The organism is Ochrobactrum sp. C6C9, from assembly GCF_022627935.1.
GTDB classification, from domain to species: domain Bacteria; phylum Pseudomonadota; class Alphaproteobacteria; order Rhizobiales; family Rhizobiaceae; genus Brucella; species Brucella teleogrylli.
This window is the reverse complement of the sequence record NZ_JABXGB010000023.1, coordinates 1-57,333: the sequence shown is the minus strand read 5'-3', so window position 1 is coordinate 57,333 and position 57,333 is coordinate 1. Positions and strand designations below refer to the sequence as shown.

Here is a 57,333-nt window from a genome sequence, read left to right as displayed (position 1 = left end):
CAGGTGACGCAGAAGCTGCAAACGCATTCGGCCGTCAGGTCGCCATGCACGTTGCCGCTATCAACCCGCTCGCTCTGACCGCTGAAGAACTCGACCCGGCTGCTGCCGAGCGCGAAAAGGCGATCTTCATTGAGCAGGCTCGCGAATCCGGCAAGCCGGACAACATCATCGAAAAGATGATCGAAGGCCGTATGCGCAAGTTCTACGAAGAAGTTGTTCTTCTTTCGCAGGCTTTCGTCATCAATCCTGACCTGACGGTTGCAGCTGCCCTCAAGGAAGCTGAAAAGGCCATCGGCGCTCCGGCTAAGATCACCGGCTTTGCCCGTATCGCACTTGGTGAAGGCATCGAAAAGGAAGAAAGCGATTTCGCTGCTGAAGTCGCTGCTGCAGCCAAGGGTTAATCGGCTCTGGTCTTCCTCTGAAAGCGTATTTGCGCTTTCAGAACATGCTTTAGCCTGAAAAGGCTTTTGATTATGAAGGGCATCGCGTGACAACGCGGTGCCCTTCGTGTATCGGAACGCAACACAATCACTTTATTACGATCAGTGGAGAGCATTCCATGTCCGGCAAGCCCGCCTATAAACGCGTCCTTTTGAAAGCCTCGGGCGAGGCATTGATGGGCAGTCAGGGTTTCGGCATCGATGTCTCCGTTGCAGATCGTATCGCCAACGATATCAAACAGGCCCGGCTGCTCGGCGTCGAAGTCGGCGTGGTGATCGGCGGCGGCAATATTTTCCGTGGTGTCGCGGTGGCGTCCAAGGGCGGCGACCGCGTGACGGGTGACCATATGGGTATGCTGGCGACGGTGATCAATTCGCTGGCGCTGCGCACCTCGCTGCACAAGATCGGCGTGGACGCCGTTGTTCTCTCCGCCATAGCAATGCCGGAAATCTGCGAGAGTTTCTCGCAGCGTCAGGCGACGGCCTATATGGACGAGGGCAAAGTGGTGATTTTTGCAGGCGGTACGGGCAATCCGTTCTTCACGACCGATTCAGCGGCAGCGTTGCGCGCCGCAGAAATCGGCGCGGATGCGCTTTTGAAGGGCACGCAGGTGGACGGCATCTATTCGGCTGATCCCAAGAAAGACCCGACCGCGACCCGGTTCGACACGCTCACCCACAAGGAAGTTCTCGATCGCGGACTGGCTGTCATGGATACGGCAGCTGTTGCCCTTGCGCGTGAGAACAACATTCCGATAATAGTCTATTCCATCCATGAAAACGGCGGCTTGGCCGAAATTCTGCAAGGCAAGGGACGTTGCACGATCGTTTCCGATAATTGATCGACACTGATCGTTCACATGCCTTGCTGCGTATCGAAGGAGAATATGCATGAGTGATGCTTTTGACATCAACGACCTGAAACGCCGCATGGAAGGCGCAGTCAATTCTTTGAAGCACGATCTGAACGGTCTTCGTACCGGTCGCGCTTCCGCCAGCCTGCTTGAGCCAATCACCATCGAAGCCTATGGCGCGACGATGCCGATCAATCAGGTTGCCAATATCACGGTTCCGGAATCGCGCATGCTTTCGGTTTCCGTTTGGGACAAGAGCATGGTTGGCGCCGTCGAGCGCGCTATCCGTGATTCCGGTCTGGGCCTCAACCCGATCACCGACGGCATGACACTGCGTATTCCGCTGCCGGAACTGAACGAACAGCGCCGCAAGGAACTGGTCAAGATTGCGCATCAATATGCGGAGCAGGGCCGTATTGCCGCTCGCCATGTGCGTCGCGACGGTATGGATACGCTGAAAAAGCTGGAGAAGGACGGCGACATCAGTCAGGATGACAGCCGCGTTCTGTCCGAAAAGGTGCAGAAGCTGACCGACGACACCATCGCCGAGATGGACAAGGTCGTTGCTGTCAAGGAAGGCGAAATCATGCAGGTCTAGGACCTGTATGACGTTCGTAAAAGGAGAGCCAGGAATGTCCGATCCGCGCCACATCGCCATTATTATGGATGGCAATGGCCGTTGGGCGAAGGCGCGCGGCTTGCCGCGTAGCGCCGGGCATCGTGCTGGCGTGGAAGCGCTGCGCGAAACGGTGCGGGCGGCGGGTGATCGCGGTCTTGGCTTTCTCACGCTTTTTGCGTTTTCTTCCGAAAACTGGTCGCGACCGAGCGGTGAGGTCAATGACCTGCTCGGTCTGCTCAAACTGTTTATCCGTCGCGATCTTGCCGATCTTCATCGTAACAATGTGAAGGTCAGCATCATCGGCGAGCGCGAAGGGCTGACCGACGATATTCGTGGGCTGCTCACCGAAGCAGAAGCGCTGACCCGCCGCAATACCGGTCTCAATCTGGTGATTGCCTTCAATTACGGGTCTCGCGACGAGATCGTCCGTGCAGTCAAGAGCCTGGCGCGCGACGTCGCTGCCGGTCGTCTCGACCCGTCGTCAATTTCCGCCGAGCTGCTCTCGGCAAATCTCGATACCGCTTCCATGCCCGACCCGGACCTCATCATCCGCACCAGTGGCGAGATGCGTCTGTCGAATTTTCTGCTTTGGCAGGCCGCTTATGCGGAATTTCTGTTTCTGCCCGGTCACTGGCCGGATTTCCGTCCGGCCGATCTCGATGCTGCCTATGAAGTGTTCCGTCAGCGTGAGCGCCGCTTTGGTGGTGTGGAGGCGCGGAGCAGTCTTGAAGACGGCCTCGTCGAATGCGAAGAGGGCAGCCGGGCAATGGGGCAATAGGTGCGGCATGACAGATCGTTTCGCAGCCGTGCTTCGTCATTGCTCTGTTCCATCGCATCGCATGCTCTGACGTAGTGCAAGCCGAAAGGTGTCAATGTCCAATCTGCAAACCCGTATTCTCACCGCCATCGTGCTCGGCGCATTGGCCTTGTGGCTGACCTGGGTAGGCGGGTTGGGTTTCACGCTTTTCGCTATCGCTATCGGTCTGGCGATGTTCTACGAATGGACGGCGCTGAGCGCTCCACGTCAAACATCGTTTTCGCGGGTTTTCGGCTGGCTCTGGCTGGTCCTGACAGCCATCCTTCTTATTCTGGACCGCAGCGCGTTGCTGACCATCGGCACGCTTTTGCTGGGAACGCTGATTCTTCTCGCCACGCAGTGGAAAACCGGGCGTGGCTGGCCTGCCGCCGGACTTTTCTATGCCGGGTTCTCGGCGATATCGCTTTCGCTCCTGCGCGGTGACGAGCCCTTCGGCTTTACGGCCATCGTTTTTCTGTTCGCCGTCGTCTGGTCCACTGACATCGCAGCCTATTTCAATGGTCGCGCTTTGGGCGGGCCAAAGCTTGCGCCGCGTTTTTCGCCCAACAAGACATGGTCTGGCGCTATTGGCGGTGCTGCGGCGGCGGTCGCTGGCGGCATTCTGGTCGCTTCGCTGGTGGCGACACCGGGTAGCCTGATCGTGCCGTTGCTGGCGCTTCTGCTCTCTATCGTTTCGCAGATCGGCGATCTGGCGGAATCCTGGGTGAAGCGCCAGTTCGGCGCCAAGGATTCTGGCCGTCTTCTGCCGGGGCATGGTGGCGTGCTGGACCGTGTGGATGGGCTTGTCGCCGCCGCTGCACTTCTATACCTCTTTGGTGCCGTGATTGCGGAGCCGGATGTGCCATCTGCTATCTTTTTCAGTTTCTAAGCGGCAGACGATTCGTAGAGTACGAGGGTCGATGCCGTGCTGTGGCCGCTGTCGATCACTGGGTGATTTGTAAGGAGTAGTCATTTGCAGGAGGCTCTGGCCTTTTTCTTCGGCGGTGAAAGCCTGCTTGTCGGGACAATCGTACCGTTCCTTTTCGTTCTCACAATCGTCGTATTCGTGCATGAGATGGGGCATTATCTGGTGGCGCGATGGTGCGGCATCGGTGCGCAGGCATTTTCAATTGGCTTCGGCCCCGAACTTCTCGGCTTCACCGACCGTCGTGGAACCCGCTGGAAGCTCTCTGCAATCCCGCTTGGCGGCTATGTGAAGTTCATTGGCGATGAAAGCGAAACCAGTTCGCCCGTCGGTGTGGCTAACAATGCACTGAGCGAGGAGGATCGCAAGCGCGCGTTCCACACTCAGCCGGTCTGGAAACGTGCGGCAACGGTTTTTGCCGGTCCTGCTTTCAATATCATCCTGACCATCGTGATTTTCAGCGTCTTCTTTGCGCTTTATGGGCGGCAGATCGCCGATCCCCTGATTGCGGGCGTTCAGCCGAACAGCCCGGCTGCGGCTGCCGGTTTTGAACCCGGTGATCGCTTTATCAGCGTTGAGGGCGAGAAGATCACCACTTTTGCCGATGTACAGCGCATCGTTTCGGGCCGTGCAGGCGATACGCTCGACTTCACGGTGGAGCGCGGCGGCAAGATGGTTGATCTCAAGGCGACGCCCGCAACCGTCGAGAGAACCGATCCGCTCGGCAACAAGGTGAAGCTTGGCGCCATCGGTGTCGAGACCACGGAAGCGGTCGGCAATTTCCGCCGTATTGAATATGGTCCGCTCGAATCAGTCGGGCAGGCGGTGATGGAAACGGGCTTCATCATCAGCCGCACAGGTGAGTTTTTCACACGTTTCGCCTTTGGCCGTGAGGACAAGTGTCAGCTCGGTGGGCCGGTCAAGATCGCCAATATGGCGAGCAAGGCGGCGAGCGCCGGCTTTGACTGGTTGATACAATTGACGGCTATGCTCTCCATCGGGATCGGGCTTTTGAACCTGTTTCCCCTGCCGCCGCTGGATGGCGGGCATCTGGTTTTCTACGCGGTCGAAGCGGTCAAGGGCAGCCCGGTTTCACCGGCGGCGCAGGAAATTTTCTACCGCATCGGATTCCTTCTTGTGATGGGATTTATGGGGTTCGTACTTTTCAACGACCTCTTTGCCTGCTAGATCAAATGCCGACTGTCTCAGGCAGCGGTCCTAGGAATTGAAATCTTGGGGGATGACGATCTTGGGGATTATTGGCCAGACCGGCTTGTCCGGTTAAGCTGACTGCAGTGAGGCGACGCTTTGACCGACGGAGGCCGGGCAAGGTGTTAAACAGAAGTGAACATTGGGAGCGACGACCAGAAAAGCTAAGCAATCTGTTTACCATAACTCACAATTCGCGTGGCATGGATGCCACGCTTGTTGCCTAAGTAAACAGAATTTAACCGCAACGCTTGCTTGTATGGAAAAACCGGCTAATACGGTTGTATCTGTACGCATTTTTCTGGGTTAATCGTCCCGGGGACAGAAACGAAGGTTCGGAAAGCCTATGACGGCAAGTTCTAAATTCTTTGGCGCCGCGTCCGCGCTCGCCATGTCGGTGGCTCTAGTGGCTTCGGGTACTGCTGCGCTCTCGCTCGCATCCGTGAATGTCGCGGAAGCTGCCGTTGTGAGCCGTATCGATGTTCGCGGTAATACGCGCGTTGATGCTCAGACCATTCGCGACAATATCGACATTCGTCCGGGTAAAGCCTTCACCAGCGCCGATATCGATGCCGCTGTGAAGCGTCTTTTCGGCATGGGCCTGTTTTCCGATGTTCGCATCAACCAGTCTGGCAGCACGCTTGTCGTGACCGTCAGTGAGCGTTCCGTGGTCAACAACGTCCTGTTCCAGGGTAATAAGAAGATCAAGGATCCTGACCTGACGCGCGCCGTGCAGCTGAAGCCGCGTTCGCCTTTCGATGCGGCGACGATGGAATCGGACAAGGAAACGATCAAGGCTGCCTATGCACGTATCGGACGCAGCGATGCGACGGTTAATGCGCGCACTGTCGATCTCGGTCAGGGTCGCGTCAACGTTGTCTATGAAGTCAATGAAGGCTCGCGCACCAAGATCGAAAATATCGAATTCGTCGGCAATCAGGCCTATAGCGGTCGCCGTCTGCGCGACGTCATCTCCACCAAGCGTTCGAACCCGCTGTCGTGGCTGACCCGTAATGACGTTTATGACGAAGGCCGTTTGCAGGCTGATGAAGAAACGCTGCGTCGCTTCTATTACAATCGTGGTTATGCCGATTTCCGCGTTGTTTCGTCGAATGCGGTTCTCGATCCGGCTACCAATGAATACACGATTACGATCACCGTCGATGAAGGTCAGCGTTACACCTTCGGCGATGTGAGTGTTGAAAGCACCGTTGATGGCGTCAATACAGACGCTTTGTCCGGTCTCGTGAAGACCCGTTCGGGTCGCGCCTATAGCGCCAAGGAAGTTGAAGATTCCGTTCTGGCTGTAACTGAAAGTGTTGCCGGCAGCGGTTATGCCTTCGCCAAGGTTGAGCCACGCGGTGACCGCAACTTCGAGAATCGCACGATCTCGGTTGTCTATAGCGTTGATCAGGGTCCGCGCGCTTATATCCAGCGCATCGAAATCCGCGGCAACGACAAGACGCGCGATTACGTGATTCGTCGTGAGTTCGACATGAACGAAGGCGATGCCTTCAATCAGGTCATGGTGCAGCGCGCCAAGCGTCGCCTTGAGGCTCTGGACTTCTTCCAGACCGTCAACATCTCGACCGCTCCGGGTTCCGAGCCGGACCAGGTGATTCTGGTTGTGGATGTTGTCGAAAAGTCGACGGGTGAATTCTCCATCGGTGGCGGTTACACCACCGGCGGCGAAACGCCGGGTGCGTCTGTCGAAGGTGCAATCACTGAGCGTAACTTCCTCGGTCGCGGCCAGTATATCCGTCTCAGCGCCGGTGCCGGTCAGGACGATATGCGCAATTACGGCCTGTCCTTCACGGAACCGTATTTCCTTGGCTATCGCATTTCGGCTGGCTTCGACGTATTCCGTCGCAGCTATCGCGTGAACGATGACTACGACGTCGAGCAGACTGGCGGTACGATTCGCTTCGGTCTTCCGGTCACGGAAAACTTCTCGGTCGGTCTCGCTTACAACCTGGTTCAGGAAAAGTATGACCTGTTCCGCGACAATATTGCTGATTACTATGCGCCTGCTCTGCAGGAAGCTGCAGAAAACAGCCCATGGCTTCGCTCGTCGGTCAGCTATTCGCTGACGTATAACACCATCGATGACATGAAGAATCCGCATGAAGGCCTCTTTGGCAAGTTCACGCAGGAATTTGCAGGTCTTGGTGGCGATGCGAAGTTCCTGAAGACGACTTTCAAGGGTAACTACTATAAGACGCTGGCGCAGGAAGCCGACATTGTCGGTATGCTGGGTGTCGGTGGTGGTTACATCCACGAATTCGGCGACGACGGCGTTCGTATCTTCGACTTGTTCAAGAACAATTCGGATATCATTCGCGGCTTCAAGTTCAACGGCATTGGTCGTTACCAGGATTCTGCCAGCGGCCAGCGTTACTGGATGGGCGGCACGACCTACATCAACGGTACGGCTGAAGTGCAGTTCCCGATGCCTGTCGTACCGGAAAGCCTCGGTATCCGTGGGGCATTCTTCGCTGATGCGGCCATGCTCTATGGCGGTGACGACGTGTTGGGTAATCAGCCGGTTCTCGGCGACGACAAGAAGCTTCGCGCTTCGGTCGGTCTCAGCCTGATGTGGGCTTCGCCGTTCGGTCCGTTGCGCTTCGACTACGCATTCCCGGTCGCGAGGGCTGATACTGATAAGGTTCAGAACTTCAACTTCGGTGTTTCGACCAAGTTCTAACCGATTTGCCTTTCCCCGGGGCGGCTACGCCCCGGGAGAGAAAGTGTACTGATGGCAGATCCCGTCTTTTTCTCGCCTTCTCGTGAACTCACGATTGGCGATGTTGCTGATTTCACCGGTGCAAGACTTCGTGACCCGAAGCTTGCACCGCGTTCTGTTGAGCGTCTGGCTTCCATGAAGGATGCCGGAGAGGGTTCGCTTATCTTCGTGGAAGGTAAGAAAAATGCCGAAGCGCTGGCCGGTATCAAAGCCGCTGGCGTTCTCTGCAAGGAAGATGTCGCTCCAAGCGTTCCTTCGCATATGGCAGCCCTGATTACCCGCAATCCGCATCGCGATTTTTCCGCCGTTGGGCGCATGCTGTTTCCGACCTCGGCCAAGATGGAAAGCTGGCTTGGCGAAACCGGCATTTCCCCGCAGGCTTTTATCCACCCTTCAGCGCATGTCGAAGATGGCGCGACCGTTGAAGCGGGCGCGGTGATCGGCAAGGGCGTCACCATCGGTTCAGGCACGTTGATTGCTGCAACGGCGGTGATCGGCGAGAATTGCCAGATTGGACGCGACAGCTATGTCGGGCCTGGTGTGACGATCCAGTGCGCTTTTATCGGCAATCGTGTTTTGTTGCATCCCGGCGTGCGTATCGGTCAGGACGGTTTCGGCTATGTCCCCGGCGCTGCAGGACTTGATAAAGTTCCACAGATCGGTCGGGTTGTTATTCAGGACAATGTCGAGATCGGAGCCAATACGACGGTTGATCGCGGGTCGCTGAGCGACACGGTGATCGGTGAGGGCTCCAAAATCGATAATCTCGTCCAGATTGCGCATAATGTGCGCATCGGTCGTTTTTGTCTCATTGCCGCGCATTGCGGTATTTCCGGAAGTTGCGTGATCGGCGACGGGACCATGCTTGGCGGTCGCGTCGGTCTTGCGGATCACCTGATTATCGGCTCGGGCGTGCAGATTGCCGCTGCGAGCGGTGTTATGAACGATATACCCGATGGAGAACGTTGGGGAGGTCTTCCCGCACGTCCTATCAAGCAATGGTTCCGCGATATCGCGAACATTCGCAGCATCGGGCAATCAAGAAAGGAGCAATCCTCAGATGAGTGATACGGAACAGACGAAACTCGAAGCGGCGGATATTCAGGATCTTCTGGCAGTGTTGCCGCACCGATATCCCTTTCTGCTGATTGACCGGATCGTGGATATTGATGGCGATCGTTCGGCAACCGGCATAAAGAATGTCACGATCAATGAGCCGCATTTTACCGGGCATTTCCCGGAAAAGCCGATCATGCCGGGTGTTCTGATTATCGAAGCCATGGCGCAGACCGCTGGTGCCATCTCGCTGCTGCAGCGCAAGACCGGTCGCCCGGGCGTGGTCTATTTTATGACGATCGACAATGCGAAGTTCCGCCGTCCGGTTGTTCCGGGCGATCGCCTGCTTCTGCATGTCAAGAAAACCAAACAGCGCGCCAATATTTCCAAATATGAGTGCGTGGCTGAGGTTGATGGTGTGAAAGTTGCTGAAGCGGAAGTCGCGGCGATGATCAACGCCGGTGAAGAAAGCCAGTGAGCATTATAATGAACGAAACAATCATTCACCCCACCGCTCTTGTCGAGCCGGGTGTGGAACTGGGCCAGGGTGTGTCTGTAGGCCCCTTCTGTCATATTCAATCGGGCGCTGTCATCGGCGACAATTCCGTCCTGATGAGCCATGTGGTGATCACAGACGCGACCACGCTTGGCGCGGGCGCGAAGGTCTATCCGCATGCCGTTCTCGGCTGCGATCCGCAGAACAACAAGCATAAAGGCGGCCCGACCACGCTGAAGATCGGCGCGAATTGCATGATCCGCGAAGGCGTCACCATGCACCGTGGCTCCGACAGTGCGCGCGGCTATACTTCGGTCGGCGACGACTGCTCCTTCCTCGCTTATGCCCATGTGGCGCATGATTGCGATATCGGCGATCATGTCACTTTCTCGAACAATGTGATGATCGGCGGTCATACGACCATCGAACACCATGCCATTTTGGGCGGCGGTGCGGCTGTGCACCAGTTCGTGCGCGTCGGACACCATGCGTTCATCGGCGGCATGGCTGCCGTGGTAGGCGATGTCATCCCTTATGGCATGGCCATCGGCAATCATGCGCATCTGGGCGGGCTCAACATCGTCGGCATGAAGCGTTCCGGCATGGAGCGCAAGGAAATTCACAATCTGCGCCATGCCGTGCGTATGCTGTTCGACCGTACCAAGCCGGTGCGCGACCGTACCATCGACGTACTCGCAGCTTTCCCGGATTCTCAGGCGGTCGCCGATATGATTGCCTTTATCAGTGCCGATACGAAACGCGCCTATACCACGCCACCGCTCGATGCGGCTCATGGTGGACTCGGGCATGACAGCGACGAAAGCTGAAAACTTGGCGCGTCAGTCCGTCGATGGCGGGCGTGTCGGTATTATTGCGGGCAACGGCCTGTTGCCCATTGCCGTGGCTGAGGCGCTTCAAAACGCTGACACACCGCCCTTTCTCGTTCCCTTGCGTGAAGAAGCCGACCGGGTGCTCTATAATTATGAGCATCAGGAAGTATCGGTTGTCGAATTTGCAAAGCTTGTTCGCTCCATGAAAGCGGCTGGCGTTTCGCGAGTTGTCCTGGCAGGAGGCGTGCGCAGCAGGCCGCATCTCAGTGACCTCAAGCTCGACTGGCCGACGTTGCGGGCTGTGCCGCATGTGTTTCGCGCGCTTGGGCAAGGCGACGACGCTTTGCTGCGGGCCTTTATCGGCCTGTTGGAATCATTCGACTTCAAGGTGGTTGGTGCCCATGAAGTCGTGCCCGATCTTCTGTCTCCGTCGCCCGCTCGCATTCTTACCAAGGTTGCGCCGGATGCGCGTGAAGCGGGAAATATTAAGCTGGCTATGGAATCGGCTTTGCGGCTCGGCGATCTCGATGTCGGGCAGGGCGCTGTCGCTGTCGGCGGACGGGTGGTGGCGCTGGAAGGCGCGGAGGGCACCGATCTAATGATTGAGCGCGTCCGTGAACTGCGTGAAGCCGGGCGTATTCCCAAGCGCGGAGGAGTGCTTGTGAAAATGGCCAAACCCCGTCAGGATGAACGCGCGGATTTGCCTGCCATTGGTATTTCCACTGTGCTTAATGCTAAACGCGCCGGTCTCGCCGGGATTGCAGTTGAGGCCCGGCGTACATTTATTCTAGGCTTCGGCGACACCATTGCGGCGGCCAATGAAGGCGGCCTCTTCATAGAGACGATCAGTCGACACGAGAAGGACAGTTAAGGGTGAGCAACACCAGCCGGCCATTGAAAATAGCAATCGTGGCCGGTGAAGAATCCGGCGATCTTCTTGGTGCTGACCTGATTGACGCCTTGCGTCTTCAGACCGACAGGCTAGTGGATCTGGTCGGTGTCGGTGGCGATCATCTGGCCGCGCGGGGTCTGAAAACCTTTTTCGACCCGCATGAAATCGCTTTGATGGGGCTTGGTGCCATCATCAAAAACTTGCCGGGACTGGTGTTGCGCATTCGGCAGACTGCACGGCAGATCGTGGCGGAAAAGCCGGATTGTGTTCTGCTGATCGATAGTCCGGATTTTACGCATCGCGTCGCAAAAAAGATCAGAGCCGCCGATCCCTCCATTCCAATCGTCAAGTATATCGCGCCCAGTGTCTGGGCGTGGCGTCCGCAGCGCGCACGTGCGATGCGCGCCTATATCGATCATGTGCTGACGGTTTTGCCGTTCGAGGTCGATGTGATGGAGCGGCTGAATGGACCGCAGGCAACCTATGTCGGGCATCGCCTGTCGAGTTATGCGCCGATCATTGAGACGCGCGCGGCGCAGCTTGCGCTGGAGCCGCAACGATCGGAAGCCGGCAAACATACGCTATTGCTTCTGCCCGGTTCTCGCCGCACGGAAATCCAGATGTTGATGGAGCCTTTCGGCAGAGCGGTCGAAGAGCTGTCGCAGCGCGTGGAAAAACTCGAAGTCATTCTGCCTACCTTGCCGCGCATCGAAGCGATGGTGCGCGATCTGTCGCGGGACTGGGCGGTGAAGCCGCTGATCGTCGTGGGTGACGAGGAGAAGTGGAAGGCTTTTGCGCGGGCCGATGCAGCACTTGCCGCGTCAGGCACCGTATCGCTGGAACTGGCGCTGTCGCGCATTCCGAGCGTGCTTTCCTACAAGGCAGACTGGTTTGCGCGCAAATTCCTGATGCCGAAGATCACAATCTGGAGCGCGGCATTGCCCAATATCATTGCCGATGAACCGGTGGTGCCGGAGTTTTTCAATGAATTTGTGCGTCCGGGCATGCTGGCGCGCAATCTGGAGCGCCTCATGCGGCCCGGTTCAGCGCGTCAGGCGCAGCTGGATGGCTTCGACGCGGTCGCTTCGGTCATGGCGACGGAGCGGCCTTCTGGGGAAATCGGGGCGCGGGTTCTGCTGGACGCGATCGAAAAAGGTCGCAAGGGTTGAACAACTCAAATTTGGATCAAAAAGAAACCCCGGTTGCCATTGGCAGCCGGGGTTTTGTTTTCAGCGTTTGCCGCGCTTATTTGCGCTTTGCAACCGGCACGTAGTCGCGTTCCGTTGCGCCCGTGTAGAGCTGACGAGGGCGACCGATCTTCTGCTGCGGGTCTTCGATCATTTCCTTCCACTGAGCGACCCAGCCGACGGTGCGGGCGAGTGCAAAGAGAACCGTGAACATTTCGGTCGGGAAGCCGAGAGCCTTCAGCGTAATGCCGGAATAGAAGTCGATATTCGGATAGAGCTTCTTCTCGATGAAGTATTCATCCGTCAGAGCGATCTTTTCCAGTTCCATTGCAACGTCGAGCAACGGATCGTCCTTGATGCCCAGTTCGCCCAGAACTTCATGGCAGGTCTTCTGCATGATCTTGGCGCGCGGATCGTAGTTCTTGTAGACGCGGTGACCGAAGCCCATCAGACGGAACGGATCGTTCTTGTCCTTGGCGCGGGCGACGAATTCCGGAATGCGATCCACCGAGCCGATTTCGGCCAGCATGTTGAGCGCTGCTTCGTTTGCGCCGCCATGGGCAGGGCCCCAGAGGCATGCAACGCCAGCTGCGATGCAGGCGAACGGGTTGGCGCCCGACGAACCGGCAAGGCGCACGGTCGAGGTCGAAGCATTCTGTTCGTGATCGGCATGCAGGATGAAGATGCGGTCCATGGCGCGGGCCAGAACCGGATTGACCTTGTAATCCTCGCAAGGAACGCCAAAGCACATGTGCAGGAAGTTCGAAGCGAAATCGAGGTCGTTCTTCGGATACATGAACGGCTGGCCGATATGGTACTTATAGGCCATTGCGGCGAGCGTCGGCACCTTAGCGATCAGGCGGATGGAAGCGACCATGCGCTGATGCGGATCGGTGATGTCGGTCGAGTCGTGGTAGAAGGCGGACATGGCGCCCACACAACCGACCATCACGGCCATCGGATGCGCATCGCGGCGGAAGCCGGTGAAGAAGCGCGTCATCTGTTCATGGATCATCGTGTGACGGGTCACGCGATAATCGAAATCCGCCTTCTGGGTTGCCGTCGGCAGTTCACCGTAAAGCAGCAGGTAGCAGGTTTCGAGGAAGTCGCCATGTTCGGCGAGCTGGTCGATCGGATAGCCGCGATAGAGCAGGGTGCCTTCGTCGCCATCGATATAGGTGATCTTGGATTCGCAGGAAGCGGTCGAGGTGAAACCCGGATCGTAGGTAAAGGCATGCGAATTCTTGTAAAGTGGACCGATGTCGACGACGTCCGGCCCGACAGTGCCTTGTCGCACAGGCAGATCGAACGTATTGCCGTCGAGAGTAAAGCTGGCTGTCTTAGCTGACATCATGTTTCCTTTCATGTCCACTTTGCCGCCGCAGGCGGCAGTATTGCATTCGCTGCTATAACTTGTCTCGTATCTCTTGGCGGGCCCCGAAAGACTGCGGGATGCCCGATTTTTAACGCATTACGGCTACGATTTTGACCGCCAAACTATCCCAAACCGTCCGCGATGCAATGCGAAATTTGAACTATTTATATGCCGTTCGTCACGTCAGCGTGAATGATAGCACCTTAACCGATTTGATCGCGAATACGTCCCAAGGACTCGTCGCGACCCAGCACGAAAAGCACATCGAACACACCCGGTGAAGTAGCGCGCCCGGTAAGGGCGGCACGCAACGGTTGCGCAATCTTGCCGAGTTTCAGTCCGGTTTTTTCTGCATGGGCGCGAACCACAGCGTCCAGTGATTCAATGGTCCACTCGCCGGCAACTTCCAGATCCGGCAGCACCGATTTCAGAACGGCGCGACCTTCTTCATTGAGAAGTGAGGCGGCCTTTTCATCGAGATCGAGCGGGCGCGCTGCGAAAATGAATTTTGCACCGTCGGCAAGTTCAACGAGCGTCTTGGCGCGGTCCTTCAGGCCGGACATGGCCGTGAGCAGCTGCGCGCTGCGCTTGTCATCGAGCGCTGCGGCCAGCTCTTTACCACCTTCGATTTCCGGCAGAACGGCAACAAGGGCATCAAACAGCGCCTTGTCGTCGCTGCCGCGCATATAAAGACCGTTGATCGCTTCGAGCTTCTGGAAGTCGAAACGGGCAGCGCCCTTGTTGATGTCCTTCACGTCGAACCATTCGATCATCTGTTCGGTCGACATGATTTCGTCATCGCCGTGGCTCCAGCCGAGACGGACGAGATAATTGCGCAATGCTGCGGGCAGATAGCCCATGGCGCGATAAGCATCGACGCCAAGAGCGCCATGACGCTTGGAAAGCTTTGCACCGTCCGCACCGTGGATCAGCGGAATATGCGACATTTGCGGCACGTCCCAGCCCATGGCGTCATAGATGACAGTCTGGCGGGCTGCATTGGTCAAATGATCGTCGCCGCGAATGATATGGGTGACGCCCATGTCGTGGTCGTCAACGACAACCGCGTGCATATAGGTCGGTGTGCCATCGGAACGCAGAATGATGAAATCATCGAGATCCTTGTTGGGGAAGCGAATATCGCCCTGCACGGCGTCGCGCACGAGCGTTTCGCCTTCCTGCGGCGCCTTAATGCGAATGACAGGCTTTACACCTGCAGGCGCTTCGGACGGGTCGCGGTCACGCCAGCGGCCATCATAACGCGGCGGGCGGCCTTCGGCACGCGCTTTTTCGCGCATTTCTTCCAGCTCTTCCGGCGTCGTGTAGCAGTAATAGGCTTTGCCGAGAGCAACCAGTTCCTCGGCGACTTCGCGGTGGCGCGGCGCGCGCTCGAACTGCGAGATCGCGTCACCTTCCCAGTCGAGGCCGAGCCAGGTCAGGCCGTCGAGAATGGCGGCGGTGGCGGCATCAGTGGAACGTTCACGGTCGGTGTCTTCGATACGCAGCAGCATCTTGCCGCCGGTATGCTTGGCATAGAGCCAGTTGAACAGGGCCGTGCGGGCACCGCCGATATGAAGATAACCCGTGGGCGAAGGGGCAAAACGGGTGACGACCGGTTTCGACATGGTAGCTCCACTTTATCGCGCGCCCGTCAAGACAGCGGCAATTGCCGGGGCAGGGGCGCAAACTGAATTCTGATGCTCGCCGCCAAAGAGCGAGGGCGAGGATTTCTATAACGAAACCCTCTCGATTTCGACTGGCGTTCATGTAGCATAGGCAGCATTGTGCGCAAGGGCTTCGCGTTTGTTTCGGCTCCTTGCGACATTGTTCTTTTGGGGTATTTCGACAAAAAGACCTTTTTTTGCAGTCAGGCGGGGGCATGACGCGCATAGGTGATATGGCGGAAGCAAATGAGCGGGCGCTTGTCAAAAGCCTGCCTGACGGCTTGACGCGCTCATATCTTCCCGAGCCGTGGCCTGACCCTGCAATTGCGCCTGCCGAACGCCGCGACCGCGATCCGTCGCAAATCCCGACGCCGGATGATGGCCGCAGCGCCGTCAAAAGCCTTGCGCGCAGGGCTCCCGCCGCCTTTGCGGAAGCTGTCAGTCTGGAAGCGGCGCGCGGGATTTTCTTTCTGCTGATTCCGATTTTCAGCGGCCTTGGCGCGATTGCCTATTTCACCGTGTCATTTGAACCGGATTGGACGCCGGTGCTGGCGCTTCTCACCGGACTGGCTGTCATCCGGCTCCTCGCGCGGAAGCATTTCCTTGTTGCGCAGATACTGACGCTGGCGCTGGCTTTCCAGCTGGGTCTTGTCAGCGGAAAATGGGAAACCGAACGCAGGGCGACGCCGATGCTCGGTTCCGATGTTTCAACACGCATAACAGGCCGTGTCGTTGCGCTGGAAGCGCAGGATAATGGCAGCTGGCGTATTACCCTTGATTTGCTGGCAACAGAACGCCCGAAACTGCGCTTTGCACCGGAACGTATCCGTATCAATGCGCGCGATATACCTGCTGAAACAACGATTGGCGGCGGCTTGACCGGTTTTGCGCGGCTGCGGGTGCCGTCAGGCCCGGTCCGCCCCGGCAATTATGATTTTTCTTTTCACGCCTATTTCAACGGTATTGGTGCAAACGGCTTCTTTCTGGGGAACCCAAAGACGGCGCATGTCCCGCCGCAAACAAGCCTGATCGCTGCGATCAGTGAGTGGGTCGCCTTGCTGCGCGTGCGCGTTTCGGAGCGGGTGGAGGAGGTGATTGGCGGCGAGGACGGCAATGTCACAGCCGCATTGATCGCTGGAACGCGCGGCGGCATCAGTGAGGAAACCAACGAAAATCTGCGCAAGGCGGGTCTCGCGCATATTCTTTCCATATCGGGGCTGCACATGGCACTGGCGGCGGGGGTCGTCATGTTTGTCCTCCGGTCTGGTTTTGCGCTCTTTCCCGCGTTCAGTGTGCGCCATCCGGTCAAAAAATACGCGGCATTCCTGTCCCTGCTGAGCTGTACGTTCTATCTCGCCATGTCTGGAGCGGATGTGGCCGCACAGCGCAGCTATGTGATGATCGCCGTGATGCTCAGCGCGTTATTGTTCGACCGGGCTGCGATCAGCATGCGCAATCTGGCAATCGCCGGAATGGTGACCATCGCGATTTCACCGCATGAAATATTGGGGCCTAGTTTTCAAATGTCCTATTCGGCGACAGCTGCCCTGATCGCCGGTTATGCCTGGTGGAGCGCGCGCAAGGCCAAGAAGCTGCAGGATATGGAAAGGCGCGTTGCAGCGCCAGTCGGCGGATTGGCAGCCAAGGCGTTGAATTTTGTCTTTGCCGCTGCAGGAACGTCGTTATTGGCTGGGCTTGCAAGCGGTATTTTCGCTGCCTACCACTTCAACAATACCGCACCGTTGGGGCTGATTGGCAATGTGCTGGCTGATCCGGTGATTGCCGTTCTGGTCATGCCCTTTGCTGTTTTCGGTTTGGTGTTGATGCCGCTCGGTCTCGACTGGATACCATTGTCCCTTGCTGGTTCCGGTGTGTGGATCGTGCGCGAGATTGCAAGTTTCGTGGCGTCCTGGTCCCCGGAAGGCAATCCGGGCGCGATGCCGCTCACAGCGCTTGCTTTCTGGACCATAGCGCTTGTGATTGCGGTCCTGTTCACAACCAGATTCAAGATTCTCGCTTTACCATTTGTTTTATTGGGATTTATCGCCTTTGTACGCGAGCCGTTTCCAGATGTCGTGATCTCGGAAGATGCTAAGCTGGTTGGGGTTCGACTGTCCGATGGGCGTTTTGCCGTGAACCGCGACAGACCATCCAAGTTCACGGTCGATAATTGGCAAACTGCCTATCTCGCATCGCAATTTCTGATACCGCAACACGCAAAGGACCGGCTCAGAGGAATCCCGACGGACGGCTTTATCTGCGAGGATGGATTGTGCACGATCACGCTGCGCGACGGGCGCGTGCTTGTATATACGGCTGATCCGACAGTTCAGGATATCGCCTGTGACATTGGCGATGTGATTATTCTGGCTGTAGCTGGCGAAATGCCAGGATGCACGCGCACGAATAAGCTCGTTCTCAACCGGCGTGATCTGGCCTTGCGCGGGACGGTTGAAATCAAATTGGGTGACAAGAAAGACGCCGCCAATGTTCCCACCGTGAAGCTTTCAAGCACCTCGCCCGACGAAAGCGGCGCTCCACCGCAACAGCCCAGATTTGCTGATCCGCGTTACGACGACACGCTGGCCTTCGCCATCGATGAGCCACGGCGTCCGTGGCATCTATTTCGGCTCTATTCCCGCGCAGCGCGGGGACTGCCAGATTGGGAATATAAAAAGAAAAGGACTGCGCAGGTGGTGGTGTCAAATTGTCCGGCTGATGACAATCAGGAGCCGGGCAAATGTGAATGACCGCATGGCGGCTATGAGATCAGTTATTCCGGCAGTCCGGTAAACTACCATTGCGACCCAAATCGCCCAAAACGGACAACCTCTGATCAATACCGGCGGATCAGACCGACCAGCTTGCCCTGTACGCGCACGCGGTCGGGACCGAAGATGCGCGTTTCGTAAGCGGGGTTTGCCGCTTCAAGCGCAATCGACGCACCCTTGCGGCGGAAGCGCTTCAAGGTCGCTTCTTCATCATCGACCAGAGCCACGACAATCTCGCCCGGATTGGCCATGTCACCGCGCTTGATGATCACCGTGTCACCGTCGAAAATTCCGGCATCGATCATCGAGTCACCTTTGACCTCCAGCGCATAATGTTCGCCCGCGCCGATCATTTCCGGCGGAAGGCTGAGCGAATGCGTCTGGTTCTGAATGGCGGAGATCGGCACACCGGCAGCGATGCGTCCCATGACAGGCACCGACACGGTTGCCGACACATCGTCATTGATCGCAACCGGGGCAGGGCGCAATGGTTGCGCGGGCGCAGGCGGCGCCTTGCCCAGACTGCCTTCAATGACGCTCGGTGCGAATTTCTTCTGCGCGTTCAGCCCCGGTGCAATCGAATCCGGTAGCCGCAGCACCTCAAGGGCACGCGCTCGGTTCGGCAGTCTGCGAATAAAACCGCGTTCTTCCAGAGCGGTGATCAGCCGATGTATGCCCGACTTGGAAGCAAGATCGAGCGCCTCCTTCATTTCGTCAAAAGATGGCGGAATGCCCGTTTCTTTCAGACGGTCATGAATGAACAGCAGAAGCTCGTGCTGCTTACGGGTCAACATGCGCGACACCCTCCGGCCAGATAAGAATCGAGAAAAACAAAACCAGAACGAACACTATATGTTCCAGTCTTGTTCTGCAATGGTTTTAAAATGATTAACGGGTGCGCGCCTTGTTGCGGTTCTGTTCACGGAAGGGTGTGAGGTGGGGCTCGGTGTTTGATGAAGCGGTTTGTTTTCAAACAATTACGTTTGTTACTTCGTGTTCATTCGAGGTTGTGAAAGCGCGGCTTTTCACACCTATCAGCGCAACATCAGAACACGGCACGGTGTGCCCGCAGCGGCTGCCGGGGCATTTTCATCACGAATGAGCAGTGCATTGCAACCGACAAGGGCCGTCAGCATGGACGAGTCCTGTACTGGAAACGGTGTCACCAGCAGTGTTCCATCGCTTTGTGATTCGACCGTTGCGCGCACAAAATCGCGGCGATGGTCATTGGCGGGCATCGCCTGACCGAGTTTCGCCGGGCGGATATCCGCCGTCAAATCGGTGCCTGCAAGTTTCGCGATAAGCGGACGGAGAAAAACCAGACTGCAAACAAGACTTGAAACCGGATTGCCTGGCAGGCCGATTATGTGAACGGTTTTGCCATTGACGGTCTTGCGTCCATACATCAGCGGCTTTCCGGGGCGCATGGCGATTTTCCAGAAGTCCAGTTCGACACCGCAATTGCGTAATGCGCCATGGACGTAATCGCGGTCACCGACCGAGGCGCCGCCGATGGTCACCAGTACGTCGATGCCGCTGTCGAGAGCGGAGGCGATAGCCGCTTCGATCTGAGCCGGATCGTCCGGAATGATTCCCATATCTTCAGGCTTGCCACCGGCGCGGCGCACGATTTCGGCAATGCCGACGCTGTTTGACGCGACAATCTGGTCCGGGCCGGGGTCGGCTCCCGGCGGCACAAGTTCGTCGCCGGTGGCCAAAATAGAAATGCGAGGTTTGCGAAACACATCAAGCGTTGGATTGCCGCTGGCCGCAGCCAGTGACAAAGCGGGTGCGTCCAGTTCGCGGCCAACGGACAGAACAGTCTTGCCCGGCGCAAAATCGAGACCAGCCCGGCGGATATGACGCCCCGTGGCTATGCCTTCGAGTATGGTTAGCTGATCGCCAGATCGCTCGGTATGTTCCTGGATGACAATCGTATCGGCAGCTTCCGGCATCGGTGCGCCAGTGAAAATACGCACAGCCTGTCCGGGGAGGAGTGAACCGTCGAAGCGCTTGCCAGCAGCGGATTCGCCGATAACCTTCAGTTGAAGCGGATAGGTGGTATCTGCTGGCGCAATCAAAGCATAGCCGTCCATGGCTGAGCAGTCGAAAGGCGGTTGCAGGAAATGCGCCTCAACGGCGCGGGCAACAACGCGCCCGCCCGCTTCGTTCAACGCAACGGTTTCGAGGCCATGCGGTTCTGCGGAGGAGAGTATACGCGCCAGAGCATCTTCGACCGGGAGAAGGGACATCGTATTTCCTCTCGAACTCAAACTTGTCGGAACGTTTCACGCCTTCCAGTCGCCGGACTTGCCACCAGACTTTTCCACAACGCGGATATTGCCGATTTCCATATGGCGATCGACAGCCTTGGCCATGTCATAGATCGTCAGGCACGTCACGGATACAGCGGTCAGAGCTTCCATTTCCACGCCGGTGCGGCCCTTGAGCTTTGCAAGTGCGCGAACGCGCAAGCCCGGCAGCGCATGGTCCGGTACAATATCCACCGCGACCTTGGTCAGCATCAGCGGGTGGCAAAGCGGAATGAGGTCGGCGGTCTTTTTCGCGGCCATGATGCCCGCAAGCCGCGCGGTTCCGATCACATCGCCCTTGGCTGCGTCGCCCGCCAATATGAGCGCCAGCGTTTCCGGCTTCATGGTCACGCTGCCTTCGGCGACGGCCTGACGCTCGGTCTCGTCCTTGGAGCCGACATCCACCATATTGGCGGCGCCTTTCTGGTCGAGATGCGTGAGCCTGGCCGTGTCCGAGGTCATGACATCAGGCCTTGCCGGTCAGGAGTTCGCGTGTGGCGGCGGCAACATCGTCCTTGCGCATCAGGCTTTCGCCGATGAGGAACGTGCCGATGCCGGATTTTTCCAATCGCAGGCAATCGTCATGGGTGAAAATGCCGCTTTCGCCAACCAGCAGGCGGTCGGCAGGAGCCATTTTCGACAGCCGTTCCGAAACGGTCAGGCTTACTTCGAATGTACGCAGGTTGCGATTGTTGACGCCCAGAAGGCGCGAGGAAAGCTTGAGGGCGCGTTCCATTTCGGCTTCGTCGTGCACTTCGATGAGCGCATCCATGCCGAGTTCGAAAGCGGTTTCTTCCAGCGCCTTGGCCAGATCGTCATCGACGCTCGCGAGAATGATCAGGATGCAATCCGCACCCCAGCTGCGCGCCTCATAGACCTGATAGGTGTCGAACAGGAAATCCTTGCGCAGGGCAGGCAGGTTGCACGCGGCGCGCGCTGCCATCAGGAATTCCGGCGCTCCCTGAAAGGACGGCGTATCGGTCAGAACCGAAAGGCAGGCAGCGCCGCCATCTTCATAGGCCTTTGCCAATGCTGGCGGATCGAAATCCGGACGGATCAAACCTTTGGAAGGGCTGGCCTTCTTGATTTCCGCGATCAGGGCGAATTTATCGGCTGCGCGCTTGGCTTCGAGCGCCTTGAGAAAGCCGCGTGGTGCGGCCTGATCCTGTGCACGGGCCTTCAGGTCTTCAATCGTATGACGCGCCTTGGCAGCCGCGATTTCCTCGCGCTTGTAGACTTCGATCTTACGGAGAATGTCGGTAGACATGGTGCGCTTCCTCTCGTCAGACTGTCTTGTCGTTGGAGACAGCGATTACCTTTTGCAGAACGGCCAAAGCCGCGCCGCTGTCGATGGAATGGGCAGCCTGTGCTATGCCATCCTTCAAATCCGTGGCCGTACCCGCGATCACGAGGGCGGCAGCCGAGTTGAGCAGAACAATGTCGCGATAAGCGTTCTTCGCGCCTTCCAGAACGGCGAGCAGAGCCTTGGCATTCTCGGCAGCGTCGCCGCCTTTCAGTTCTTCCGGCTTGCAACGGCGCAAACCGACGTCTTCAGGCGTAATCTCGAATGTGCGGACGGTACCGTTTTCCAGCGCCGCGACCTGGGTCGTGCCAGCGGTGGTCATCTCATCCAGACCGTCGCCATAGACGACCCAAACGGCTTCCATGCCGAGTTCATTCAGCACATGCGCCAGAGGCTCAACCCATTGTGCCGCGAAAACGCCCAGGAGCTGGCGCTTCACGCTGGCCGGATTGGCGAGCGGACCCAGTATGTTGAAGATCGTGCGGGTTCCAAGCTCGACGCGAGAAGGGCCGACATGGCGCATAGCGGAATGGTGCATCGGCGCGAACATGAAGCCGAGACCGGCTTCCCGGGCGCTGCGGCCAATGGTTTCCGCGTCGGCTTCAATATTGACGCCCAGTGCTGCAAGCGTGTCTGCCGCGCCTGAGCGGGACGACAGGGCACGGTTGCCGTGCTTGGCGACGGGAACGCCAGCGCCCGCCACGACAAAGGCCGAGCAGGACGACACATTATACGAACCGGACTGATCGCCGCCGGTGCCGACAATGTCGATGGCGTTTGAAGGGGCGACGACCGGCAGCATGCGTGACCGCATGGAAGCGACCGCGCCGACGATTTCCGGCACGGTTTCGCCACGCACGCGCAAAGCCATCAGAAAACCGCCGATCTGCGAAGGCGTTGCCTGACCGGACATCATGATATCGAACGCGGCCTTGGAATCCTCTTGGCTCAGTGGTTCGCCGGAGGCCGCTTTCGCGATGTATGGTTTCAGATCAGCCATTGTCTTTCTGCCGTTTGTTTCTGTGAATTCTCGCGTTCGGCTGCTCAGCAGAACCTAGAATGCGAGAGCATTATTGATGACAGTCTGGTTGATCTTCACCGGATACTGCTTCTGCAATTCGCCAACCATCTGTTCCAGCACATCGTCGGAAAGGGCGGTTGCGAGATAGTTGCGCTGTTGTTCAGGAATGGTGTCCGGGCCAGCACTTGCAGGCTCGGTCACTTCCGTCACCTTGAAGAGAATCTGCGCGTCGTCGGAAGGCGCTGCCGCCGTGCCGGTGAAACCGTCCGGGCCACGGAAAATCTGCGCTGCCGCAGCCGAGCCGATATCGGCATCGTTCGTGGAGCGGGTGATGCCGCGCTTGGTCTGCTTTTCAAGGCCAAGTTCCGAAGCAATCGCATCGAGCGTCGCGCCGCCATCGAGGCGCTTCTTCAGGTCTTCCAGACGCTGATTGAGACGCTTGACGGCTTCCTCACCCTTCCATGCCGCCACAACCTTGTCCTTGACTTCATCAAGGGTGCGGTCGCGGGCAGGGGTGACGCCATCGATCTGATACCAGAGATAGCCGACATTGCCCATGGTCAGCGCGTCATTGTCAAAGCCCTGTTCGGCCTGGAAAGCAGCGGCCAGAAGCGCCTGTCCGTTCGGAAGTTCAACCGGCTTGCCGGACGGGTCGTTGCCCTCGGCATCGACCGCATCGACGGTGACGGTCTTGAGGCTCAGGCTCTTGGCGACATCGGCCATCGATGCGCCATCGGAGCGCTGCTGCTCATAGGAATCATGAATGCCGCTGATGCTGCTCGCCGCAATGTTGTTGGCGAGCGTCGTGCGGATTTCGGCTTCGACTTCCGAGAGTGGCTTGACATGCGCCGGGTCGATCTTGGTAACGCGCAGAATGACCGGGCCGAAACCGCCCTTGACGACAGGGCTTACGCCGTTTTCAGCGAGTGCAAAGGCTGCATCGGCGATGGTCTGGTCAGGAATAGCGCTTTTCTCGAAGGTGCCGAGCTTGAGATCGTCTTCGGTCTTGCCCTGTTCCTTGCCTATGTCGAGGAAGCTGGCGCCAGCGGCAATCTTTTCCTGCGCGGCGTTGGCCGCAGCTTCGTCGGTAAAGCTCAGCTGTTCGATGGTACGCTGTTCGACAGTGCCGTAGCGCGACTTGTTCTTTTCGTAATATTCGTTGATTTCGTCCTGCGTCACCGCAGAAGGGTCTGCGATGTCTGCTGGCTCCAGCTTGACATAGGTTACCTTGCGGTATTCAGGCGCCTTGTACTCATCCTTCTGCGCATCGAAATAGGTCTTGAGGACCTCATCCGACGGGGCAGGGATCGCGTCTGCTTTTTCCACAGGAATGGTGATGTAGTCCGCGCTGCGGCTTTCGCCCTGATAAAGCGCCAGAGCTTTCAGCATGGCGTCGGGCATCTTGATGCCGTCGGTCGCCGCTTCGACCATCTGCTGGCGACGGGCAACCTTGGCGCGATTATCAAGATAATCCTGCGCGCGAATGCCGGACTGGCGCAAAACCGCATCGAACTGCGCGCGGTTGAAGTTACCGCTGGCGTCCTGGAAGGCCGGATCTTCCGCCGTCAGGCGGGCAATGCCGTCCTTCGAAAGACCAAGCTGCATGTTGCGCGCGCCTTCGTCGAGAACCACACCGGCTGCAAGCTGCGCCAGAACCTGATTTTCAACGCCGATCGATTTTGCCTGTTCGCGCGTCAGACGCTGGCGGAACTGCTGCGACAGGCGCATCACCTGCTGTTCATAAGCGAAGCGGTAGTCAGTCGCGCTGACTTCGGAGTCGCCCGCAGTCAGCGCGGCATTGCCGGTTATGCCACCGCGGAAAACATCCGCAATACCCCAAACGCCGAAGCTCAGGACGAGCACACCAAGCAGAAGCTTGGAGATCCAGGAGCGAGAGGCAGAGCGCAGGCTGTCGAGCATGGGAAACCCTTCGATTATGAAATAAAGCTCGGCTTTGGTTGATTTGAGCCAGTCATTGAATTGATCCGTTCAGGGGATAACCCCAAGCAAGCCCCATATGCAAGGTCTCATTGAGGCTCTGCAACCAAGAACATTTGCATTGCGACACGAATATGCTTAGTCAGTGGCAAAATTCGGCGCGGTCATGCGTTATTCGCAGGAGGCGCCTGCCGTTTAGAGCGTGTTTCGATCCGAATGAATCGGATCGACGCTCTGAATGTTCAGTTCGACGCATAATCTTATCGATCCTCGTTTCACTCCGGTCGGATTATGCTCTTGAAAGGCGAGGAGAACACAATGACTCCGGGTATCCGTCCGTTGGTCGCTGGCAACTGGAAGATGAATGGTACGGGAGAATCTCTCACCGAACTGCGCGCGATTGCAGCCGGTCTGAGCTCCGATTTCGGTAGAAAATTGGATGCAGTGATCTGCGTACCGGCCACGCTGCTTTCACGCGCTGCCGAAACGCTCTCTGGCGAAACGACGGTCGGCCTTGGCGGGCAGGACAGCCATTTCAAGACTTCCGGCGCGCATACCGGCGATATTTCGGCTGAAATGCTGAAAGAAGCAGGCGCAAGCCACGTCATCATTGGACATTCAGAGCGCCGCACTGATCACCACGAAACCAACGATACGGTGAAGGCAAAGACCGAAGCCGCCTGGGCCTCTGGTCTTGTTGCCATCGTTTGCGTGGGTGAAACGGCTGATGAGCGTCAGGCAGAACGCACGCTGGACGTCATCGGCTCGCAGCTTGCGGGCTCCCTGCCGGATGGCGTGAATGCCGAAAACACCATCATCGCCTATGAGCCTGTCTGGGCCATTGGAACGGGTCTGACGCCGACGGTGCAGGATGTTCGTGCGGCGCACGCCTTCATGCGTGAGCAGCTGACCGAGCGCTTTGGAGCCAAGGGCGCGCATCTGCGTCTTCTCTATGGCGGTTCGGTCAAGCCGTCCAACTCTACCGAACTGCTCGGCATCGCCGATGTCGATGGTGCGCTTGTTGGTGGTGCGAGCTTGAAGGCGACAGACTTCCTCGCCATATGCGAGACCTATCGCAACCTTTGAGCGGCGCCTTGCCTCGCCATGCTCTAACTTGGGCGGCGGGGCTTGGATTATCACGCAATAGCGTGTAAAGAGCCGCATCTATTCTATCGTGCAGTCTGGACATGGTCATGTGATGTGTCCTGGAACTGCTTTAGTTCAGGGACGTAAAGACCGTTACCCATGCAAACCGTACTCATTGTCATTCATTTGTTGATCGTGCTGGCGCTTGTCGGCGTTGTGCTTATCCAGCGCTCTGAAGGCGGCGGCCTTGGCATTGGCGGCGGTTCTGGCTTCATGACGGCGCGGGGTGCCGCCAATGCGCTCACCCGTACGACTGCCATTCTGGCTATCGGCTTTTTCGCGACGTCGCTGGTTCTCGGCATCATGGCGCGTTATGGCGAACGCCCGACCGATATTCTGAACCGTATCCCGGCAGCATCCGGCAGTCAGACGGCTCCGGCAGGCGGCAACGGCGCTGGTGGTGGCATCCTCAATCAGCTCGGCGGCGAGTCTTCGCGCACCGACACGAATGGGACCGCACCGGCTGCACCGGGCGCCGCTCCGACGGGAACGACTGCACCGCAGGCGCCGGCGACGCCGGAAGCTCCGGCCAATCCGGTTCCAAGCTCACAGTAAAAAGAGCTTTCCATTCAAGCGATTGTGAAGCCGGCCCAATGGGCCGGTTTTCTTTTTGTTAACCACCGAATTGCAAAGTGTTGCAAGCAGGCAATAGGCTTTTACGAATCGCATTGCACAACTGTTGCAACGAATTGAGTCGTTCCTGCGTTTACAGTAAGGAAAGCGAAAGCTTGGCCGTAAAGTTGCGGCAGCTATTTTCCGCTTGTGCTTGGATTTCGGGAACTGATCATGTTTTCACGTCGTATTCTTATGGCTGGCATTGCGAGCCTTTGCGTTGGAGTTTCCGCGCCGGCTTTTGCCGCATCGCCGGTCAGTGCTGAAGCGCAGCTGAACGAAGCCGCTGCCGCTAACGTGCAAAAGGTTGCGCTTTCGAGCGACGCCAAGGCCAATCCGGACAAGCCGAAGAAGAAGAAAAAGAGCGCTTCCAACGGCAATGCCGGTGTGAAGGCCAACAAGTACAATATCGATCCCAAGTTCCGCGCACAGGAAGTTGCCTTTACGGGCTACAAGCCGGGCACGATCGTGATCGATCCGAAGCAGCGCTTCCTCTATCTGGTTGAAACCTCGACCACGGCGCGCCGCTATGGCATCGCAGTGGGCAAGCAGGGTCTGGAATTCAAGGGTTCTGCGACCGTCAATGCCAAGCGCGAATGGCCTCGCTGGATCCCGACCAAGGAAATGGTCGAGCGTGATCCCGGCCATTATGGTCGCTTCAAGAACGGCATGGATGGCGGTCCGGGCAACCCGCTCGGTTCGCGCGCCATGTATCTGTTCCAGGGCAACAAGGATACCTATATCCGTATTCACGGTACGGTTCAGCCATGGACCATCGGCAGCTCCGCTTCGAACGGCTGCTTCCGCATGATCAATGAAGATGTGATGGATCTCTACGAGCGCGTCGGTCTCGGCACCGAAGTCATCGTTCTTTGATCACAAATGACGATCTGAAAATGGCCGGGCTTTCGGGCCCGGCTTTTCTTTTGGCCGATTTTACGAATGCGTGAAGCTAAGCTGTGGATTGCGGGCTTCGGCATGGAAAAGTCGGGCAGGGGCCGTTAAGACGGTTCCATGTATTCGTCCGGAGATCATGCTTCCGTCATCTTCAGACGTATAGCGTTCGCATTCGTGCAATAGGGTTTCAGGGGTGCGTGTCACTCACCAAACGGTCCGTTTTGGGGTGACGTGTCTGTGTTCAACAACGATTACCGCATCGCTTCGGTGAAAAATCACTCCGAAGCGCATTTTTTTGTGGCGGAATCAATTAAGAAAGTCTAACGAGATAAGCCCATGGCGCGATATGTTTTCATCACTGGCGGCGTGGTTTCTTCCCTTGGAAAAGGCATAGCTGCTGCAGCACTGGCTGCACTCCTTCAGGCACGCGGTTACCGCGTGCGTATCCGTAAACTCGACCCTTATCTGAACGTCGATCCCGGCACGATGTCGCCTTACCAGCATGGTGAGGTGTTCGTCACTGACGATGGTGCCGAAACTGACCTCGATCTCGGTCATTACGAGCGGTTCACCGGTCGTCCTGCCAACAAGCAGGATAATATCACCACCGGTCGCATCTACCGTAACATCATCGAAAAGGAACGCCGCGGCGACTATCTCGGCGCGACGGTTCAGGTCATTCCGCACGTCACCGACGAGATCAAGAATTTTGTTCTCGAAGGCAACGAGGATTACGATTTTGTCCTGTGCGAAATCGGCGGCACTGTTGGCGACATTGAAGCCATGCCGTTCCTTGAGGCGATCCGTCAGCTTGGCAATGAATTGCCGCGCGGCGCAGCCGTTTACATCCATCTGACGCTGATGCCGTATATTCCGGCGGCGGGCGAGCTCAAGACCAAGCCGACGCAGCATTCGGTCAAGGAACTGCGTTCCATCGGTATTGCGCCGGATATTCTTCTGGTGCGTGCGGATCGCGAAATTCCGGAATCCGAACGCCGCAAGCTGTCGCTGTTCTGTAACGTGCGTGAAAGCGCCGTTATTCAGGCGCTCGACGTGGCAACGATCTACGATGTGCCAATTGCCTATCACAAGGAAGGCCTGGATTCGGAAGTTCTTTCGGCTTTCGGTATCGACCCGGCTCCGAAACCGCGCATGGATCGCTGGGAAGAAGTTTCCCATCGTCTGCACAATCCGGAAGGCGAAGTCACCATCGCAATCGTCGGCAAATATACGGGTCTGAAGGACGCGTATAAGTCGCTGATCGAAGCGCTCTATCACGGTGGTCTCGCCAACAAGGTTAAGGTCAATCTCGACTGGATTGAAGCGGAAGTCTTCGAAAGCGAAGATCCGGCTCCGCATTTGGAAAAGGTACACGGCATTCTGGTGCCGGGCGGTTTCGGCGAGCGTGGCGCAGAGGGCAAGATTCTTGCGGCGAAATTCGCGCGTGAGCGGAAAGTGCCGTATTTCGGCATTTGCTTTGGCATGCAGATGGCCTGCATCGAGGCAGCGCGTAATCTGGTTGGCATCGAAAACGCGTCTTCGACCGAGTTTGGCCCGACCAAGGAACCAGTAGTTGGTCTGATGACCGAATGGCTCAAGGGCAACATGCTCGAGAAGCGCGCAGCAGCTGGCGATCTCGGCGGCACGATGCGTCTTGGCGCTTATGAAGCAGCCCTTGCTCCGGGTTCCAAGATCGCGGAAATCTACGGTTCGACCGATATTTCCGAGCGTCACCGCCATCGCTACGAAGTCAATATCGACTATAAGAACCGTCTCGAAGAGGCGGGTCTGAATTTCGCGGGCATGTCGCCGGATGGCGTTCTGCCGGAAACGGTCGAATATCCAGACCATCCATGGTTCATCGGCGTACAGTACCATCCGGAACTGAAGTCGCGCCCGTTCGAACCGCATCCGCTCTTCGCTTCGTTCATCGAAGCGGCGATTGAACAAAGCCGTCTGGTTTGATGCATGAATAATGATCTCGCGCGCAATGCTCGTTCGGTGGACCATCTGGTTCTGCCGGTTGGACGACTGGACGAAGCGCGCGCGAGACTTTCTCTCTTGGGATTTACAGTGGCCCCGAATGCCCAGCATCCATTCGGCACTGCCAATGTGTGCAGCTTTTTTGCTGACGACACCTATCTGGAAATGCTGGCAGTCGACCGCGAGCCGCTTTATGTGGCTGCCGCCCGTCGCTCGAACAGTTTCATTCTCCGCGATCAGGCCTACCGCTTCCGTAACGGGCAGGATGGCTTTTCAGGCATAGCCTTCAAAACGGACGATGCACGCGCCGATCACGCCGCGTTCAAACGGCGCGGTGTTGCCGGTGGCCGCATGGTTGAGTTTTCACGGGCGTTCGTGAGCAAGGAAGGCAAGCGCGAAATTGCGAGTTTCCGCCTTGCTTTTGCGGCGGATCTGCGCGCGCCCGATGCGTTTTTCTTCACCTGCCAGCGTCTGGCTTATCCCAAGACGGATCGTTCGCATCTGATTGCGCATGAAAATGGCGTCAGCGGATTGCGCAAAATCCTGATCTGCGAGGATAATCCGGCGGCATTTTCGGAATTGCTGCAAGGCGTGTTTCATGCGCCAGCGCGCAAGCAGAACGGTGGTTCTCTGGAAATCACCGCAGGCAATGCCGATATAGATATCCTTCCTTCCAAACAGTTTGAACAAAGCTTTGGATGGTTGCCAGAGCTTCATGGCCGTGGCTTGCGGCTTGCAGGGCTGGTTTTCACGGTTGCTTCGCTTTTGACAATCGAGCAGCTTCTTGACCGCAACGGTGTCACGTTTCTGAAAAGAGATGGCCGTATCATCGTTTCTCCGGCTAAAGGCCAGGGTACGTTGTTCGTATTTGAAGGTGTTGAGTAAATGACGACCGCCAATTCCTCCGTCAAAGTCGGTAATGTTACCTTCTCCAACAGCGCGCGCTTCGCGCTGATCGCTGGCCCATGCCAGATGGAAACGCGGGACCATGCCTTCGACATGGCGGGACGCCTGAAGGAAATCACCGACAAGCTGGGTATAGGTCTGGTCTACAAGTCGAGTTTCGACAAGGCCAATCGCACGTCGCTGAAGGCAGAGCGCGGTATCGGTCTCGAAAAGGCGCTGGAAGTCTTTACCGATCTGAAAAAGGAATTCGGCTTTCCGGTTCTGACCGATATCCACACCGAAGAACAATGCGCCGCAGTCGCACCCGTCGTCGATGTGCTTCAGATTCCGGCCTTCCTCTGCCGCCAGACCGATCTGCTGATCGCCGCCGCGAAGACTGGCCGGGTGGTCAATGTCAAGAAGGGCCAGTTTCTGGCACCCTGGGACATGAAGAATGTTCTGGCCAAGATCACCGAAAGCGGCAACCCGAATGTGCTTGCAACCGAGCGCGGCGTGTCCTTCGGCTATAATACGCTGGTTTCGGATATGCGCTCGCTGCCGATCATGGCCGGCCTTGGCGCGCCGGTGGTTTTCGACGCGACCCATTCGGTGCAGCAGCCGGGCGGGCAGGGCGGTTCGTCGGGCGGACAGCGCGAATTTGTGGAAACACTGGCGCGCGCAGCGGTGGCTGTCGGTGTGGCCGGTCTTTTCATTGAAACCCATCAGGACCCCGACAATGCGCCGTCGGACGGACCCAATATGGTGCCGATCGACAAGATGCCTGCACTGCTGGAAAAGCTTGTGGCGTTCGACAGGATTTCCAAGGGTCTATAAAACACTGAGCGAATTGTGAAAGGCGGGGGATTTTCCTCCGCCTTTTGTTTCGCTAAGGATGTGCCCACATCGGATTTGTTCAGCAGCTCTGCATATAAGCGGAGCGATCTATAGGGAAGGACTGGCTCCTATGACTGCAATTATCGACATCGTCGGCCGCGAAATTCTTGACAGCCGCGGCAACCCGACCGTCGAAGTGGACGTAGTGCTTGAAGATGGCTCTTTTGGCCGTGCCGCTGTTCCATCCGGCGCATCGACCGGTGCCCATGAAGCCGTTGAGCTTCGCGATGGCGGCAGCCGCTATCTCGGCAAGGGCGTGGAAAAGGCCGTTGAAGCGGTGAATGGCAAGATTTTCGACGCCATTGCAGGCCTCGATGCCGAAAGCCAGCTGCTCATCGACCAGACTCTGATTGACCTCGACGGCTCTGCCAACAAGGGCAATCTTGGCGCCAATGCTATTCTCGGCGTGTCGCTGGCCGTTGCCAAGGCTGCCGCTCAGGCAACTGGCCTGCCGCTTTATCGCTATGTCGGCGGCGCGAATGCGCATGTTCTGCCCGTGCCGATGATGAACATCATCAATGGCGGCGCACATGCCGACAATCCAATCGACTTTCAGGAATTCATGATTCTGCCGGTTGGCGCATCGTCAATCCGTGAAGCCGTGCGTTATGGCTCGGAAGTTTTCCACACGCTGAAGAAGCGCCTCAAGGACGCTGGCCACAACACCAATGTCGGTGATGAAGGCGGTTTTGCTCCTAATCTCAAGAGCGCGCAGGCCGCCCTCGATTTCGTGATGGAATCGATCGAAAAGGCCGGATTCAAGCCGGGTGAAGATATCGCTATCGGCCTCGATTGCGCATCGACCGAATTCTTCAAGGACGGCAATTACGTCTATGAAGGCGAGCGCAAGACCCGTGATCCAAAGGCGCAGGCCAAGTATCTGGCCAAGCTCGTCGCTGATTATCCAATCGTCAGCATTGAAGACGGCATGGCCGAAGACGACTGGGAAGGCTGGAAGTACCTGACCGACCTCGTTGGCAACAAGTGCCAGCTGGTTGGCGACGATCTGTTCGTCACCAATTCGGCCCGTCTGCGCGATGGCATCCGCATGGGCGTCGCCAATTCGATCCTCGTGAAGGTCAACCAGATCGGTTCCCTGTCGGAAACGCTCGATGCCGTCGAAACCGCACACAAGGCCGGTTACACCGCCGTCATGTCGCACCGTTCGGGCGAAACCGAAGATTCGACCATTGCCGATCTGGCAGTTGCCACGAATTGCGGTCAGATCAAGACCGGCTCGCTGGCCCGTTCGGACCGTACGGCGAAGTACAACCAGCTTATCCGCATTGAAGAAGAACTCGGCAAGCAGGCCCGCTATGCAGGCCGCAGCGCGCTGAAGTTCCTATAATCGGAACGCAAAGGCTTTTGATGAAAGGCGGGCTCTGTGCCCGCCTTTTCGTTGTCTTTGAGAACCATACCGCCATCTTGGCCAGCCCCGCTTTTGACTCCGCCCATATATATTGATATCAATGTTATTGTTCTGCCATGCGCTGGCCCTGAATGGGGAGCAATATGGCGGACATGGAGCGGCTCAATCCCGTATTGACCCGAGCCGTAAGGGGGGAATCGAAAGGGAGAGAGAAAATGGCTTATATTGAAGGCTTCGTCGTTGCGGTTCCAAAAGCGAACAAGGAAATCTATCGCAAACATGCCGCGACTGCTGCCGAACTGTTCAAGGAGTTTGGCGTTACGCGCATGGTTGAGGCATGGGGTGACGATGTGCCCGATGGCAAGGTGACCGACTTCCGCCGAGCCGTGCAGGCAACCGACGATGAGGAGGTGGTTTTCTCCTGGTTCGAATATCCCGACAAGGCCACCCGCGATGCGGCCAATCAGAAAATGATGAGCGATCCGCGCATGGCGGCGATGGGCAGCGAGATGCCCTTTGACGGCAAGCGGATGATCATGGGCGGGTTCTCAACGATTCTCGATGTGTGATCGTCTGAACGGTCGATAATGAACAGATCGGCAATCAAGAATTGATCCTGGTTGCCGATTTCCCCCCTCTGCGAGTGAATTACTCACAAGAGGTCACCGTCTTTTGATTATCTGAACTGTTTCACAAAAATAGGGTTAATCCTTCCCTGACATATGGCTGCGGTAAAGCTCTGTTAAGCAAAATAATGCTTGATGGTGGAATTCGGATTGGCGGCTACAGCTTGAGATTCGCTGCCGTCAAAAACATCCGGGAAGGAAGCCGCAATGTGGACCAAGCAGAAACGTAAATCGATCCGTGGGCGCTTTATTCTGCCTATTCTGACGGCTGCGTTTCTCAGCTATTTCGGCTTCCACGCCTATCATGGCGAATTTGGTCTATACGCCCGTATCCAGCTCGAAGAGCAAAAAGCGAACCTCACCAAGCAGCTCGAAAAAATCAGCGGCGAGCGTTCCGCGCTCGAAAAGCGCGTCGCGCTTTTGCGTGATGGTTCCATCGAAAAGGATATGCTTGACGAGCAGGCGCGCAGGGCGCTTAATCTCTCCCATCCCGATGAAGTGACAATTATTACCTCTCGGGAAGACAGGTCGAATTAACTGAATTCCGGTTAATTGTCTTTTTGTGATATGTTTTTAAGGGCTTGGCAGCATAGCAGCTATGCTCTGGGTGCATATTGTATCTTGTAATATGCGCGTATAACGTCACAATATAACGACAATCTAAGGGAGCGAGATATGGCACCGAGGGCTAAAAAGACGCCTGCTGGCAAAACGCAGACGTCTTCTGTTACTACCCCCAAGGCACCTGCGCCTATAAATTTCACCAAGGAGCAGGAGCTGCACGCCTATCGCGAGATGCTGATGATCCGGCGTTTCGAAGAAAAAGCCGGCCAGCTTTATGGCATGGGCTTCATTGGTGGCTTCTGCCATCTCTATATCGGACAGGAAGCTGTCGTCGTTGGCATGCAGACCGCGCTGAAGGAAGGTGACCAGATCATCACGTCCTATCGCGATCATGGTCATATGCTGGCAACGGGCATGGAAGCGCGCGGCGTCATGGCCGAGCTGACCGGACGCCGTGGAGGTTACTCCAAGGGCAAGGGTGGTTCCATGCACATGTTCTCCAAGGAAAAGGGCTTTTTCGGCGGTCACGGCATCGTCGGCGCTCAGGTTCCGCTGGGCACCGGTCTTGCCTTTGCGAACAAGTATCGTGGCAATGACAATCTGTCGGTCACCTATTTCGGCGATGGCGCTGCCAATCAGGGCCAGGTCTATGAAAGCTTCAACATGGCCTCGCTGTGGAAGCTTCCGGTGATCTACGTCATCGAAAACAACCGTTACGCCATGGGCACGTCGGTATCGCGTTCTTCCGCTGAGACCGATTTCTCCAAGCGCGGTGTTTCGTTCAATCTTCCGGGCATCAAGGTCGATGGCATGGACGTTCGCGCCGTAGCCGCGGCCGCCAAGTTCGCTGCCGATTGGGCGCGTTCCGGCAAGGGTCCGTTGATTCTCGAAATGGAAACCTATCGCTATCGCGGTCACTCCATGTCCGATCCTGCGAAATATCGCTCGAAGGACGAAGTGCAAAAGATGCGTTCCGAGCATGATCCGATCGAGCAGGTCAAACAGCGCCTGATCGACAAGGGCTGGGCAACCGAAGAAGAGCTGAAGGAAATCGACAAGGAAGTCCGCGACATCGTCGCTGATTCGGCCGATTTCGCTCAAAACGATCCGGAGCCGGATGTTTCCGAGCTCTACACGGATATTCTGCTCTAATTCGGGAAAGGTGTTGTCATGCCCGTAGAAATTCTCATGCCCGCCCTTTCTCCGACCATGGAAGAAGGCACGCTTTCCAAGTGGGTGAAAAAGGAAGGCGACAAGGTTACGTCCGGCGATGTGATTGCCGAGATCGAAACCGACAAGGCGACGATGGAAGTCGAAGCCGTCGATGAAGGCGTTATCGGCAAGATCCTCATCGCTGAAGGCACAGAAGGCGTGAAGGTCAATACGCCGATTGCCGTGTTGCTCGGCGACGGCGAAAGCGCGTCCGATATCGGTTCGGCCCCGGCTGCCAAGGCTGAAGCCCCGAAGCAGGAAGCCAAGGAAGAAGCAAAGGAAGCGCCGAAGGCTGAAGACAAGCCTGCTGCCAGCGTTCCGGCTGCGCCGAAGGTTGAAGTCGCTTCCGATCCGGATATTCCGGCAGGCACGGAAATGGTTTCGATGACCGTGCGTGAAGCGCTGCGCGATGCCATGGCCGAAGAAATGCGCCGCGACGACAATGTCTTCATCATGGGTGAAGAAGTTGCCGAATATCAGGGCGCTTACAAGATCACGCAGGGTCTTCTCGATGAGTTCGGCGCGCGCCGCGTCGTCGATACGCCGATCACCGAGCATGGTTTTGCCGGTGTGGGCGTCGGTGCCGCAATGGCCGGTTTGAAGCCGATTGTCGAATTCATGACCTTCAACTTCGCCATGCAGGCAATTGACCAGATCGTCAATTCGGCTGCAAAGACGCTGTACATGTCGGGTGGTCAGATGGGCGCTCCGATGGTGTTCCGCGGTCCATCGGGCGCTGCTGCCCGCGTTGCCGCCCAGCACTCGCAGTGCTACGCCGCCTGGTACAGCCACATTCCGGGCCTCAAGGTCGTCATGCCTTACACGGCTGCTGACGCCAAGGGCTTGCTCAAGGCTGCAATCCGCGATCCGAACCCGGTCATTTTCCTCGAAAACGAAATTCTCTACGGTCATCATTTCGAAGTGCCGAAGCTGGATGATTTCGTTCTGCCGATTGGTAAGGCCCGCATTCACAAGCAGGGCAAGGACGCCACGCTGGTTTCGTTCGGTATAGGCATGACCTATGCGGTCAAGGCTGCGGAAGAACTGGCTGCACAGGGCATCGACGTTGAAGTCATCGATCTGCGCACCATTCGTCCGATGGACATTCCGACTGTCGTGGAATCGGTCAAGAAGACCGGTCGCCTCGTGACGGTGGAAGAAGGCTTCCCGCAGTCGTCGGTTGGCACGGAAATCGCCACCCGCGTGATGCAGCAGGCTTTCGACTATCTGGATGCGCCGATCCTGACCATTGCGGGCAAGGATGTTCCAATGCCTTACGCCGCAAATCTCGAAAAGCTGGCGCTGCCGAATGTGGCCGAAGTCGTGGAAGCGGTGAAAGCCGTGACCTACACCGCTTAACGAAAGGGTCTGGACATGCCGATCAATATCACCATGCCAGCGCTTTCTCCCACGATGGAAGAAGGCAACCTGTCGAAATGGCTGGTCAAGGAAGGCGACAAGGTTTCCTCCGGCGATGTGATTGCCGAGATCGAAACCGACAAGGCCACGATGGAAGTCGAAGCTGTTGACGAAGGCACCGTCGCCAAGCTGGTTGTTCCGGCTGGCACCGAAGGCGTCAAGGTCAACGCACTGATCGCGATTTTGGCCGCTGACGGCGAAGATGTTGCGGAAGCTGCAAAGGGCGGCGGCACTGCCGCTCCCAAGGCGGAAGCAAAAGCCGAGGCTCCGAAGGAAGAGCCGAAGGCCGAAGCCAAGAAGGACGCCGCACCCGCTGCTGCGCCTGCTCCGGTACCTTCCAATCCCGCACAGGCTCCGGCAAAGGGCGAACGCGTTTTCGCGTCTCCGCTTGCCCGCCGCATTGCCAAGGACGCCGGCGTCGATATCGCCGCTGTGAAGGGCACTGGCCCGCATGGCCGTGTCGTGCAGCGCGATGTGGAATCCGCGATCCAGTCCGGCGGCGCGAAAGCTGCTGCTGCACCGCAGGCTGCTGCGGCTGCTCCAGCGCCTAAGCCGATGTCGGACGATGCCGTTCTCAAGCTGTTCGAGGAAGGTTCTTACGAGATTGTGCCGCATGACGGTATGCGCAAGACTATTGCTCGCCGTCTGGTGGAATCGAAGCAGACCGTTCCGCATTTCTATCTGACGATCGATTGCGAACTCGATGCGCTTCTGGCGCTTCGCTCGCAGATCAACGCGGCTTCGCCGATGATCAAGACTGAGAAGGGTGAGGTTCCGGCCTACAAGCTCTCTGTCAACGATATGGTCATCAAGGCAACGGCTCTGGCGCTGCGTGATATCCCGGAAGCTAATGTTTCTTGGACAGATGGCGGCATGATCAAGCACAAGCGTTCGGATGTCGGCGTTGCCGTTTCCATTCCGGGTGGGCTGATTACGCCAATCGTCCGCAATGCGGAAAGCAAGACGCTCTCCACCATCTCCAACGAGATGAAGGATCTGGCCAAGCGCGCGCGTGATCGCAAGCTGAAGCCGGAGGAATATCAGGGCGGTTCGACTTCCGTGTCCAACCTCGGCATGTTCGGCGTCAAGGATTTTGCAGCCATCATCAACCCGCCGCATGCGACCATTTTCGCAATCGGCGCGGGTGAAGAACGCGTTGTGGTGAAGAAGGGCGAGATGAAAGTGGCGACAGTCATGTCGGTCACGCTTTCCACCGATCACCGCGCAGTCGATGGCGCTCTTGCCGCCGAACTGGCGCAGGCCTTCAAGCGCCACATCGAAAACCCGATGGGCATGCTGGTCTGATGGAATTGAAGCCGCGCCTGTCTTTGTAGAAGATACGAAGACAGGCGCGGCCTTTCCGCTTTCAGGAATAAGGGCAAGAACTATGGCCGACATTTACGACGTTATTGTTATTGGATCGGGACCGGGCGGTTATGTAACGGCGATCCGTGCTGCACAGCTGGGCCTCAAGACGGCAATCGTCGAGCGCGAGCATCTGGGTGGCATCTGCCTCAACTGGGGCTGCATTCCGACCAAGGCGCTGCTGCGTTCGGCGGAAATTCTGCATTTCGGTGAACACGCCAAGGATTACGGTCTGAAGCTGGAAGGCACCATTACGCCTGACGTGAAAGCTGTTGTGCAGCGTTCGCGCGGCGTTTCGGCCCGTCTTAACGGCGGCGTCGCTTTCCTCATGAAGAAGAACAAGATCGACGTGATCTGGGGCGAAGCCAAGCTCGTCAAGGGCGCTTCTGGCTTTAATCCTGCCGAAATCACGGTCGGCAAGACGTCGAAGCAGCCGATGCAGCCGCAGAACCCGGTGCCGAAGGGCGTGCTGGGCGAGGGCAGCTACAAGGCCAAGCACATCATCGTGGCCACCGGTGCGCGTCCGCGTGCCCTGCCTGGCATCGAGCCGGACGGCAAGCTGATCTGGACCTATTTCGAAGCGATGGTGCCGCAGGACCTGCCAAAGTCGATGCTGGTCATGGGTTCGGGCGCTATCGGCATCGAATTCGCGTCGTTCTATCACGACATGGGCGTCGATGTGACGGTCGTGGAAGTGATGCCGCAGATCATGCCGGTGGAAGATGCGGAAATCTCCGCCATCGCCCGCAAGCAGCTCGAAAAGCGCGGGCTCAAAATCATCACCGACGCCAAGGTTGCGAAAGTGGAGAAGGGCGCCAACAACGTCACAGCTTCCATCGAAACCAAGGATGGCAAGGTGCAGAAGCTGACGGTCGACCGGATGATTTCGGCGGTTGGCGTTCAGGGCAATATCGAGAATCTCGGCCTTGAAGCGCTTGGCGTGAAGACGGATCGTGGCTGCATCGTCATCGACGGCTATGGCAAGACCAATGTCGAAGGCATCTACGCTATCGGCGATGTTGCCGGTCCGCCGATGCTGGCGCACAAGGCTGAACATGAAGGCACGATCTGCGTTGAAAAGATCGCAGGCCTTCCGAATGTCCATTCGCTCGACAAGGGCAAGATTCCGGGCTGCACCTATTGCAATCCGCAGGTCGCTTCGGTCGGTCTGACGGAAGCCAAGGCCAAGGAGCAGGGTTTCGACATTCGTGTCGGTCGTTATTCCTTCACGGCCAACGGCAAGGCAATCGCTCTGGGTGAAGATCAGGGTCTGGTCAAGACGATCTTCGACAAGAAGACCGGCCAGCTTCTGGGCGCACATATGGTTGGCGCGGAAGTCACTGAGCTTATCCAGGGTTTCGTGATTGCCATGAACCTTGAGACCACCGAAGAAGAGCTGATGCATTCGGTCTTCCCGCATCCAACCCTTTCGGAGATGATGAAGGAAAGCGTACTCGACGCATATGGCCGGGTGTTAAACGCCTAATCCCGAAAAGTTGCAGACTTTTCGGACCAGATTAGGCTTGTAAATAAAGCTTAAAGCAATAGGAGACGCCTATTCCGCTGATCGAAAATGGAGGGCCATGGCGGCGCGCCGCCTGGCCGATCATAAAATGGTGTACCGTCATCGGTTTGACGCTCGGATTTCTAGCCGGTGTCTTGAGTCTGCTCGGCGGTAACACCATATCGGTCAAAGGAATGGCGCTCTTGGGCTGGTATGGTGTCTGGACGCTGACTCTGGCGCTTGGCTTTGGCGGTCTGGTCTTTGGGCTCATCTGGGCTCTGGTTTTCAGGGCGCTCGGGCTGGCTGCGCGGCGATGAGTAGCAAATGGTCCAAGTTGACAGGTCTGTGGTCAGGGCTTAGGACCGGACCGAATTAAGGAGCGTTCCACTTTTCTTTTGGAACATGCTCTGGATAGGCAGGAAACAGCATGGTTACAGTTCTCAATACGGTCAACCAGAGCGGACGTCTGCGGCACCCGGAAAAGGCGCACCGCCCGGACAATGAAGTCCTGAAAAAGCCCGACTGGATTCGCGTCAAGGCTCCGGTCTCGCGCGGCTATAGCGAAACGCGCGAGATTGTGCGTTCCAACAAGCTCGTGACCGTCTGTGAAGAAGCTGGCTGCCCCAATATCGGCGAGTGCTGGGAAAAGAAGCACGCGACCTTCATGATCATGGGCGAAATCTGCACACGCGCCTGCGCGTTCTGTAATGTTTCGACCGGTATCCCGACGCCGCTCGATCCCAACGAGCCGGAAAATGTCGCCAAGGCCGTCAAGCAGATGGGTCTGACCCATGTGGTGATCACCTCGGTAGACCGTGACGATCTGGCAGACGGCGGCGCGCAGCATTTTGCCGAGGTCATTCGCGCCATTCGTGCGGCAACGCCGGCCACCACCATCGAGATTCTGACGCCGGACTTCCTGCGCAAGGAAGGCGCATTGGAAATCGTGGTCAAGGCCCGCCCGGATGTGTTCAATCACAATCTGGAAACCGTGCCGTCGCGCTACCTGAAGGTTCGCCCCGGCGCGCGTTATTTCCACTCCATCCGCCTGTTGCAACGCGTCAAGGAACTCGATCCGACCATTTTCACCAAGTCGGGCATCATGGTCGGTCTCGGCGAAGAGCGGAATGAAATCTTGCAGCTGATGGACGATCTTCGTTCGGCTGACGTGGATTTTATGACCATTGGTCAGTATCTGCAGCCGACGCGCAAGCATCATCCGGTCATCCGTTTCGTGACGCCGGACGAATTCAAGTCGTTCGAAACCATCGGCAAGACCAAGGGCTTCCTGCTCGTCGCTTCCAGCCCGCTGACGCGTTCTTCGCATCACGCTGGCGACGATTTTGCAAAGCTCAAGGCCGCCCGCGAAGCGCAGATTGCCAACCGGTCATAAGTAGACATGCCGCAGTTTACGACCGTCAGACGGGTGCATCACCGGGCCGATCAGATGTTCGCACTCGTGGCGGATGTCGAGAAATACCCGGAATTTCTGCCCATGTGCGAAGCCTTGTCGATCCGCTCCCGCAAGGAGCGCGACGGCAAGGCGCTGCTGATTGCCGATATGACGGTCGGCTACAAGCTCATCCGCGAAACCTTCACCAGTCAGGTCCTGCTGAAACCGGACGAGAATGTCATCGACGTCAAATATCTCGATGGCCCGTTCCGCTATCTCGACAATCGCTGGACGTTCAAACCTGCCGAGGATGCGGCTTATTGCGATGTCGAATTCTTCATCGACTATGAATTCAAGAGCCGCACACTCGGCTTGCTGATGGGGACGATGTTCGATCTGGCCTTCAAGAAATTCTCCGAAGCCTTCGAAAAGCGCGCCGACCAGATTTACGGCCTATAATCAAACAGCTTTTTACTGTGCCGTATAACCGCCATCGACCATTAGCGAAGACCCGGTGATGAATGAGGACTCGTCGCTGGCGAGGAAGAGCACAGCGCTTGCCACTTCCTCGGCCCGGCCAAGGCGACCCATCGGGTGCAGGGCAACCAGAGCGTCCTTCTTGTCGTCGGGAATATCTTTCAGAAGTGGTGTGTCGATATAGCCCGGGCAAACGGCATTTACGCGGATATTCTGCGTACCATAATCGATAGCCAGTGTCTGGGTCAGCAGTTTCACACCGCCTTTTGCCGCGGCATAGGCGGTCACGCCAGACTTGCCGACATGGCTGTGGATCGATCCGCAATTGACGATGACGCCGCCGCCTTGCGACCGCATCTGGTCGATTGCGTATTTATCACAGAGATAAACGCCGGTCAGATTGATATCGATGGTCTTCTGCCAGGCGCTTTCGTCAAGTTCGTCGATTGGTCCGTCCGCAGCAATACCGGCATTGGCGAACATGATGTCGAGACGACCGTAATTTTCCACTGTTCGGGCGATAAGCTCCTGAACAGCTTTGGTTTTTGTCACGTCTGTCTTGATGAAAATGGCCTGCTGGTGTTCACCGGCAAGTTCATCGGCCAGTTGCTGGCCGTGGTCGGCATAATCGGCAATGATAACGTTGGCGCCTTCGCGCACAAAAGCCCGGACCGTCGCTTCCCCAATACCGCTTGCCCCGCCCGTAACAATGGCCACTTTGCCTTTGAACCGCATTGCCTATGCTCCTCATCTTAAACTGATAAGTAGAGGATAGGGCGGCAGGGCGGAAAGTACATGCGTGAGCGTTATGCCTTGCGCAAATTTGTCAGCACCAGTTCCAGCGCGGCAAGAACCGTTGCATGGCGAATTTCAGCACGGCTTTTCGGGCCGAAACGGCATTCCCGATGCAGCGTTGGCTGGCCGTTGCGTGCGGAGGCGATATGGACGAGCCCGACGGGCTTTTCGTCTGAGCCACCGCCCGGACCGGCAACGCCGGTCACCGCGATGCTGATGCCCGCCCGCGAGTGCTTCAGCGCGCCTTCGGCCATGGCAATCGCCACTTCTTTTGAGACAGCGCCGACGCGGTTGATCAGCTCCATTGGCACGCCGATCATGTCGTGCTTGGCCTCATTGGAATAGGTGATGAAACCGCGATCCACCACATCGGACGAACCGGCAATATCGGTCAATGCACCGGCAATCAGGCCGCCGGTGCAGGATTCTGCGGTCGCAATCATCAGGCCGGCCTTGCGGCAGGCGTCCAGCAGCGCGATGGCTTCCTTCTCTGCGACGAGTTCGCTCATTCCGGCACCTCGCCGGGATAAATGACGGTGGCGGTGGCGATGGCTGCAATGCCTTCGCGGCGGCCGACGAAGCCAAGCTTTTCGTTGGTGGTTGCCTTGATGGAAACGCGGTCGGCGGCAATGCCGAGCATATCGCAGAGCGCTTCCGTCATGGCGGCGCGATGCGGTCCGATCTTCGGCGCTTCGCTGATCAGCGTCACATCGACATTGGCGATGCGCCCGCCAGCCTCACGAACGATTTTGGCGGCGTGCTCGATGAAGATGCGCGAGGCCGCGCCCTTCCATTGTGGATCCGATGGCGGAAAATGCGTGCCGATATCGCCTGCGCCGCGCGTGGCGAGCAGGGCGTCGGTCACGGCGTGGAGCGCCACATCGGCGTCAGAATGGCCGTTGAGCTTTGCTTCATGCGGAATTTTCACGCCGCATAGCGTGACATGGTCGCCCGGTTCGAAGGAATGGACGTCATAGCCATTGCCCGTGCGAATATCCGGAAAGGCGGCATGGTCTTGCCGCAGGCGCTTGTCTGCCATTTCAATGTCCTTTGCCCAGGTAAGCTTTGTATTGTCAGCCGAGCCTTCGATGATGCGCACGGCGAGGCCCTGCCATTCGGCGATGGCGGCGTCGTCGGTGAAATCGGTGCGACGAATGGCGAAGGCTTTTTCATGCGCTTCGAGAATAGGCGCATAGGGAAATGTCTGCGGGGTCTGTGCCGCGAACAGACCGGCGCGGGGAACGGTGGTCTTGACCGTGCCATCGATGGCGGATTGTTTCAGCGTGTCCGAAACGGCCAGCGCGGGGAGGACGCCTTCTTCCGGCGTCAGATTGCCGACGATGCGTTCGAGCAGTGCTTGCGTGATGAAGGGGCGCACGCCGTCATGGATCATCACATAATCCGGCGCGTGGTCCTTGAGGGCGAGGAGGCCCAGCCGTGTGGATTCCTGCCGTGTGGGGCCGCCGGTGACGACGATCGCATCTTTGTGGCTTTCTGGTATGGCGCGTTCATAAAGCGCGAGATCGTCTGGATGAATGACGACGACGATCTCGTCGACCAATGTGCAGTCGGTAAAGGCGCGCAAGGTGCGCGCGAGCACGGCTTCGCCGCCGATGCGCCGATATTGCTTCGGCCCTTCGACGCTTTGCCCCGCCCGTTCGCCCCGGCCGGCTGCCACAATGACCGCTGCTGTTTTCGGAATGATCTTTGCCTTTGCCAAAACGGATCGCTTTGAAGCCGAATAATGCCTTGCATCGACAAATGCCAGACTGCAATTGATTTATCGCTTAATCTATGCGCTTTTCCTTGCGTTCAAAAGATGAACTGATTAAAGTGTGTGCGTTATGCATCATGCACATGAAATAGGCATTTGTTGGTGACTTCTCTCGATCAGCCCTTGGATATCCGCGGCGTGGTGCTCAAGAATCGCGTTTTTCTGGCGCCGATGTCAGGCGTCTCCGATCTGCCGTTTCGCAAGCGTGCTGCCGCCGCCGGAGCGGGTATGGTCGTTTCGGAAATGGTGGCCAGCGCGGAACTCTGCAATCGTCACAAGGAAAGCCTGCTGCGCCTGTCGGGCGAAGGTTTGGGCACGCATGTGGTTCAGCTTGCCGGGCGTGAAGCGCATTGGATGGGCGAGGCGGCCAGGATTGCCGAAGGCGAGGGCGCCGATATCATCGATATCAATATGGGCTGTCCGGCCAAGAAGGTGACAGGCGGCTATTCCGGGTCGGCGCTGATGCGCGATCTGGATCACGCCATGACGCTTGTCGAAGCAACAGTGGCAGCGGTCAACGTGCCGGTCACATTGAAAATGCGGCTTGGCTGGGACGAAAACAGCATCAATGCTCCGGAACTGGCCAAACGGGCCGAGGATGCCGGTATTGCGATGGTGACGGTGCATGGCCGCACCCGCTGCCAGTTCTATGAAGGTCATGCCGACTGGGACGCCATTCGCGCCGTACGCGATGCGGTGAAAATTCCGCTCGTCGCCAATGGCGATGTGACGTCGCGTGAAGATGCGGAAGAGATTCGCCGCCGGTCGGGTGCCGACGCGGTGATGGTCGGGCGCGCTACCTATGGGCAGCCATGGTTGCCGGGCTCGATCGCGGGCAGTGCCTTGTCGTCTCAAGATGGAACAGGGATTATCGATTATATTATAATGCATTACGAAGATATGCTCGACCATTATGGTAGCAAAACGGGTATTCGCCATGCGCGCAAGCATCTTGGCTGGTATCTGGATCGTCACGCTGGAGAGTGTTCGACCTCAGCAGACAAGGCGGAAGTGATGACGCTGACCGATCCCGCAAAGGTGGTGGAAGTGCTGCGCCGGATTTTCGCGGCGCGGACGACGGATGCGCCAGAGTTGAAATCGGCGTTCAGAAAGGTCGCCTGATGCGCGAAAGAGATGAAAAGGGTAGCATCCCGTCGGTCATACTGGATGCGATCAGCCAGCCGGTCATTATGGTTGGGCCTGACAATCACATCGTTTATGCCAATCTGGACGGCGAGCAGTTCTTCCGCTCGGGTTCGTCCATATTGGCGCGCAACCGGCTGGAAAGTTTTCTGCCGTTTGGCAGCCCGCTTCTGGCGCTTATCGATCAGGTTCGCGCTAGCCAGATGCCGGTCAATGAATATCGCGTCGATATTTCTTCGCCGCGTCTTGGTGCGGAACGCATTGTCGATCTCTATGTCGCGCCCGTTGTTGAAATGCAGGGTGCCGTGGTCATTCTTTTCAAGGAAAAGACCATGGCGGAAAAGATCGACCGCCAGATGACCCATCGCGGCGCTGCGCGTTCAGTGACCGGGTTGGCCTCGATGCTGGCGCATGAAATCAAGAACCCGCTATCGGGCATTCGCGGTGCGGCGCAGTTGCTTGAACAGGTGGTGGGCGACGAGGATCGCGCGCTGGCGCGACTCATTACCGATGAAACCGACCGTATCGTATCGCTCGTGGACCGGATGGAGGTTTTCTCTGACGAACGCCCCATCGAGCGCACAGCTGTGAATATTCACGCGGTTCTGGACCATGTAAAGGCCGTGGCCCGCAACGGGTTTGCGCGGCATATTCGCTTCTCGGAAGATTACGATCCCTCACTGCCGCCGGTTTTCGCCAATCGCGACCAGCTTGTGCAGGTGTTTCTCAATCTGGTGAAGAACGCCTCTGAGGCCATTGGCGACCGCGACCACGGAGAAATCCTTCTCTCGACGGCGTACCGTCCCGGTATCCGGCTTCAGGTGCCGGGCGCACGCGACCGCGTTGCGCTGCCGCTGGAATTCTGCGTGCACGACAATGGGCCCGGAGTGCCGCAGGATATGCTGCCGCATCTCTTCGATCCGTTTGTGACGACCAAAACCAACGGGTCCGGCCTTGGACTGGCACTAGTGGCGAAAATCATCGGCGATCACGGCGGCATTATCGAATGCGACAGCCATCCCTCGCGCACCACTTTCCGCATTCTCATGCCTGCCTGGAAAAGCTCGGATATTGCTTCGCCAGCGCGCAAACTCACGACTGATTATACCGGAGACGACGCATGATAGCAGGACGCCCGACGGGAACCGTATTGGTGGCGGATGACGATGCGGCGATCCGCACTGTGCTCAATCAGGCGCTTTCCCGGGCCGGTTACGATGTGCGGGTCACTTCGAACGCCGCTTCGCTTTGGCGTTGGGTGGCGGCAGGCGACGGCGATCTGGTGATTACCGATGTCATGATGCCGGACGAAAACGCCTTCGACCTTCTGCCGCGCATCAAGAAGATGCGGCCGGAATTGCCGATTGTGGTGATGAGCGCCCAGAACACCTTCATGACGGCCATTCGCGCCTCGGAAGCGGGCGCTTATGAATATCTGCCAAAACCGTTCGACCTGACGGAACTGATCAATATTGTCGGACGCGCGCTGTCTGAACCAAAACATAAGCCGGCTTCGGTGATGCACGACGAGCCGGGCGAGAACATGCCTCTTGTCGGCCGTTCGCCCGCCATGCAAGAAATCTACCGCGTTCTGGCGCGTATGATGCAGACGGACCTCACCATGATGGTCACGGGCGAATCCGGCACCGGCAAGGAGCTGGTCGCAAGCGCCTTGCATGAATATGGCCGTCGCCGCAAAGGACCATTCGTTGCTATCAATATGGCGGCGATCCCGCGTGATCTGATCGAGTCCGAACTGTTCGGCCACGAGAAGGGCGCTTTCACCGGCGCGCAGAATCGGTCCAGTGGTCGCTTCGAGCAGGCCAATGGCGGTACGCTTTTTCTTGATGAAATTGGCGATATGCCGATGGAAGCCCAAACGCGTCTGCTTCGCGTGTTGCAGCAGGGCGAATACATGACCGTCGGCGGGCGTACGCCGATCAAGACCGATGTGCGCATCGTGGCAGCGACCAACAAGGATTTGCGCCAGCTGATCGCGCAGGGTCTTTTCCGCGAGGATCTTTATTACCGGCTTAATGTGGTGCCGCTGCGGCTGCCGCCGTTGCGTGAGCGCAGCGAGGACGTGCCTGATCTTGTGCGCCATTTCTTCAAGCGCGCCGCCGAAGAGGGCTTGCCTGAAAAGCGCATTACCAATGCCGGTCTCGACATGATGCGACGCTATCCATGGCCGGGCAATGTGCGCGAACTGGAAAATCTGGTGCGCAGGCTAGCCGCGCTCTATCCGCAGGAAGAGATTTCGCCGGAAATCATCGAAACCGAGCTGAAGGCGGAAATGTCGAAGCCCGACAGCATTCCGGCAGTGGCAGGTGATGCGGAAAACATCACGATTTCGCAAGCCGTCGAGCAAAACATGCAGCGTTATTTCGCTTCGTTCGGTGCCGATCTGCCGCCGCCGGGGCTTTATCACCGTGTGCTGGCCGAACTCGAATATCCCCTGATTCTGGCTTGCCTGACGGCAACGCGCGGCAACCAAATCAAGGCGGCGGACCTGCTCGGTCTCAACCGCAATACGCTGCGCAAGAAAATCCGCGAACTCGGCGTAAATATCTATCGCGGCGGGAAGGGAAACTGAGCCCGTCCGCCTGATCTTCGAGCCGCTATCTCTTTGTAACGGTAGCGGTCTCAGAGCCAAATCTTACCAATCGGGATGAAGATCGATAAGATTTGGCCGTGAAATAGATTTAAAACGCGAATTTCTGTTTGGTTTTAATGCCGTGTTGGCTTTTTGATGGGCTTCTTTACCGGCTTTTTCACATGCCTTTTGGGGGATGGCTTTTTCGCTTTCGCCTTTTTCTCCGCTTTGACTTGATGAACCAAGCCCGAGGAGATGTGGCTTGGAGCAGCAAATGCAGCCGGCGCGGAAATAAAGGAAAGCGCGATTGCCGCAGCAAAGATTTTTCTCATAATCAGTATCCTCAATGTTTTCAGTAATTCAAATATATATCTATAGATTGTCCTGTTTACGGCTGATTTGTAAACGAACGTTGCTGATATGAATTTTTATGAATATTCTGATCGGTGATAAATAAACTATTTATTGCTTTGAAAAAGTGGCAAGCGTCTCAATCGTCTGATTGAGATGACATTAGAGATATCAGTCTGCGGCGGTTCTGAATTTTGAGGAAAGTGTAATCTTGTCATTGTGAACGGCGAGCGTTTTGCTCCAACCGTGAAAATATTGGTGCCCCAGAGGGCATATAATTTCACATGTAAGGTATTGTTATTAAAGGGAATAATGTCGGTCCCGTTTCTCAGATACCAACATATATACCAACATCGGTTTCAATCGGTCATTTATCCACAATTTTTCGCATTCTGTTGCGCTATCGAATATGAAACGAAAACCGATCTTGCCGGCTGACCATGATGTGATCTGAAAGAGCGGGTTTCAGAACTCGCTTCTCGTTTCCGTTCTGGTTTCTTATTTGAATTTCACGCTCTACCGCCAGCGCGGATATTACGTTGTCTATGTCGGATAGCCGAGCTGGCGTCTCGTTAGCTATGGCGTTTATGAACGTTCCGTAGTGAACAGGGTCGTGTCCGTACGTGTCCCGTATCCGGCGAGCAATGTCTGTTTGAAGGCGATTGTGCATAATCTGGCGTTCGTGCTCGGCGAACATGAAATCTGGCGTGCGGCTTGGATCGTACCGTGGATCGAAACCATTAATTTCCAACCCACCGTACCCCTGATGGATCGAGTGGTTCTTTACAGCCCAATGGCTGTCTACCATTACGTTTCGTGCTTTCGCGTGTTGCGAGAGGTGCACTAACCATAGGTTCTTTTTTGCTTCTTGGCTCCTAATAAAGAAGGGCGTTGCAAATTGCGCGTTCGTGCTCTGTTGCAGGTGATCGAGTAGAAGATGCTGAATTGCGTATCGATTGGCGCCCGCATTCTTCAAATCAAGGACTTCTTTGATTTGATCGGCCGAAAGTTGGAGCTTTGACACCCCCGCAGCCCATTCCGGACGCTCGCTCATGTAATCTATAAGCCAGTCAACCGCGAATGTGAGAATACACTCAGCTCGTTCAAATTGGTGGAAAATGGATCGGATGGCGTCGAGAGGGGCAGCGGTGTATCCCTTCTGATCGAGAAGAAAGAGGGATCGACCCGCACCTCTGCGAGTGCGCTCAGCAATTGAATTCTGAATTTGACCAACGACTTTTTCGAACATTCCATTATGTAGAAAGATGTCTTTTCCAATTCGGTTTAAATAACCGCGCTTGGCGAGCTCTTCTCTGAGATGTTCTATTGCGCTTTTCTTGACGTCAACAAAGTGAAATTGAGCGTCTATTGTCAGCTTCTTATCTTTATTTTGGTTGAGGCGTTTTTCAGCGTTTTCGACCGCTTGGAGTAGAAGAAACGGCGTTCCGTCGACACGTTCTCCCTTTAGATCGAATGCGCCCCCTCCGCAAAATCCATCGACCAATGTGATGCGTAAGCGTTCAATTGTAGGATTTCTCACCACTGCGTCGAAGTACGAACTGAGATAGTGCTCAATGAGTTTCAACTTGGCGCCACTATGCGCTTTCAGCGGCGGTGGTTTACCTTTACTCCAATCAAACTCAGCTATAGCGGCTCTCCCCCAAGAATTAAAGCTATAGAAACATTTGTCCGAATTCTAACAATGTCTACGCGGCGTGGACAAGTGCCGCTCGCGTTTTCGGAAACTCTCGGACCAATCTACCGTCGAGCAGGCCGCCACCCTTTCCGTAAGGATCCGCGAGTTTGACGTCGGCGACGGCCTTTCCTTGCTCAGAAACCATTGGGTTATTACCGTACGCTCCCCACTGTTTATGAAAAGCAGCGATGCCAAATTTGTCGCAGTCCTCGACGATATCTCTGGCCCATTGACAATTCATGGGGCGGGCGTTGTGGCCGCTCTCGCCGCCCGAGATCAGCCAATGTGGCTTAGGATCGCTCTCTGCAATACGGAGCGGGCCAATAGCCGGCTCATAAGAAACAAACCATACAGCCGCAGGAATTTCCGCGAGAAAACGCTTTCGCTGGTCAAAACGAATTTGATCTTCCGCGGTAAATCCAAGCCAAACGTTTGGGTAGCCCGCTGTACCCCAGTCTTCGGGCAGCATCTTTCTTATGTTCTGAGGGCGCTTTGTCAAAAGCTGCCAGTCAAGCGAAGGCGTATCGCGAATTACCTGGAAAAGGTCGGTCCGCCAGCTGGGGTCTACTTGATTGTCGAACACATCGGCCAACGAAGCGCAAAAAACACGTTGGCGCCGGGCGTGCTGTGCTGCAAAAGCTGCTGCTTTCTGTTGCCAGATGTGCGGGGCTTTCCAATAGGCTTCGGTTGTGCGCTTCCGAGGCGAATTGCCCCATTTCACGTGGCCTGACCGTTTTGACCAAGCTTCAGCATAGCAATTGTCGCAGCCCGGGCTAATGTTGGTGCAACCGGTCCATGGATTAAACGTATGGTCGGTCCATTCAATAGTGGAATTCATCGCCATAATGCTAGCCCTTTTTACCCCAAACGTGGAAGCGAAAGCCAAGGTGTTATGGTGATAAAAACGTTAACAATTGAAGAAATTCATCCTACTTCGGGCGAACTATCGCAGCATTACGCAGCATGAAGCCATCCATGCTTACGAAGGGTGTCGTACGCGATGGCGATCTGCCTTGGAGAAAATTGTTTCTTACGTTCGTTCCATGCGTAAACTCGACTTTTTGCTTCTTCGGGTGTTTGGGCATCCTCGCGATTGGCGACCCAATGAACAGTTGCCAAAAGTTCAAGGCCGAACGGCGTTTCAAAACCGTCGACTAGCGCAGCTACTTTGTCGAAACGATGCGTCGTTTCGGGATTGTCTTGCAGAAAACGAGACGCTTCTTTTACTGCACCGGGAACCAGTTCGAGCTGTTTCGACGGTGCGTCGCCACCATCTGCGTAACCCGACACAAGGTGCCCTTCAATATCTTTTAAAACGTGCCGAAGGTTTTCCGCGTAAGGACCATACGGCGCCTTAGCGTATTTTAGCCTCAACGGTTCACCTGCTTCTTGCATGAAATACATAAGCTTATGCACTTCAATTAAGGTCACTAGAGGGTCCATCAAGCCCTGAAGATATCGATCCATCAACGTAACGAGCGCTGCTCGTCCAGTTGTCATTTTCGGAACGTCTCGAGAGCGCGTTGCAACGGGAGCAACTGTAGGTTCGTAAATTTTGACGTTAACCTGAGGTAAGGCACTAAACGCATCAATAATTCGTGGTTTCACGTCATTCCAATCGAGGCCACCCAATCCGCTACCCAATGGAGGAATTGCAATGGACCCAATATTCCGCTCCCGGATGGCTGCAACGAGCGCAACTAGGCCGCTCTCGATGTCTTCCATCCGGCTCTTTCCCTTCCAATGACGTTTGGTCGGGAAGTTAATTATATAGTGAGGATTTGTAAGCGCATTGGTTTTGTAAACGAACATGCGACCAGGCTGCACTTGCTCCAGAGCGCACGCTTTCTGGTATGCTTCGAAATTCTCTGGGAAAGCGTTTTTGAACTGCAAAGCAATGCCACGGCCCATTATCCCAACACAATTGACCGTGTTCACCAACGCTTCAACGTCAGCATTAAGTATATCGCCGGTAGTGAAATTTATCATTTGATGCCACTCCCTCAATAATACCAGTCTGCTTTAACTTTCACCGGTGGTCGGTGTGCTGCGTCACCGAACGCTGCCATCACGCGTGCCCCGATAGCTTCAGAATGCACTGCAATTCCTCGAACCAACTCCCACGGGAACCCATCATGCATAAGAAACTCAGCCATTTTATGATCTCTGCAATCTCTCCACTGCGTAGAACGGATTGCGTCCCAATTCAACTGATCTAAGTCCTCAATATCGCCAAAGAAGTCGGCTGCTCTGTTTGCAGCATTAATATCAGTAAAAGCCCAACGCTTGTCATTTTGTTCCGCCCACTCCACAGCCTCGTGCAGATCTGCCACAAGGTGAATAATTGGACCCTGGCCCTCACGGTAAGCGACATTTCGGGGATTTTTACGAGAAATTACATACAACATCACTGATCGCGGACACAGATAAAACGGCACATAATCACCCACGCATGTTCCGGCATGGCACGCAACGGGCAGAACCAAACGATCCGCCTTTATTTCGCCATTTCCAATTGCTGCGGGAGGCTGTCGCTTAACCATGACAGCGTCCGGCCAAAGGAACCCGTCTGAAATTATCGATTGCAGGTTATCGACGTGCACTATGTGATATATTTTAGGGCGTTCTGGGGCTGCCATTTGGACCATTTTGAAGCGAAGAATGATTCTTCGAGGAATAATATCATGTAAAATGCTCACCAGCGAAGTGGCTGTCCGTTGATGTTCGAAGCAGAAAATTCACTCGTAGTTCCTTGATCTTTACATCACTTCTTCTCTATCCGAAAATATTGTTCTCACGTACAGAAATTGTCCGAGATATGCTGGATGCTGTCGCCAACCCGGTGCGCTCGAAAAGCAATGAGATAGCACGTTCGAAGTATGCTATTCAAAATGGTACCAACTGGATTAGATGGATATGACTTACCGGGCTGATGAGAATATTCGAAAGCTGAACATCGACCGCTTTTTCAAGGTTATCACGCTCGCCGCGCACGGCGCGACAGAGGGCGAACGAAGCGCGGCGTTAGCGCGTGCGGAAGCCATGGCCGCCTCTGTAGGGCTTTCACTGAAAGACTTGATCCTGGAACTGCGAGGCGATCCGGTCGCCCAGGCAAGATCTGGCAAGGCCCCGCCAGTTGTTTCGCTCGCTGAAAAGCAACGATTGAGACGAAAGGCGCGAACGCTCCAGATCCAGATTGTCTTTTGGCTGATTGTGTCGACGCCGTTCGCTCTGATGTTATTTATCGCGCCTATATTTGCTGGATTTCAAGCTGTCATGGGAGATCCTGACGCCTACGGAGTAGCTTTCGGGATTAGCCTTGTTGGTCTGTTGTCGACCTACATGTATGTCAAATTTTGGAGAGTTTACGTTCTCGGATATTTCAAAGCCGCTGGTCGATTGCGCCGAAGTCTGATTTGAAAACGCCGCCCAGAGCAGAACCGGGCGGCGTTTCAGTTCGTTTGGACCGTTGTTATGGCATCGCGTTGCCGACGATTGGTGCAGTTTGCGCCGCCGAAAGAGCTGCGGCACGACCGTATTCGACAGGGAAACGGCGGCCCATCGCATCGCGGATAAGCTCGACCGACTGAGGGTCGATGAACATATCGGCCAGCGTACTGATATTTCGGCTTAACCTTGCGCGTGAAACAGTGTCGCCCGTGTTCTGGATTAAGCTGGCCACAATGTCTTTCGGTCGCCGAACGAACGTGTCGACCAGTCCCCCGCCCGCGGCCAGATCCGCATTCAGCGCCCGGTTGAACTCTGTCGCGCTGCCAATGGGTTTGCGACGGCCGGTTGCTTGAAGTACGTCCAGCAATTCGGGCATTGCCGCGCCCGCGTCGGGGCGGTCAATCGACCGGAGCACCGCATTCAATACTTCCTCACGTTGCGCGTTACCCGCTATGTCCTTGCGAAATTTAGCGCCTGAGAATTCGCGAACGCCTTCCTGGGTTTCAGTGGCCGCTTTATTGTAGCGATCGGCAAGATTTTGGCGGACAACCGAGCGCGTGACGTCAGGATCCTGATCCATCAACCGACGAATGGTGTCGGCTATTTCATCCTGCGACCCTGCAAGCGGATTGGAAGGTAAAACGGCATTCCCGACACTGGTCGTGTCGGAAGCCTGCTTAATGGCTCCCAGCGGACCTTGCTCCAGAGGGTCCAGTACGTCGCGACGCGTTGCTGCTTGCTGAGAAAGAGCAGCGTCGTATTCCGGTACTGCTTGCCGCGCGATATCGCGCGCGCCTGCACTGCCCGCTTCGCGTTTCGCGGCCAGTTCTGGCCCATAGAGCGGATTGGCTGCGACCCGTCCAGCTTCTCCCAGCGCGGCCATGTCTTTCGTCACGGCGTCGACAACTGCGACGGAATTATCAGGGTACTTTGCATAATCAGCACCGAGCTCAGCATTATTCCGAAGGCGTTGCAATCCCGCCGTAAAGCGTGGGTCGGCCGCGATCTTCTGAAACTCGCCATCCGGGATCAATTGACCCTCGGCGGCCTGATAGAGCGGCCGCGTCTGATTGTTAAGATCTCGCCGCACACCGTCAATTGCTGCGTCCGCCGCTTTCGAGGCGCGCGGGCCAAGCGTTGAAGGGGCGGTACTCTGTGGGGATATCTGATCCAGCACGTTGCCCACAGCTGTATCGACCTGACCCGGCCTGCCAGTGAAAAACGGCCCCATACGCGATTGGCCGTCCATAGAGCCTTCGACTATTCGCTGAAGATTGGGGAGAGCCGTTCCACCACCTTGTGCCTGTGCAATTGCTTCAGGACCGGTCAGTTGAACGCCCGTGCTATTGTTCTGGAGATTTATAGCGCGGTCCCAATCGATGGCGTCTACGTCGCCTGCGGCCCGGCGTAAGACGGCTTCTGGGGTGTTGCTGGCGCGCTGAACCGCCATACCCGCGTTTCCGGCGACTGCGCCGGCAACTCTGGCCCAAGGTTCAAGCGCGGTTCCCTCAGTAACTTGCCCGGCTGCTTCCGATGCGACGCCCGGAACAATAGCGTTCTGAAGGAGGTCTTTACCGTATTCCAGCCCTTTACGCACAACGCCCGTCGCCCCTTTGGTTGCCTTGGACGGTAGGCCGCCCGGAACAGCAAACTCACCGACGGTTTCCGCAAAACGTCCGGCGCGCGTTTTTGGCGCATACAAATTCTGATCCATATATTCACGAACGACATCCTGGGCGTTATTGACAGTCGTGTCTAACTGACCGCTCCAACCCGCGTCACGAATGGCGCGCGCTTGTGCGCGTTTTTCTTCCGAAGCTGGAGGCAAACCCAGTATCGTGCGAACTAGGTCGTCTCCTTTTTCCGCCAGATAGCCAGATCCCTGGTCGGCCAGCCTATGGGCCGTAATGGGTAGCATTACGGTTTCGGCGGCACCACGTGGTAACCCGCTGGCAAAGCTTTTAGCAGCGTCGCCAAGGGCGGATGTATCACTAGGATCTGCACGTATTTCTGGCGCGCTGTCAGCTCTTGAGGTGTTTCCCAGGCGCTTTTGCAATGCATTGCGCATAACGTCTCGCGCCGTCCCGTCGGGAAACTCAGCCACGGTGCCGTCTGGAAGTTCAACTTCAATCATTCTAACTCACCTGTTTCTGGGTTAAAGCGCAGGCGACTTCCGGACGGTGCTGGCGGTGTTAATGGTTCTTGTGAAGAGGGAGGCTCTTTGATGTTTCCGCGCTCGTGGATTTTACTATAAGCGTCCCCAGATACGCCTTTCGCCGCCTTGATGTAAGTTTCGAACTGACGTCTTTTGGCTGTCGTAACTTCCTTGCTTTCACCTGGCACCGGGATGAGTTCGAGCATTTTTCTTTCGTACTCCTGCTCGGTGACTGCCTGTCCGGACTGAGACATCAGCTGATAGGGGAGGGCTGTTCGCACGTTCTGATAAAATATTTGGCCCTCAGGGGACATTTGCGAGACGATTGCAGGTTGCATTGCCATAGGCAGGAGCCGCATCGCCTGTAAGGCTTGAAAATCAGTAGCGTTTGGAAGCTTCCCTTCATCAAAGGCAGTTAGGATCTGATTTGTCGCGCCTTCGGCCATTGTAACGGCATAACCGTTCTTATCTTCCGCTTCTGTGGTTTTTGCCAGGCCTGTCTCTTTCGCTCCGCCTGATAACTGCGCAGTGAATGTGCGAACACCTTGCGGCAGCGCTATTCCGGTTTGTGTGTCTTTGAACCCCACGGAAGGGTCATAAATCGCGGTCCCGGATTTGCCGTCCTGTGTCTGGTAATTCACCAAACCGGTTGTAACCGGAGCAATATATGGCTGCTGACCGATTGCATCGGTGCGCGAGACAAACTGGGGCTTACCGGTTGGGCCGACAATTTGTTCAATTGGCACATCGTGCATAACTTTGGCTTGCTGTTGTCCTGGTGTCAGTCCTCTAAATACAGCAGCTTGTAGCTCGTCCAAGGATTGCACCCCATGCAGTATTGGAGCAAACCCGGTAGCGTCCTGCGTTTGGTTCGGGATAAAGACGGTTTCTCCTGCCGCAGCTTTCACCGGCTGCGCGTACTGTCGCTGGAGTGCCCCGGCTTCTTGCAGTTTTCGATCTTCAATTGCGCGCGCATTATCCCGAACGTTGTTTTCGGTCGATGATTGATAGGAACGGTCGTAACCGTATCGTTGCGTCGCGTTTCCCTGGTCGACGGAATAATAGCTCTGGCTCGGATTAAAGCTGCCTGCGCCGACGCCATAACGATCCAGCTCTTCACGTGTAGTTTTCGGGTCTAAGGCTTTGGTGTAAAAATCAGACAAGCGACGCGCTTTCGCGTTCTCGGCGTTAGCTGCAGCCCATCCAGCGGCATCTGCCCCGCTTGGCGGTGCAAACAGATCCGCCAGATTGGCGCCAATTTGTGCCAACCCAGGACTATTATAGTAACCATTTTTCCGAATGGGCATTCTGGACCTCCTTAATGATGCTGGCAGTTACCCAAGAAAGCCCATTTCTTGGCGTCCACCTCTGCGGCACTACGCATCAAGGTGTCGCCGCGATCAGCAATTTCATTCCAGAGAAACTGCGCGTCCAGACGAGCGCGGAGATAGCATGCCAAGAATAGCTGCTGTTCCCTTTCATTCGTTGAAGGAAGCACCAAAGACCCCGCAGCGCCGAGACAAACGTAAATCCGCTCTCGGCTCAAATCCTTCGGCGCGGTGTCGCAAATATAGGGCGCTGCCTGCAACAACACGGTATTGAGTTCGTTGGCGAGGTCAAATGCCGAGTTGGCAAAATCTGGAAACTCATACGCTGCAATATGAAGCAAACGTAGGCCGTAGGCTGCGTAACGGGTAACTTCTTTGGGATCATCTAAAAGCGGAATATCCGCAAAGGCACCAATCGCCCGGATTGCCCATTCCTTTGATGGTCGGTTTTGCAAAGCTGATACGTTTTCGATCATCAGAAAGCGCCTTTTTTTGAGCCGTACAAGTCGTACAGGCTTTTCGACTGTTTCGGCGCCGATAGGGCGCTTGGGGTTGAAGGAGCGGTCGGGAAGTAGTTTCCCTTGCTAAGGCCAGCGTTGACAGCTAACCCGCCGCCAAGGTTCAGAATGTCGCCGAACATCTTCAACCCGTTTCCGGCGCTGTTCGCTGCTTCCAGTTCATAGGGAAGAACGCCTGACGAACCCTGTTTGAAGCCGCCAATCTGGCCAATCAACGAAGCGTCACGGGCCTGATTGCGGCCAATGTCGCCGATCACGTCACCGAAAGCGCGCAGATTGCCGAGATTTTTGGCGTTCTGGTTCGTGAAATCGCGCGCTTCCCCGCGCTTCTTCGCTTCTTCCTGGACGACGATATTCGACCCGGACTGCGGCATGACCATTTCTGCGGCGTTCTGCGCATTGGCGTCGCCCGCTTCGATCTGTTGCTGTGCGAAATAATCGCCGAGCTGCGTCGCCTTTTCGTCTTGCTGCCCACTGAAGTCCTGATACCGATCTTGCGACTGCGTGTTCAGCGCAGCAGCTTCTTTATCCAACGAACGTTGACGAATGCGTTCCGCCGCCATCGCGTCGTCGCGGGCGTTCTGGATCTTGTTTTGCGCCATGGTATTCGCGACGGTCGAACCGGCCGTCAACGCGATACCTGCGATTGTTAATGGGTCACAGATTGGAGTACCCTCCGTATGCGCCGTCTCTGTCCCATTGATTTAGGGCATTTTGGGTGAGTGAGGTTTCTGCCAGAAGGGTTTTCAGCAA

General features: G+C 56.5%; 53 protein-coding genes (1 of these 53 only partly in view). 33 read left to right on the top strand and 20 right to left on the bottom strand.

Annotated features, from left to right (window positions below; translation table 11 throughout):
- The 12 genes from tsf to lpxB all read left to right on the top strand — a co-directional run.
- Positions 1–401: the final stretch of a translation elongation factor Ts gene (tsf, locus tag HWD97_RS17685; RefSeq protein WP_371835342.1), read on the top strand. It extends 517 nt beyond the left edge of the window; 401 of the gene's 918 nt are visible here — the last part of the coding sequence; its start codon lies beyond the left edge, outside the window; its stop codon occupies positions 399–401.
- Between the two features lie 158 nt (positions 402–559).
- Positions 560–1,282: a UMP kinase gene (pyrH, locus tag HWD97_RS17680; protein ID WP_109369170.1), complete on the top strand. Its 723-nt coding sequence runs from the start codon at positions 560–562 to the stop codon at positions 1,280–1,282.
- A gap of 49 nt (positions 1,283–1,331) precedes the next feature.
- Positions 1,332–1,892 carry a ribosome recycling factor gene (frr, locus tag HWD97_RS17675; protein ID WP_078340836.1) on the top strand — a complete coding sequence of 187 codons (561 nt, stop codon included), beginning with the start codon at positions 1,332–1,334 and terminating at the stop codon, positions 1,890–1,892.
- A gap of 34 nt (positions 1,893–1,926) precedes the next feature.
- Positions 1,927–2,691, top strand: a complete 765-nt coding sequence (locus tag HWD97_RS17670) for an isoprenyl transferase (protein WP_109369169.1) — start codon at positions 1,927–1,929, stop codon at positions 2,689–2,691.
- 94 nt (positions 2,692–2,785) lie between these two features.
- Positions 2,786–3,598 (top strand): phosphatidate cytidylyltransferase, encoded by an 813-nt coding sequence (locus tag HWD97_RS17665; RefSeq protein ID WP_109369168.1) that lies wholly within the window; start codon positions 2,786–2,788, stop codon positions 3,596–3,598.
- 84 nt (positions 3,599–3,682) lie between these two features.
- Complete coding sequence (gene rseP / locus HWD97_RS17660; RefSeq protein WP_109369167.1) at positions 3,683–4,822, top strand: RIP metalloprotease RseP; 1,140 nt, start codon at positions 3,683–3,685, stop codon at positions 4,820–4,822.
- 367 nt (positions 4,823–5,189) lie between these two features.
- Complete coding sequence (gene bamA, locus HWD97_RS17655) at positions 5,190–7,547, top strand: outer membrane protein assembly factor BamA (protein WP_371835341.1); 2,358 nt, start codon at positions 5,190–5,192, stop codon at positions 7,545–7,547.
- Positions 7,548–7,598: 51 nt separating this feature from the next.
- The gene (gene lpxD / locus HWD97_RS17650; RefSeq protein WP_109369166.1) at positions 7,599–8,654 is read left to right on the top strand and encodes a UDP-3-O-(3-hydroxymyristoyl)glucosamine N-acyltransferase; all 1,056 of its coding nucleotides are present in this window, start codon (positions 7,599–7,601) and stop codon (positions 8,652–8,654) included.
- Positions 8,647–9,120, top strand: coding sequence for a 3-hydroxyacyl-ACP dehydratase FabZ (gene fabZ / locus HWD97_RS17645; protein ID WP_109369165.1), 474 nt, complete (start codon positions 8,647–8,649; stop codon positions 9,118–9,120). The genes lpxD and fabZ overlap by 8 nt, the downstream gene beginning before the upstream one ends.
- Before the next feature lie 8 nt (positions 9,121–9,128).
- Positions 9,129–9,965, top strand: a complete 837-nt coding sequence (gene lpxA, locus HWD97_RS17640; RefSeq protein WP_109369164.1) for an acyl-ACP--UDP-N-acetylglucosamine O-acyltransferase — start codon at positions 9,129–9,131, stop codon at positions 9,963–9,965.
- Positions 9,946–10,839, top strand: a complete 894-nt coding sequence (locus HWD97_RS17635) for an LpxI family protein (protein ID WP_371835340.1) — start codon at positions 9,946–9,948, stop codon at positions 10,837–10,839. Before lpxA ends, HWD97_RS17635 begins: the two co-directional genes overlap by 20 nt.
- A gap of 2 nt (positions 10,840–10,841) precedes the next feature.
- Positions 10,842–12,029: a lipid-A-disaccharide synthase gene (lpxB, locus tag HWD97_RS17630; RefSeq protein WP_109369163.1), complete on the top strand. Its 1,188-nt coding sequence runs from the start codon at positions 10,842–10,844 to the stop codon at positions 12,027–12,029.
- A gap of 76 nt (positions 12,030–12,105) precedes the next feature.
- Here lpxB and gltA read toward each other — a convergent pair whose 3' ends face one another.
- Both gltA and gltX read right to left on the bottom strand, forming a co-directional pair.
- The gene (gene gltA, locus HWD97_RS17625; RefSeq protein WP_078340455.1) at positions 12,106–13,398 is read right to left on the bottom strand and encodes a citrate synthase; all 1,293 of its coding nucleotides are present in this window, start codon (positions 13,396–13,398) and stop codon (positions 12,106–12,108) included.
- 227 nt (positions 13,399–13,625) lie between these two features.
- Positions 13,626–15,047 (bottom strand): glutamate--tRNA ligase, encoded by a 1,422-nt coding sequence (gltX, locus tag HWD97_RS17620; protein ID WP_109369162.1) that lies wholly within the window; start codon positions 15,045–15,047, stop codon positions 13,626–13,628.
- 254 nt (positions 15,048–15,301) lie between these two features.
- Here gltX and HWD97_RS17615 point away from each other — a divergent pair, with 254 nt between their 5' ends.
- Complete coding sequence (locus HWD97_RS17615) at positions 15,302–17,836, top strand: ComEC/Rec2 family competence protein (protein WP_121536252.1); 2,535 nt, start codon at positions 15,302–15,304, stop codon at positions 17,834–17,836.
- Positions 17,837–17,922: 86 nt separating this feature from the next.
- On the opposite strand, the gene lexA is transcribed toward HWD97_RS17615, so the two are convergent.
- The 6 genes from lexA to HWD97_RS17585 form a co-directional block, all read right to left on the bottom strand.
- The gene (lexA, locus tag HWD97_RS17610) at positions 17,923–18,651 is read right to left on the bottom strand and encodes a transcriptional repressor LexA (protein WP_109369161.1); all 729 of its coding nucleotides are present in this window, start codon (positions 18,649–18,651) and stop codon (positions 17,923–17,925) included.
- Positions 18,652–18,891: 240 nt separating this feature from the next.
- On the bottom strand, positions 18,892–20,109 hold the full coding sequence (gene glp, locus HWD97_RS17605) for a gephyrin-like molybdotransferase Glp (protein ID WP_109369160.1): 1,218 nt from the start codon (positions 20,107–20,109) through the stop codon (positions 18,892–18,894).
- Positions 20,110–20,145: 36 nt separating this feature from the next.
- Positions 20,146–20,631 (bottom strand): cyclic pyranopterin monophosphate synthase MoaC, encoded by a 486-nt coding sequence (moaC, locus tag HWD97_RS17600; RefSeq protein WP_109369159.1) that lies wholly within the window; start codon positions 20,629–20,631, stop codon positions 20,146–20,148.
- 4 nt (positions 20,632–20,635) lie between these two features.
- Positions 20,636–21,436 (bottom strand): indole-3-glycerol phosphate synthase TrpC, encoded by an 801-nt coding sequence (trpC, locus tag HWD97_RS17595; RefSeq protein ID WP_109369158.1) that lies wholly within the window; start codon positions 21,434–21,436, stop codon positions 20,636–20,638.
- 16 nt (positions 21,437–21,452) lie between these two features.
- Entirely contained in the window at positions 21,453–22,472 is a 1,020-nt protein-coding gene (gene trpD / locus HWD97_RS17590) for an anthranilate phosphoribosyltransferase (RefSeq protein ID WP_109369157.1), read from the bottom strand.
- Between the two features lie 54 nt (positions 22,473–22,526).
- Positions 22,527–24,413: a peptidyl-prolyl cis-trans isomerase gene (locus tag HWD97_RS17585; RefSeq protein ID WP_109369156.1), complete on the bottom strand. Its 1,887-nt coding sequence runs from the start codon at positions 24,411–24,413 to the stop codon at positions 22,527–22,529.
- A 336-nt stretch (positions 24,414–24,749) separates the two neighbouring features.
- Here HWD97_RS17585 and tpiA point away from each other — a divergent pair, with 336 nt between their 5' ends.
- The 16 genes from tpiA to HWD97_RS17505 all read left to right on the top strand — a co-directional run bounded on the left by tpiA (position 24,750) and on the right by HWD97_RS17505 (position 40,759).
- Positions 24,750–25,517, top strand: a complete 768-nt coding sequence (gene tpiA, locus HWD97_RS17580; RefSeq protein ID WP_109369155.1) for a triose-phosphate isomerase — start codon at positions 24,750–24,752, stop codon at positions 25,515–25,517.
- A 159-nt stretch (positions 25,518–25,676) separates the two neighbouring features.
- Positions 25,677–26,132 carry a preprotein translocase subunit SecG gene (gene secG, locus HWD97_RS17575; RefSeq protein ID WP_109369154.1) on the top strand — a complete coding sequence of 152 codons (456 nt, stop codon included), beginning with the start codon at positions 25,677–25,679 and terminating at the stop codon, positions 26,130–26,132.
- A gap of 231 nt (positions 26,133–26,363) precedes the next feature.
- Complete coding sequence (locus HWD97_RS17570) at positions 26,364–27,065, top strand: L,D-transpeptidase (RefSeq protein ID WP_109369153.1); 702 nt, start codon at positions 26,364–26,366, stop codon at positions 27,063–27,065.
- A 357-nt stretch (positions 27,066–27,422) separates the two neighbouring features.
- Positions 27,423–29,051 (top strand): CTP synthase, encoded by a 1,629-nt coding sequence (locus HWD97_RS17565; RefSeq protein ID WP_109369152.1) that lies wholly within the window; start codon positions 27,423–27,425, stop codon positions 29,049–29,051.
- Between the two features lie 3 nt (positions 29,052–29,054).
- Positions 29,055–29,954 (top strand): VOC family protein, encoded by a 900-nt coding sequence (locus HWD97_RS17560; RefSeq protein WP_109369151.1) that lies wholly within the window; start codon positions 29,055–29,057, stop codon positions 29,952–29,954.
- Positions 29,955–30,788, top strand: a complete 834-nt coding sequence (kdsA, locus tag HWD97_RS17555) for a 3-deoxy-8-phosphooctulonate synthase (protein WP_121536244.1) — start codon at positions 29,955–29,957, stop codon at positions 30,786–30,788. It begins immediately after the preceding gene.
- Positions 30,789–30,918: 130 nt separating this feature from the next.
- Positions 30,919–32,196, top strand: a complete 1,278-nt coding sequence (gene eno, locus HWD97_RS17550) for a phosphopyruvate hydratase (protein ID WP_109369149.1) — start codon at positions 30,919–30,921, stop codon at positions 32,194–32,196.
- A gap of 236 nt (positions 32,197–32,432) precedes the next feature.
- On the top strand, positions 32,433–32,786 hold the full coding sequence (locus tag HWD97_RS17545) for a DUF1428 domain-containing protein (protein ID WP_078340401.1): 354 nt from the start codon (positions 32,433–32,435) through the stop codon (positions 32,784–32,786).
- Positions 32,787–33,050: 264 nt separating this feature from the next.
- Complete coding sequence (locus tag HWD97_RS17540; RefSeq protein WP_121536242.1) at positions 33,051–33,380, top strand: septum formation initiator family protein; 330 nt, start codon at positions 33,051–33,053, stop codon at positions 33,378–33,380.
- A 138-nt stretch (positions 33,381–33,518) separates the two neighbouring features.
- Complete coding sequence (gene pdhA / locus HWD97_RS17535; RefSeq protein WP_121536240.1) at positions 33,519–34,559, top strand: pyruvate dehydrogenase (acetyl-transferring) E1 component subunit alpha; 1,041 nt, start codon at positions 33,519–33,521, stop codon at positions 34,557–34,559.
- Positions 34,560–34,577: 18 nt separating this feature from the next.
- Entirely contained in the window at positions 34,578–35,978 is a 1,401-nt protein-coding gene (locus HWD97_RS17530) for a pyruvate dehydrogenase complex E1 component subunit beta (protein ID WP_371835339.1), read from the top strand.
- A 15-nt stretch (positions 35,979–35,993) separates the two neighbouring features.
- On the top strand, positions 35,994–37,343 hold the full coding sequence (locus tag HWD97_RS17525; RefSeq protein WP_371835338.1) for a pyruvate dehydrogenase complex dihydrolipoamide acetyltransferase: 1,350 nt from the start codon (positions 35,994–35,996) through the stop codon (positions 37,341–37,343).
- A gap of 82 nt (positions 37,344–37,425) precedes the next feature.
- Positions 37,426–38,889, top strand: coding sequence for a dihydrolipoyl dehydrogenase (gene lpdA / locus HWD97_RS17520; RefSeq protein WP_371835337.1), 1,464 nt, complete (start codon positions 37,426–37,428; stop codon positions 38,887–38,889).
- Positions 38,890–39,062: 173 nt separating this feature from the next.
- Positions 39,063–39,224 carry a hypothetical protein gene (locus HWD97_RS17515; RefSeq protein ID WP_371835336.1) on the top strand — a complete coding sequence of 54 codons (162 nt, stop codon included), beginning with the start codon at positions 39,063–39,065 and terminating at the stop codon, positions 39,222–39,224.
- Positions 39,225–39,334: 110 nt separating this feature from the next.
- Positions 39,335–40,300, top strand: coding sequence for a lipoyl synthase (gene lipA, locus HWD97_RS17510; RefSeq protein ID WP_371835335.1), 966 nt, complete (start codon positions 39,335–39,337; stop codon positions 40,298–40,300).
- 6 nt (positions 40,301–40,306) lie between these two features.
- Positions 40,307–40,759, top strand: coding sequence for a type II toxin-antitoxin system RatA family toxin (locus tag HWD97_RS17505; RefSeq protein WP_109369141.1), 453 nt, complete (start codon positions 40,307–40,309; stop codon positions 40,757–40,759).
- Between the two features lie 12 nt (positions 40,760–40,771).
- On the opposite strand, the gene HWD97_RS17500 is transcribed toward HWD97_RS17505, so the two are convergent.
- The 3 genes from HWD97_RS17500 to HWD97_RS17490 form a co-directional block, all read right to left on the bottom strand.
- On the bottom strand, positions 40,772–41,512 hold the full coding sequence (locus HWD97_RS17500; RefSeq protein WP_109369140.1) for an SDR family NAD(P)-dependent oxidoreductase: 741 nt from the start codon (positions 41,510–41,512) through the stop codon (positions 40,772–40,774).
- A 71-nt stretch (positions 41,513–41,583) separates the two neighbouring features.
- Positions 41,584–42,081, bottom strand: coding sequence for a CinA family protein (locus HWD97_RS17495; RefSeq protein ID WP_109369139.1), 498 nt, complete (start codon positions 42,079–42,081; stop codon positions 41,584–41,586).
- The gene (locus HWD97_RS17490; protein ID WP_371835334.1) at positions 42,078–43,292 is read right to left on the bottom strand and encodes a bifunctional 2-C-methyl-D-erythritol 4-phosphate cytidylyltransferase/2-C-methyl-D-erythritol 2,4-cyclodiphosphate synthase; all 1,215 of its coding nucleotides are present in this window, start codon (positions 43,290–43,292) and stop codon (positions 42,078–42,080) included. The genes HWD97_RS17495 and HWD97_RS17490 overlap by 4 nt, the downstream gene beginning before the upstream one ends.
- Before the next feature lie 156 nt (positions 43,293–43,448).
- Between HWD97_RS17490 and dusB the strand changes: the two genes are divergently transcribed.
- Genes dusB through ntrC form a run of 3 tightly spaced genes read left to right on the top strand, consistent with a single transcriptional unit; the run spans position 43,449 to position 47,082 of the window.
- A complete protein-coding gene (gene dusB / locus HWD97_RS17485) occupies positions 43,449–44,468 on the top strand; it encodes a tRNA dihydrouridine synthase DusB (RefSeq protein WP_181376095.1) in 1,020 nt (339 codons plus the stop codon).
- Complete coding sequence (locus HWD97_RS17480) at positions 44,468–45,613, top strand: nitrogen regulation protein NR(II) (RefSeq protein WP_121536234.1); 1,146 nt, start codon at positions 44,468–44,470, stop codon at positions 45,611–45,613. The genes dusB and HWD97_RS17480 overlap by 1 nt, the downstream gene beginning before the upstream one ends.
- Positions 45,610–47,082: a nitrogen regulation protein NR(I) gene (gene ntrC / locus HWD97_RS17475; protein ID WP_109369136.1), complete on the top strand. Its 1,473-nt coding sequence runs from the start codon at positions 45,610–45,612 to the stop codon at positions 47,080–47,082. The genes HWD97_RS17480 and ntrC overlap by 4 nt, the downstream gene beginning before the upstream one ends.
- Before the next feature lie 134 nt (positions 47,083–47,216).
- Here the strand turns inward: ntrC and HWD97_RS17470 are convergent, their stop codons facing one another.
- The 5 genes from HWD97_RS17470 to HWD97_RS17450 form a co-directional block, all read right to left on the bottom strand.
- Complete coding sequence (locus HWD97_RS17470; RefSeq protein ID WP_109369135.1) at positions 47,217–47,414, bottom strand: hypothetical protein; 198 nt, start codon at positions 47,412–47,414, stop codon at positions 47,217–47,219.
- A 419-nt stretch (positions 47,415–47,833) separates the two neighbouring features.
- Complete coding sequence (locus tag HWD97_RS17465; protein ID WP_371835344.1) at positions 47,834–49,042, bottom strand: three-Cys-motif partner protein TcmP; 1,209 nt, start codon at positions 49,040–49,042, stop codon at positions 47,834–47,836.
- 97 nt (positions 49,043–49,139) lie between these two features.
- Positions 49,140–49,973 carry a phage Gp37/Gp68 family protein gene (locus tag HWD97_RS17460; protein WP_371835333.1) on the bottom strand — a complete coding sequence of 278 codons (834 nt, stop codon included), beginning with the start codon at positions 49,971–49,973 and terminating at the stop codon, positions 49,140–49,142.
- Positions 49,974–50,083: 110 nt separating this feature from the next.
- Complete coding sequence (locus HWD97_RS17455) at positions 50,084–51,118, bottom strand: macro domain-containing protein (RefSeq protein WP_371835332.1); 1,035 nt, start codon at positions 51,116–51,118, stop codon at positions 50,084–50,086.
- Positions 51,119–51,132: 14 nt separating this feature from the next.
- Positions 51,133–51,768, bottom strand: a complete 636-nt coding sequence (locus HWD97_RS17450) for a DUF4433 domain-containing protein (RefSeq protein ID WP_371835343.1) — start codon at positions 51,766–51,768, stop codon at positions 51,133–51,135.
- Between the two features lie 271 nt (positions 51,769–52,039).
- On the opposite strand from HWD97_RS17450, the gene HWD97_RS17445 reads away from it, so the two are divergent.
- Positions 52,040–52,549, top strand: a complete 510-nt coding sequence (locus HWD97_RS17445) for a hypothetical protein (protein WP_371835331.1) — start codon at positions 52,040–52,042, stop codon at positions 52,547–52,549.
- 52 nt (positions 52,550–52,601) lie between these two features.
- On the opposite strand, the gene HWD97_RS17440 is transcribed toward HWD97_RS17445, so the two are convergent.
- Genes HWD97_RS17440 through HWD97_RS17425 form a run of 4 tightly spaced genes read right to left on the bottom strand, consistent with a single transcriptional unit; the run spans position 52,602 to position 57,182 of the window.
- Positions 52,602–54,713, bottom strand: coding sequence for a hypothetical protein (locus tag HWD97_RS17440; RefSeq protein ID WP_371835330.1), 2,112 nt, complete (start codon positions 54,711–54,713; stop codon positions 52,602–52,604).
- On the bottom strand, positions 54,710–56,041 hold the full coding sequence (locus tag HWD97_RS17435) for a hypothetical protein (protein WP_371835329.1): 1,332 nt from the start codon (positions 56,039–56,041) through the stop codon (positions 54,710–54,712). The genes HWD97_RS17440 and HWD97_RS17435 overlap by 4 nt, the downstream gene beginning before the upstream one ends.
- An 11-nt stretch (positions 56,042–56,052) precedes the next feature.
- A complete protein-coding gene (locus HWD97_RS17430) occupies positions 56,053–56,538 on the bottom strand; it encodes a hypothetical protein (protein WP_371835328.1) in 486 nt (161 codons plus the stop codon).
- Positions 56,538–57,182, bottom strand: a complete 645-nt coding sequence (locus HWD97_RS17425; protein ID WP_371835327.1) for a hypothetical protein — start codon at positions 57,180–57,182, stop codon at positions 56,538–56,540. The genes HWD97_RS17430 and HWD97_RS17425 overlap by 1 nt, the downstream gene beginning before the upstream one ends.
- Positions 57,183–57,333 lie beyond the last annotated feature (151 nt).

What these genes read in the sequence shown, in the direction of transcription:
- pyrH (WP_109369170.1), top strand. Translation starts at nt 560, where the DNA reads ATGTCCGGCAAGCCCGCCTATAAACGCGTCCTTTTGAAAGCCTCGGGC.
- frr (WP_078340836.1), top strand. Translation starts at nt 1,332, where the DNA reads ATGAGTGATGCTTTTGACATCAACGACCTGAAACGCCGCATGGAAGGC.
- HWD97_RS17670 (WP_109369169.1), top strand. Translation starts at nt 1,927, where the DNA reads ATGTCCGATCCGCGCCACATCGCCATTATTATGGATGGCAATGGCCGT.
- HWD97_RS17665 (WP_109369168.1), top strand. Translation starts at nt 2,786, where the DNA reads ATGTCCAATCTGCAAACCCGTATTCTCACCGCCATCGTGCTCGGCGCA.
- bamA (WP_371835341.1), top strand. Translation starts at nt 5,190, where the DNA reads ATGACGGCAAGTTCTAAATTCTTTGGCGCCGCGTCCGCGCTCGCCATG.
- lpxD (WP_109369166.1), top strand. Translation starts at nt 7,599, where the DNA reads ATGGCAGATCCCGTCTTTTTCTCGCCTTCTCGTGAACTCACGATTGGC.
- fabZ (WP_109369165.1), top strand. Translation starts at nt 8,647, where the DNA reads ATGAGTGATACGGAACAGACGAAACTCGAAGCGGCGGATATTCAGGAT.
- lpxA (WP_109369164.1), top strand. Translation starts at nt 9,129, where the DNA reads ATGAACGAAACAATCATTCACCCCACCGCTCTTGTCGAGCCGGGTGTG.
- HWD97_RS17635 (WP_371835340.1), top strand. Translation starts at nt 9,946, where the DNA reads ATGACAGCGACGAAAGCTGAAAACTTGGCGCGTCAGTCCGTCGATGGC.
- gltA (WP_078340455.1), bottom strand. Translation starts at nt 13,398, where the DNA reads ATGTCAGCTAAGACAGCCAGCTTTACTCTCGACGGCAATACGTTCGAT.
- gltX (WP_109369162.1), bottom strand. Translation starts at nt 15,047, where the DNA reads ATGTCGAAACCGGTCGTCACCCGTTTTGCCCCTTCGCCCACGGGTTAT.
- HWD97_RS17615 (WP_121536252.1), top strand. Translation starts at nt 15,302, where the DNA reads ATGACGCGCATAGGTGATATGGCGGAAGCAAATGAGCGGGCGCTTGTC.
- lexA (WP_109369161.1), bottom strand. Translation starts at nt 18,651, where the DNA reads ATGTTGACCCGTAAGCAGCACGAGCTTCTGCTGTTCATTCATGACCGT.
- glp (WP_109369160.1), bottom strand. Translation starts at nt 20,109, where the DNA reads ATGTCCCTTCTCCCGGTCGAAGATGCTCTGGCGCGTATACTCTCCTCC.
- moaC (WP_109369159.1), bottom strand. Translation starts at nt 20,631, where the DNA reads ATGACCTCGGACACGGCCAGGCTCACGCATCTCGACCAGAAAGGCGCC.
- trpC (WP_109369158.1), bottom strand. Translation starts at nt 21,436, where the DNA reads ATGTCTACCGACATTCTCCGTAAGATCGAAGTCTACAAGCGCGAGGAA.
- trpD (WP_109369157.1), bottom strand. Translation starts at nt 22,472, where the DNA reads ATGGCTGATCTGAAACCATACATCGCGAAAGCGGCCTCCGGCGAACCA.
- HWD97_RS17585 (WP_109369156.1), bottom strand. Translation starts at nt 24,413, where the DNA reads ATGCTCGACAGCCTGCGCTCTGCCTCTCGCTCCTGGATCTCCAAGCTT.
- tpiA (WP_109369155.1), top strand. Translation starts at nt 24,750, where the DNA reads ATGACTCCGGGTATCCGTCCGTTGGTCGCTGGCAACTGGAAGATGAAT.
- secG (WP_109369154.1), top strand. Translation starts at nt 25,677, where the DNA reads ATGCAAACCGTACTCATTGTCATTCATTTGTTGATCGTGCTGGCGCTT.
- HWD97_RS17570 (WP_109369153.1), top strand. Translation starts at nt 26,364, where the DNA reads ATGTTTTCACGTCGTATTCTTATGGCTGGCATTGCGAGCCTTTGCGTT.
- HWD97_RS17565 (WP_109369152.1), top strand. Translation starts at nt 27,423, where the DNA reads ATGGCGCGATATGTTTTCATCACTGGCGGCGTGGTTTCTTCCCTTGGA.
- HWD97_RS17560 (WP_109369151.1), top strand. Translation starts at nt 29,055, where the DNA reads ATGAATAATGATCTCGCGCGCAATGCTCGTTCGGTGGACCATCTGGTT.
- kdsA (WP_121536244.1), top strand. Translation starts at nt 29,955, where the DNA reads ATGACGACCGCCAATTCCTCCGTCAAAGTCGGTAATGTTACCTTCTCC.
- eno (WP_109369149.1), top strand. Translation starts at nt 30,919, where the DNA reads ATGACTGCAATTATCGACATCGTCGGCCGCGAAATTCTTGACAGCCGC.
- HWD97_RS17545 (WP_078340401.1), top strand. Translation starts at nt 32,433, where the DNA reads ATGGCTTATATTGAAGGCTTCGTCGTTGCGGTTCCAAAAGCGAACAAG.
- HWD97_RS17540 (WP_121536242.1), top strand. Translation starts at nt 33,051, where the DNA reads ATGTGGACCAAGCAGAAACGTAAATCGATCCGTGGGCGCTTTATTCTG.
- pdhA (WP_121536240.1), top strand. Translation starts at nt 33,519, where the DNA reads ATGGCACCGAGGGCTAAAAAGACGCCTGCTGGCAAAACGCAGACGTCT.
- HWD97_RS17530 (WP_371835339.1), top strand. Translation starts at nt 34,578, where the DNA reads ATGCCCGTAGAAATTCTCATGCCCGCCCTTTCTCCGACCATGGAAGAA.
- HWD97_RS17525 (WP_371835338.1), top strand. Translation starts at nt 35,994, where the DNA reads ATGCCGATCAATATCACCATGCCAGCGCTTTCTCCCACGATGGAAGAA.
- lpdA (WP_371835337.1), top strand. Translation starts at nt 37,426, where the DNA reads ATGGCCGACATTTACGACGTTATTGTTATTGGATCGGGACCGGGCGGT.
- lipA (WP_371835335.1), top strand. Translation starts at nt 39,335, where the DNA reads ATGGTTACAGTTCTCAATACGGTCAACCAGAGCGGACGTCTGCGGCAC.
- HWD97_RS17505 (WP_109369141.1), top strand. Translation starts at nt 40,307, where the DNA reads ATGCCGCAGTTTACGACCGTCAGACGGGTGCATCACCGGGCCGATCAG.
- HWD97_RS17500 (WP_109369140.1), bottom strand. Translation starts at nt 41,512, where the DNA reads ATGCGGTTCAAAGGCAAAGTGGCCATTGTTACGGGCGGGGCAAGCGGT.
- HWD97_RS17495 (WP_109369139.1), bottom strand. Translation starts at nt 42,081, where the DNA reads ATGAGCGAACTCGTCGCAGAGAAGGAAGCCATCGCGCTGCTGGACGCC.
- HWD97_RS17480 (WP_121536234.1), top strand. Translation starts at nt 44,468, where the DNA reads ATGCGCGAAAGAGATGAAAAGGGTAGCATCCCGTCGGTCATACTGGAT.
- ntrC (WP_109369136.1), top strand. Translation starts at nt 45,610, where the DNA reads ATGATAGCAGGACGCCCGACGGGAACCGTATTGGTGGCGGATGACGAT.
- HWD97_RS17470 (WP_109369135.1), bottom strand. Translation starts at nt 47,414, where the DNA reads ATGAGAAAAATCTTTGCTGCGGCAATCGCGCTTTCCTTTATTTCCGCG.
- HWD97_RS17460 (WP_371835333.1), bottom strand. Translation starts at nt 49,973, where the DNA reads ATGGCGATGAATTCCACTATTGAATGGACCGACCATACGTTTAATCCA.
- HWD97_RS17455 (WP_371835332.1), bottom strand. Translation starts at nt 51,118, where the DNA reads ATGATAAATTTCACTACCGGCGATATACTTAATGCTGACGTTGAAGCG.
- HWD97_RS17450 (WP_371835343.1), bottom strand. Translation starts at nt 51,768, where the DNA reads ATGGCAGCCCCAGAACGCCCTAAAATATATCACATAGTGCACGTCGAT.
- HWD97_RS17445 (WP_371835331.1), top strand. Translation starts at nt 52,040, where the DNA reads ATGGATATGACTTACCGGGCTGATGAGAATATTCGAAAGCTGAACATC.
- HWD97_RS17440 (WP_371835330.1), bottom strand. Translation starts at nt 54,713, where the DNA reads ATGATTGAAGTTGAACTTCCAGACGGCACCGTGGCTGAGTTTCCCGAC.
- HWD97_RS17435 (WP_371835329.1), bottom strand. Translation starts at nt 56,041, where the DNA reads ATGCCCATTCGGAAAAATGGTTACTATAATAGTCCTGGGTTGGCACAA.
- HWD97_RS17430 (WP_371835328.1), bottom strand. Translation starts at nt 56,538, where the DNA reads ATGATCGAAAACGTATCAGCTTTGCAAAACCGACCATCAAAGGAATGG.
- HWD97_RS17425 (WP_371835327.1), bottom strand. Translation starts at nt 57,182, where the DNA reads ATGGCGCAAAACAAGATCCAGAACGCCCGCGACGACGCGATGGCGGCG.